The 54,737-nt window shown below is 37.1% G+C and carries 63 protein-coding genes, 2 tRNA genes and 3 rRNA genes (1 of these 68 running past the window's edge); 53 read left to right on the forward strand and 15 right to left on the reverse strand.

Features of this window, described 5'->3' with window-relative positions; genetic code table 11:
- The 8 genes from OZX59_RS08890 to OZX59_RS08925 form a co-directional block, all read left to right on the forward strand.
- Window positions 1-509 carry the 3' portion of a glycoside hydrolase family 73 protein gene (locus OZX59_RS08890; RefSeq protein WP_277126039.1) on the forward strand. Its footprint begins 139 nt before the window's first position, so the window shows 509 of its 648 coding nt (coding positions 140-648); its start codon lies beyond the left edge, outside the window; it ends in the stop codon at window positions 507-509.
- Between the two features lie 79 nt (window positions 510-588).
- Window positions 589-2,823, forward strand: coding sequence for a DNA helicase PcrA (pcrA, locus tag OZX59_RS08895; protein WP_277126040.1), 2,235 nt, complete (start codon window positions 589-591; stop codon window positions 2,821-2,823).
- A 37-nt stretch (window positions 2,824-2,860) separates the two neighbouring features.
- Entirely contained in the window at window positions 2,861-4,873 is a 2,013-nt protein-coding gene (gene ligA / locus OZX59_RS08900) for an NAD-dependent DNA ligase LigA (protein WP_277126041.1), read from the forward strand.
- Window positions 4,874-4,885: 12 nt separating this feature from the next.
- Entirely contained in the window at window positions 4,886-6,010 is a 1,125-nt protein-coding gene (locus OZX59_RS08905) for a CamS family sex pheromone protein (protein WP_277126042.1), read from the forward strand.
- Between the two features lie 12 nt (window positions 6,011-6,022).
- Complete coding sequence (gene gatC, locus OZX59_RS08910) at window positions 6,023-6,325, forward strand: Asp-tRNA(Asn)/Glu-tRNA(Gln) amidotransferase subunit GatC (RefSeq protein WP_277126043.1); 303 nt, start codon at window positions 6,023-6,025, stop codon at window positions 6,323-6,325.
- Entirely contained in the window at window positions 6,325-7,767 is a 1,443-nt protein-coding gene (gene gatA / locus OZX59_RS08915; RefSeq protein ID WP_277126044.1) for an Asp-tRNA(Asn)/Glu-tRNA(Gln) amidotransferase subunit GatA, read from the forward strand. The genes gatC and gatA overlap by 1 nt, the downstream gene beginning before the upstream one ends.
- Window positions 7,768-7,770: 3 nt before the next feature.
- The gene (gatB, locus tag OZX59_RS08920; RefSeq protein ID WP_277126045.1) at window positions 7,771-9,201 is read left to right on the forward strand and encodes an Asp-tRNA(Asn)/Glu-tRNA(Gln) amidotransferase subunit GatB; all 1,431 of its coding nucleotides are present in this window, start codon (window positions 7,771-7,773) and stop codon (window positions 9,199-9,201) included.
- Between the two features lie 30 nt (window positions 9,202-9,231).
- Window positions 9,232-10,152, forward strand: coding sequence for a diacylglycerol kinase family lipid kinase (locus OZX59_RS08925; protein ID WP_277126046.1), 921 nt, complete (start codon window positions 9,232-9,234; stop codon window positions 10,150-10,152).
- A 47-nt stretch (window positions 10,153-10,199) separates the two neighbouring features.
- Here the strand turns inward: OZX59_RS08925 and OZX59_RS08930 are convergent, their stop codons facing one another.
- Window positions 10,200-10,907 (reverse strand): Bax inhibitor-1/YccA family protein, encoded by a 708-nt coding sequence (locus OZX59_RS08930; RefSeq protein WP_277126047.1) that lies wholly within the window; start codon window positions 10,905-10,907, stop codon window positions 10,200-10,202.
- A gap of 88 nt (window positions 10,908-10,995) precedes the next feature.
- Entirely contained in the window at window positions 10,996-11,796 is an 801-nt protein-coding gene (locus OZX59_RS08935) for a MurR/RpiR family transcriptional regulator (protein WP_277126048.1), read from the reverse strand.
- Between the two features lie 172 nt (window positions 11,797-11,968).
- On the opposite strand from OZX59_RS08935, the gene OZX59_RS08940 reads away from it, so the two are divergent.
- From OZX59_RS08940 to OZX59_RS09000, 13 genes are all read left to right on the forward strand, one after another.
- Complete coding sequence (locus OZX59_RS08940) at window positions 11,969-13,051, forward strand: tyrosine-protein phosphatase (protein ID WP_277126049.1); 1,083 nt, start codon at window positions 11,969-11,971, stop codon at window positions 13,049-13,051.
- Window positions 13,044-13,493, forward strand: coding sequence for a PTS sugar transporter subunit IIA (locus tag OZX59_RS08945; RefSeq protein ID WP_277126050.1), 450 nt, complete (start codon window positions 13,044-13,046; stop codon window positions 13,491-13,493). Before OZX59_RS08940 ends, OZX59_RS08945 begins: the two co-directional genes overlap by 8 nt.
- A complete protein-coding gene (locus tag OZX59_RS08950; RefSeq protein ID WP_277126051.1) occupies window positions 13,474-13,950 on the forward strand; it encodes a PTS sugar transporter subunit IIB in 477 nt (158 codons plus the stop codon). Before OZX59_RS08945 ends, OZX59_RS08950 begins: the two co-directional genes overlap by 20 nt.
- Window positions 13,947-14,762: a PTS sugar transporter subunit IIC gene (locus tag OZX59_RS08955; RefSeq protein WP_277126052.1), complete on the forward strand. Its 816-nt coding sequence runs from the start codon at window positions 13,947-13,949 to the stop codon at window positions 14,760-14,762. The genes OZX59_RS08950 and OZX59_RS08955 overlap by 4 nt, the downstream gene beginning before the upstream one ends.
- Window positions 14,759-15,607, forward strand: coding sequence for a PTS system mannose/fructose/sorbose family transporter subunit IID (locus OZX59_RS08960; protein WP_277126053.1), 849 nt, complete (start codon window positions 14,759-14,761; stop codon window positions 15,605-15,607). Before OZX59_RS08955 ends, OZX59_RS08960 begins: the two co-directional genes overlap by 4 nt.
- Window positions 15,608-16,030: 423 nt before the next feature.
- A 16S ribosomal RNA gene (locus tag OZX59_RS08965) occupies window positions 16,031-17,595 on the forward strand.
- A gap of 208 nt (window positions 17,596-17,803) precedes the next feature.
- A 23S ribosomal RNA gene (locus OZX59_RS08970) occupies window positions 17,804-20,722 on the forward strand.
- A 96-nt stretch (window positions 20,723-20,818) separates the two neighbouring features.
- Window positions 20,819-20,935 (forward strand): 5S ribosomal RNA (rrf, locus tag OZX59_RS08975).
- Together the 16S, 23S and 5S rRNA genes with 1 tRNA gene alongside form the textbook arrangement of a ribosomal RNA operon.
- Window positions 20,936-20,946: 11 nt before the next feature.
- Window positions 20,947-21,019: transfer RNA gene (locus tag OZX59_RS08980), tRNA-Asn, on the forward strand.
- A gap of 699 nt (window positions 21,020-21,718) precedes the next feature.
- Complete coding sequence (locus OZX59_RS08985; RefSeq protein ID WP_277126054.1) at window positions 21,719-22,243, forward strand: TetR-like C-terminal domain-containing protein; 525 nt, start codon at window positions 21,719-21,721, stop codon at window positions 22,241-22,243.
- A gap of 62 nt (window positions 22,244-22,305) precedes the next feature.
- Window positions 22,306-23,073: a hypothetical protein gene (locus OZX59_RS08990; protein ID WP_277126055.1), complete on the forward strand. Its 768-nt coding sequence runs from the start codon at window positions 22,306-22,308 to the stop codon at window positions 23,071-23,073.
- A 50-nt stretch (window positions 23,074-23,123) separates the two neighbouring features.
- Window positions 23,124-23,702: a hypothetical protein gene (locus tag OZX59_RS08995; protein WP_277126056.1), complete on the forward strand. Its 579-nt coding sequence runs from the start codon at window positions 23,124-23,126 to the stop codon at window positions 23,700-23,702.
- Window positions 23,703-23,718: 16 nt separating this feature from the next.
- Complete coding sequence (locus tag OZX59_RS09000) at window positions 23,719-24,384, forward strand: hypothetical protein (RefSeq protein ID WP_277126057.1); 666 nt, start codon at window positions 23,719-23,721, stop codon at window positions 24,382-24,384.
- A gap of 260 nt (window positions 24,385-24,644) precedes the next feature.
- Here the strand turns inward: OZX59_RS09000 and OZX59_RS09005 are convergent, their stop codons facing one another.
- A complete protein-coding gene (locus OZX59_RS09005; protein ID WP_277126058.1) occupies window positions 24,645-25,397 on the reverse strand; it encodes a DeoR/GlpR family DNA-binding transcription regulator in 753 nt (250 codons plus the stop codon).
- A gap of 206 nt (window positions 25,398-25,603) precedes the next feature.
- On the opposite strand from OZX59_RS09005, the gene OZX59_RS09010 reads away from it, so the two are divergent.
- The 7 genes from OZX59_RS09010 to OZX59_RS09040 all read left to right on the forward strand — a co-directional run bounded on the left by OZX59_RS09010 (window position 25,604) and on the right by OZX59_RS09040 (window position 30,309).
- Complete coding sequence (locus OZX59_RS09010; protein WP_277126059.1) at window positions 25,604-26,122, forward strand: RpiB/LacA/LacB family sugar-phosphate isomerase; 519 nt, start codon at window positions 25,604-25,606, stop codon at window positions 26,120-26,122.
- 16 nt (window positions 26,123-26,138) lie between these two features.
- The gene (locus OZX59_RS09015; RefSeq protein ID WP_277126060.1) at window positions 26,139-27,485 is read left to right on the forward strand and encodes a PTS transporter subunit IIC; all 1,347 of its coding nucleotides are present in this window, start codon (window positions 26,139-26,141) and stop codon (window positions 27,483-27,485) included.
- A gap of 54 nt (window positions 27,486-27,539) precedes the next feature.
- Window positions 27,540-27,824, forward strand: a complete 285-nt coding sequence (locus tag OZX59_RS09020) for a PTS sugar transporter subunit IIB (protein WP_277126061.1) — start codon at window positions 27,540-27,542, stop codon at window positions 27,822-27,824.
- An 11-nt stretch (window positions 27,825-27,835) separates the two neighbouring features.
- Entirely contained in the window at window positions 27,836-28,300 is a 465-nt protein-coding gene (locus OZX59_RS09025; protein WP_277126062.1) for a PTS sugar transporter subunit IIA, read from the forward strand.
- 14 nt (window positions 28,301-28,314) lie between these two features.
- Window positions 28,315-28,848 (forward strand): 6-phospho-3-hexuloisomerase, encoded by a 534-nt coding sequence (hxlB, locus tag OZX59_RS09030; protein ID WP_348636463.1) that lies wholly within the window; start codon window positions 28,315-28,317, stop codon window positions 28,846-28,848.
- A gap of 195 nt (window positions 28,849-29,043) precedes the next feature.
- Window positions 29,044-29,757, forward strand: coding sequence for a hypothetical protein (locus tag OZX59_RS09035; RefSeq protein WP_277126064.1), 714 nt, complete (start codon window positions 29,044-29,046; stop codon window positions 29,755-29,757).
- An 18-nt stretch (window positions 29,758-29,775) separates the two neighbouring features.
- The gene (locus tag OZX59_RS09040; protein WP_277126065.1) at window positions 29,776-30,309 is read left to right on the forward strand and encodes a GNAT family N-acetyltransferase; all 534 of its coding nucleotides are present in this window, start codon (window positions 29,776-29,778) and stop codon (window positions 30,307-30,309) included.
- Window positions 30,310-30,346: 37 nt separating this feature from the next.
- Here the strand turns inward: OZX59_RS09040 and OZX59_RS09045 are convergent, their stop codons facing one another.
- Window positions 30,347-30,718, reverse strand: coding sequence for an SIS domain-containing protein (locus OZX59_RS09045; RefSeq protein ID WP_277126066.1), 372 nt, complete (start codon window positions 30,716-30,718; stop codon window positions 30,347-30,349).
- Window positions 30,719-30,838: 120 nt separating this feature from the next.
- On the reverse strand, window positions 30,839-32,017 hold the full coding sequence (locus tag OZX59_RS09050; RefSeq protein WP_277127017.1) for a hypothetical protein: 1,179 nt from the start codon (window positions 32,015-32,017) through the stop codon (window positions 30,839-30,841).
- A 185-nt stretch (window positions 32,018-32,202) separates the two neighbouring features.
- Here OZX59_RS09050 and OZX59_RS09055 point away from each other — a divergent pair, with 185 nt between their 5' ends.
- From OZX59_RS09055 to OZX59_RS09090, 8 genes are all read left to right on the forward strand, one after another.
- Window positions 32,203-33,402: an amidohydrolase family protein gene (locus tag OZX59_RS09055; RefSeq protein ID WP_277126067.1), complete on the forward strand. Its 1,200-nt coding sequence runs from the start codon at window positions 32,203-32,205 to the stop codon at window positions 33,400-33,402.
- A gap of 15 nt (window positions 33,403-33,417) precedes the next feature.
- Window positions 33,418-34,602, forward strand: coding sequence for an amidohydrolase family protein (locus OZX59_RS09060; protein WP_277126068.1), 1,185 nt, complete (start codon window positions 33,418-33,420; stop codon window positions 34,600-34,602).
- Window positions 34,603-34,939: 337 nt separating this feature from the next.
- Window positions 34,940-36,124 (forward strand): amidohydrolase family protein, encoded by a 1,185-nt coding sequence (locus OZX59_RS09065; protein ID WP_277126069.1) that lies wholly within the window; start codon window positions 34,940-34,942, stop codon window positions 36,122-36,124.
- 90 nt (window positions 36,125-36,214) lie between these two features.
- Complete coding sequence (locus OZX59_RS09070; protein ID WP_277126070.1) at window positions 36,215-37,213, forward strand: D-2-hydroxyacid dehydrogenase; 999 nt, start codon at window positions 36,215-36,217, stop codon at window positions 37,211-37,213.
- A gap of 135 nt (window positions 37,214-37,348) precedes the next feature.
- Window positions 37,349-38,059: a GH25 family lysozyme gene (locus OZX59_RS09075; protein ID WP_277126071.1), complete on the forward strand. Its 711-nt coding sequence runs from the start codon at window positions 37,349-37,351 to the stop codon at window positions 38,057-38,059.
- On the forward strand, window positions 38,056-39,279 hold the full coding sequence (locus OZX59_RS09080; RefSeq protein ID WP_277127018.1) for a DEAD/DEAH box helicase: 1,224 nt from the start codon (window positions 38,056-38,058) through the stop codon (window positions 39,277-39,279). The genes OZX59_RS09075 and OZX59_RS09080 overlap by 4 nt, the downstream gene beginning before the upstream one ends.
- Complete coding sequence (locus OZX59_RS09085; protein WP_277126072.1) at window positions 39,276-40,604, forward strand: PTS transporter subunit EIIC; 1,329 nt, start codon at window positions 39,276-39,278, stop codon at window positions 40,602-40,604. Before OZX59_RS09080 ends, OZX59_RS09085 begins: the two co-directional genes overlap by 4 nt.
- Window positions 40,605-40,663: 59 nt before the next feature.
- Window positions 40,664-40,736: transfer RNA gene (locus tag OZX59_RS09090), tRNA-Arg, on the forward strand.
- 70 nt (window positions 40,737-40,806) lie between these two features.
- Here OZX59_RS09090 and OZX59_RS09095 read toward each other — a convergent pair.
- Window positions 40,807-41,934 (reverse strand): site-specific integrase, encoded by a 1,128-nt coding sequence (locus OZX59_RS09095; protein ID WP_277126073.1) that lies wholly within the window; start codon window positions 41,932-41,934, stop codon window positions 40,807-40,809.
- A 174-nt stretch (window positions 41,935-42,108) separates the two neighbouring features.
- Here OZX59_RS09095 and OZX59_RS09100 point away from each other — a divergent pair, with 174 nt between their 5' ends.
- Window positions 42,109-42,297 (forward strand): hypothetical protein, encoded by a 189-nt coding sequence (locus OZX59_RS09100; protein ID WP_277126074.1) that lies wholly within the window; start codon window positions 42,109-42,111, stop codon window positions 42,295-42,297.
- Here the strand turns inward: OZX59_RS09100 and OZX59_RS09105 are convergent, their stop codons facing one another.
- Window positions 42,298-43,170, reverse strand: coding sequence for a hypothetical protein (locus OZX59_RS09105; protein WP_277126075.1), 873 nt, complete (start codon window positions 43,168-43,170; stop codon window positions 42,298-42,300).
- A gap of 146 nt (window positions 43,171-43,316) precedes the next feature.
- Window positions 43,317-43,619 carry an LITAF-like zinc ribbon domain-containing protein gene (locus OZX59_RS09110; protein ID WP_277126076.1) on the reverse strand — a complete coding sequence of 101 codons (303 nt, stop codon included), beginning with the start codon at window positions 43,617-43,619 and terminating at the stop codon, window positions 43,317-43,319.
- Between the two features lie 132 nt (window positions 43,620-43,751).
- Here OZX59_RS09110 and OZX59_RS09115 point away from each other — a divergent pair, with 132 nt between their 5' ends.
- Window positions 43,752-44,519, forward strand: coding sequence for an FxLYD domain-containing protein (locus OZX59_RS09115; RefSeq protein WP_277126077.1), 768 nt, complete (start codon window positions 43,752-43,754; stop codon window positions 44,517-44,519).
- Window positions 44,520-44,558: 39 nt separating this feature from the next.
- Here the strand turns inward: OZX59_RS09115 and OZX59_RS09120 are convergent, their stop codons facing one another.
- The 3 genes from OZX59_RS09120 to OZX59_RS09130 all read right to left on the reverse strand — a co-directional run bounded on the left by OZX59_RS09120 (window position 44,559) and on the right by OZX59_RS09130 (window position 46,314).
- Window positions 44,559-44,966 (reverse strand): M48 family metalloprotease, encoded by a 408-nt coding sequence (locus OZX59_RS09120; RefSeq protein ID WP_277126078.1) that lies wholly within the window; start codon window positions 44,964-44,966, stop codon window positions 44,559-44,561.
- 137 nt (window positions 44,967-45,103) lie between these two features.
- The gene (locus OZX59_RS09125; RefSeq protein WP_277126079.1) at window positions 45,104-45,967 is read right to left on the reverse strand and encodes a type II toxin-antitoxin system PemK/MazF family toxin; all 864 of its coding nucleotides are present in this window, start codon (window positions 45,965-45,967) and stop codon (window positions 45,104-45,106) included.
- Between the two features lie 5 nt (window positions 45,968-45,972).
- Window positions 45,973-46,314: a helix-turn-helix transcriptional regulator gene (locus OZX59_RS09130; RefSeq protein ID WP_277126080.1), complete on the reverse strand. Its 342-nt coding sequence runs from the start codon at window positions 46,312-46,314 to the stop codon at window positions 45,973-45,975.
- A 268-nt stretch (window positions 46,315-46,582) separates the two neighbouring features.
- On the opposite strand from OZX59_RS09130, the gene OZX59_RS09135 reads away from it, so the two are divergent.
- Window positions 46,583-46,720: a hypothetical protein gene (locus OZX59_RS09135; RefSeq protein ID WP_277126081.1), complete on the forward strand. Its 138-nt coding sequence runs from the start codon at window positions 46,583-46,585 to the stop codon at window positions 46,718-46,720.
- Here the strand turns inward: OZX59_RS09135 and OZX59_RS09140 are convergent.
- Window positions 46,717-46,875 carry a hypothetical protein gene (locus tag OZX59_RS09140; RefSeq protein WP_277126082.1) on the reverse strand — a complete coding sequence of 53 codons (159 nt, stop codon included), beginning with the start codon at window positions 46,873-46,875 and terminating at the stop codon, window positions 46,717-46,719. The two genes, OZX59_RS09135 and OZX59_RS09140, sit on opposite strands and share 4 nt — an antisense overlap.
- Window positions 46,876-46,934: 59 nt before the next feature.
- Here OZX59_RS09140 and OZX59_RS09145 point away from each other — a divergent pair, with 59 nt between their 5' ends.
- The gene (locus OZX59_RS09145; protein WP_277126083.1) at window positions 46,935-47,660 is read left to right on the forward strand and encodes a phage antirepressor KilAC domain-containing protein; all 726 of its coding nucleotides are present in this window, start codon (window positions 46,935-46,937) and stop codon (window positions 47,658-47,660) included.
- A gap of 57 nt (window positions 47,661-47,717) precedes the next feature.
- Complete coding sequence (locus OZX59_RS09150; protein WP_277126084.1) at window positions 47,718-47,957, forward strand: hypothetical protein; 240 nt, start codon at window positions 47,718-47,720, stop codon at window positions 47,955-47,957.
- On the opposite strand, the gene OZX59_RS09155 is transcribed toward OZX59_RS09150, so the two are convergent.
- Window positions 47,932-48,315, reverse strand: a complete 384-nt coding sequence (locus OZX59_RS09155) for a DUF2513 domain-containing protein (protein WP_277126085.1) — start codon at window positions 48,313-48,315, stop codon at window positions 47,932-47,934. The two genes, OZX59_RS09150 and OZX59_RS09155, sit on opposite strands and share 26 nt — an antisense overlap.
- Before the next feature lie 485 nt (window positions 48,316-48,800).
- Between OZX59_RS09155 and OZX59_RS09160 the strand changes: the two genes are divergently transcribed.
- Entirely contained in the window at window positions 48,801-49,022 is a 222-nt protein-coding gene (locus tag OZX59_RS09160; RefSeq protein ID WP_277126086.1) for a hypothetical protein, read from the forward strand.
- Between the two features lie 137 nt (window positions 49,023-49,159).
- Here OZX59_RS09160 and OZX59_RS09165 read toward each other — a convergent pair whose 3' ends face one another.
- Window positions 49,160-49,588 carry a hypothetical protein gene (locus tag OZX59_RS09165; protein WP_277126087.1) on the reverse strand — a complete coding sequence of 143 codons (429 nt, stop codon included), beginning with the start codon at window positions 49,586-49,588 and terminating at the stop codon, window positions 49,160-49,162.
- 81 nt (window positions 49,589-49,669) lie between these two features.
- Here OZX59_RS09165 and OZX59_RS09170 point away from each other — a divergent pair, with 81 nt between their 5' ends.
- Genes OZX59_RS09170 through OZX59_RS09180 form a run of 3 tightly spaced genes read left to right on the forward strand, consistent with a single transcriptional unit; the run spans window position 49,670 to window position 50,941 of the window.
- Window positions 49,670-49,885, forward strand: coding sequence for a helix-turn-helix transcriptional regulator (locus OZX59_RS09170; protein ID WP_277126088.1), 216 nt, complete (start codon window positions 49,670-49,672; stop codon window positions 49,883-49,885).
- A gap of 15 nt (window positions 49,886-49,900) precedes the next feature.
- Entirely contained in the window at window positions 49,901-50,644 is a 744-nt protein-coding gene (locus OZX59_RS09175; RefSeq protein WP_277126089.1) for a phage regulatory protein/antirepressor Ant, read from the forward strand.
- Window positions 50,645-50,659: 15 nt separating this feature from the next.
- Window positions 50,660-50,941 (forward strand): hypothetical protein, encoded by a 282-nt coding sequence (locus tag OZX59_RS09180; protein WP_277126090.1) that lies wholly within the window; start codon window positions 50,660-50,662, stop codon window positions 50,939-50,941.
- On the opposite strand, the gene OZX59_RS09185 is transcribed toward OZX59_RS09180, so the two are convergent.
- Window positions 50,938-51,162 (reverse strand): hypothetical protein, encoded by a 225-nt coding sequence (locus tag OZX59_RS09185; protein ID WP_277126091.1) that lies wholly within the window; start codon window positions 51,160-51,162, stop codon window positions 50,938-50,940. The two genes, OZX59_RS09180 and OZX59_RS09185, sit on opposite strands and share 4 nt — an antisense overlap.
- A gap of 81 nt (window positions 51,163-51,243) precedes the next feature.
- Between OZX59_RS09185 and OZX59_RS09190 the strand changes: the two genes are divergently transcribed.
- Genes OZX59_RS09190 through OZX59_RS09225 form a run of 8 tightly spaced genes read left to right on the forward strand, consistent with a single transcriptional unit; the run spans window position 51,244 to window position 54,730 of the window.
- Window positions 51,244-51,573 carry a DUF771 domain-containing protein gene (locus OZX59_RS09190; RefSeq protein ID WP_277126092.1) on the forward strand — a complete coding sequence of 110 codons (330 nt, stop codon included), beginning with the start codon at window positions 51,244-51,246 and terminating at the stop codon, window positions 51,571-51,573.
- A gap of 5 nt (window positions 51,574-51,578) precedes the next feature.
- Window positions 51,579-51,806: a hypothetical protein gene (locus OZX59_RS09195; RefSeq protein WP_277126093.1), complete on the forward strand. Its 228-nt coding sequence runs from the start codon at window positions 51,579-51,581 to the stop codon at window positions 51,804-51,806.
- Window positions 51,796-51,948 (forward strand): hypothetical protein, encoded by a 153-nt coding sequence (locus tag OZX59_RS09200; protein ID WP_277126094.1) that lies wholly within the window; start codon window positions 51,796-51,798, stop codon window positions 51,946-51,948. Before OZX59_RS09195 ends, OZX59_RS09200 begins: the two co-directional genes overlap by 11 nt.
- Window positions 51,945-52,397 carry a hypothetical protein gene (locus OZX59_RS09205; RefSeq protein WP_277126095.1) on the forward strand — a complete coding sequence of 151 codons (453 nt, stop codon included), beginning with the start codon at window positions 51,945-51,947 and terminating at the stop codon, window positions 52,395-52,397. The genes OZX59_RS09200 and OZX59_RS09205 overlap by 4 nt, the downstream gene beginning before the upstream one ends.
- On the forward strand, window positions 52,394-52,672 hold the full coding sequence (locus OZX59_RS09210; protein WP_277126096.1) for a hypothetical protein: 279 nt from the start codon (window positions 52,394-52,396) through the stop codon (window positions 52,670-52,672). Before OZX59_RS09205 ends, OZX59_RS09210 begins: the two co-directional genes overlap by 4 nt.
- On the forward strand, window positions 52,659-53,138 hold the full coding sequence (locus OZX59_RS09215; protein WP_277126097.1) for a siphovirus Gp157 family protein: 480 nt from the start codon (window positions 52,659-52,661) through the stop codon (window positions 53,136-53,138). Before OZX59_RS09210 ends, OZX59_RS09215 begins: the two co-directional genes overlap by 14 nt.
- Before the next feature lie 11 nt (window positions 53,139-53,149).
- Entirely contained in the window at window positions 53,150-53,890 is a 741-nt protein-coding gene (locus tag OZX59_RS09220) for an ERF family protein (protein ID WP_277126098.1), read from the forward strand.
- Window positions 53,891-54,730 carry a conserved phage C-terminal domain-containing protein gene (locus tag OZX59_RS09225; protein WP_277126099.1) on the forward strand — a complete coding sequence of 280 codons (840 nt, stop codon included), beginning with the start codon at window positions 53,891-53,893 and terminating at the stop codon, window positions 54,728-54,730.
- Window positions 54,731-54,737: the final 7 nt, after the last annotated feature.

A 54,737-nucleotide genomic window follows, 5' to 3' on the forward strand; every position in this document is an offset into this window, starting at 1 on the left:
GTCAAGAGCAATTGGCTCGCAAAGAAGCACGTGAAAAAGTTATCAAGCAGCACAAGCAATTTATTAAACAGATTGGTCCAATTGCCAAAAAAGTTGATCAAAGTTATGACTTACTACCCAGTATCACGATTGCGCAAGCATGTTTAGAAAGTGACTATGGTCAAAGTAGCCTATCACAAAAATACAACAACCTATTTGGAGTTAAGGGAACTAATCCTAATACTTCAGCTGTTTTGACGACTAAAGAATATGTTAAAGGCAAGTGGGTTGAGGTTAAAGCCCGTTTTCAAATTTATGATTCATATGAAGCTTCAATTAGAGCTCATGCAGAACTTTTTCAAAAAGGAACAACCTGGAATCATCGGCAATACCGACATGTTTTGGCAGCTAAAGATTATGAAAAACAGGCACATGCCCTAGTTCAAGATGGTTATGCGACTGATCCGAATTATGCGGACAAATTGATCAAATTGATTAAGCAATATAATTTGGAGCAATACGATAATTAGTAAGATAATTTGCCCAAAAGGTGCTGAGTTTTTTGGTACAATAAAATAGTTATGCAAGCTTTTAATGAAGGGAAAATTCATGAGTGAAGAAGCAATTTTAGCAGGATTAAATCCGCAGCAGCAAAAAGCGGTTAAAATAACTGAAGGACCATTGTTAGTTGTTGCAGGAGCTGGATCGGGGAAGACCTCCGTGTTAACTAGACGAATCGCTTATTTGGTTGAAGAAAAGCAAGTTTTGCCTTGGAATATTTTGGCAATTACTTTCACTAATAAGGCAGCTAGTGAAATGCGTGAACGTGAGCAAAAATTGCTAGGTCCTAGTGCTGGAGATATTTGGATGTCGACTTTCCATGCTCTTTGTGTCCGAATTTTACGACGTGATGCGGACAAAATTGGCTATACTCATAACTTTTCAATCGCTGATTCGGCTCAGCAATTGACTTTGGTCAAGCATATTGAAAAAGAATTAAATGTTAACCCTAAAATGTATGAACCGCGTGGAATTTTATCGGCTATTTCTAATGCGAAGAATAATTTATTAACTCCTGATGCTTATGCAGCTAGTAGCAGTTCACCATTTGAAAAAATGGCGGTGAAAGTTTATCAGGAGTATCAACACCGCTTAAAGCGCGATCAGATTATGGATTTTGATGATTTAATTATGCAAACGCTTGTTTTGTTTAAACAAGAGCCAACAGTTTTACATTATTATCAGAATAAATTTCGGTATTTATTAGTTGACGAATATCAGGATACCAATGAGGCGCAATATGAACTTTGTCATGAATTAGCTGCTCAACATAAAAATATTTGTGTGGTGGGTGACGCCGATCAATCAATTTATGGTTGGCGAGGAGCCAATATGGAAAATATTATGAACTTTGAGCGTGACTATCAAGCTGATGGCGTGCAAACAGTCAAGTTGGAACAAAATTACCGTTCTACTGGTCATATTTTAGCGGCTGCGAACGCAGTTATTAAAAATAATCGTAATCGTAAGTCGAAAAATCTGTGGACCGATCAAGGATCAGGAGCTAAGGTTACCTATTATAAAGCACAAAGCGGCGATGATGAGGCGCACTACCTCATAGCTAAAATTCAAGAGGAAGTTGACCAAAAAAAGCGGTCATATCAAGATTTTGCCGTATTATATCGCACAAACGCGCAATCAAGAACGGTTGAAGAAGCTTTTGTGAAGGCTAATATTCCTTACAAAATAGTTGGTGGTCATAAATTCTATGATCGTAAGGAAATCTTGGATATTATGGCTTATTTGAAGTTAGTAGCTAATCCTAGTGATACTCTCAGTTTTAATCGGATTATTAATACACCTAAGCGTGGAATTGGTGCCGTGACAGTTGATAAGTTTTTGGCTTTTGCACAGGAAAATAATTTTACACTGTTAGATGCGCTAACCAGTATTGGTATGTCTAAGATAGCCACGCGTGCTGCCAGCAAGTTGAGTGATTTTGGTGCTAAATTACGAGACGCAATTAAGTACAGTGGTGATCATACCGTAACTGGTTTAACTGAAAAGATCTTGCAAGACTTTGGTTATACTGCTGCACTTAAGGCTGAGCACACGATTGAAGCTGAAACTAGGTTAGAAAACTTAGATGAATTTTTATCAGTTACCAAGCGTTTTGATGATCAATATGAAGCAGATAGTGATGATGCTAGTAGGTTAAGTGATTTTTTGGCGGAAGTTTCGCTATTAAGTGATCAGGATGACCTGGTTGATAGTGAGCAGCAAGTGACCTTAATGACCTTGCATGCTGCTAAGGGTCTGGAATTTCCGGTAGTTTTCTTAGTAGGAATGGAAGATGGGATTTTTCCATTATCACGTGCCCTGCTAGAAGACGATCAGTTAGAAGAAGAACGTCGCTTAGCATATGTGGGAATTACTAGAGCTAAACAAGAGCTATTTTTGACTAATGCTTATTCACGGATGATGTATGGTCGCACGCAAAATAATCCACCTTCAAGATTTTTGGAAGAGATTGATAGCGCTGATTTGGAAGTGGTTAATCCGCAAATTCCAACAAGTAACTTTGAGGCACAAGCTGCACCATTTGCGCATGCTGATGAACGGGCACGGGCGCAAGTTTATACACCTAAAGTCAAGCCTAAAGGGGCAATTGGTGCTGAGCATGAAGGCTGGCAGGTTGGCGATCAAGTAGAGCATAAATCATGGGGCCGCGGTGTGGTGACTAAGGTTAATGGTACGGGTGAAGACATGGAACTCGACATTGCTTTTACCGGTCAAGGAATTAAGCGGCTTTTAGCAGCATTTGCACCAATTAAAAAGGTATAATGAATTTGAAGCTAAGTTTTTAGTCAGGAGGAATAAAATGGCAGATTTAACTTTTGATGAAGCTAAACAGGAAGTTGCTACTCTGAGAAAAAAACTGAATGGTTGGGCTGATGCTTATTATACTAAGGATAATCCTGCAGTTGAAGATAGTGTTTATGATCAAAACTATCAGCGATTAGTTAAACTAGAGCAGGAGTTTCCGCAATTAGTTACACCTGATTCAATTACTCAGCGTATTGGCGGTCAGGTTGATAGCGAATTTAGCAAAGTCGAACATGAAATTCCAATGCTATCAATGGGCGATGTGTTTTCTAAACAAGAACTGACTGATTTTGATGAGCGAGTTCAAAAACTGGTGGGACATGCTGTAGCTTACAATGTTGAATTAAAAATTGATGGTTTGTCAATTGCCTTAGAATATACTGATGGTAAGTTAACTAGGGCGTCTACTAGGGGAAATGGTAATGTTGGTGAGGATGTAACGGCGAATGCACGCTATATAGCTGATATTCCGCAAACACTACCTAAAAAGTTGACGACTGAAGTACGTGGCGAATGCTACATGGACAAGGAAGCCTTTGCTAAGCTAAATGAACAGCGTGATCAGCAAGGCGCAGCAGTTTTTGCTAATCCCCGTAACGCTGCTGCGGGTTCGTTAAGGCAATTAAATCCACAGGTTACTAAGCGGCGTAATTTGAGTACGTTTATTTATACTTGGGTCAATCCCCCACAGGATATTACTAGTCAGCATCAAGCGATGACTGAAATGGCTAAGTTGGGCTTTCATACCAATGAAACTGGACAAAAGTTAGCTAAGTTAACAGAAATTTTTGATTTTATTGATGAATACACTGCTAAAAGAGATACTTTAACTTATGGTATTGATGGCATTGTACTAAAAGTTGACGACCTAGCTCTGCAAAAAGAGTTAGGTAATACAGTTAAGGTGCCACGTTGGGAAATTGCTTATAAGTTTCCGCCTGAAGAGCAGGCAACAGTCGTTCATGAAATTAAGTGGACTGTTGGTCGGACAGGTGTGGTGACGCCAACGGCGATAATGGATCCGGTGCAGTTAGCTGGCACAACGGTATCACACGCCGTTTTGCATAATGCCGAATTGCTTAAACAAAAAGACGTCCGCATTGGCGATACAGTCATGTTGCATAAAGCTGGAGATATCATTCCGGAAATTTCACAAGTTGTATTAGCTAAACGTCCCAAGGATAGCGTTCCTTATGAGGTTCCTACTACTTGTCCATCATGTGGTCAGAAGCTAATTCATCTGCAAGACGAAGTGGCATTGCGTTGCGTTAATCCATCATGTCCCGCACAGATTGAAGAGGGGATAACGCATTTTGCCTCTCGTCCTGCAATGGATATTGCTGGTCTGGGACCGAAGATTGTGCGGCAGTTAATCGACCATGATTTAGTTCATAATGTGGCTGATTTATACCAATTAACTGCGACTGATTTGGCACAACTAGATCATTTTAAGGATAAAGCAATTAACAATTTGTTAACTGCGATTGCTGATTCTAAGCGTAATTCAGTTGAATTATTACTGACAGGTTTAGGAATTGACCATGTTGGGGCTAAAGCTGCTCGATTAATCGCTCAAAAATTTAAAGATATGACTAAAATTATGCAGGCTGATGTGCAAGATATTGTTGCAATTAATACAATTGGGATGACAATTGCGGAATCATTAACTACCTATTTTGCTCAACCTAAAGTTAAGCAAGTAATTGCTCAATTAGAAAAAAATGGGGTCAATCTAACTTATTTAGGTGAAACCGAAAGCGAGATTGCAGAAATCCCTGATAACTTTTTCAAAAATAAGACAGTTGTGCTTACTGGGACGCTAGCACATTATACTAGACCTGAATTTACTAAAAAACTGCAAGCTCTGGGTGCTAAGGTTACAGGATCAGTATCTGGTAAAACTGATTATGTTATTTATGGTCAAGATGCGGGCTCCAAGTATACTAAAGCGCAAAAGCTTGGTGTAGCGCTTTTGACTGAAGAAGCTGCGATTGACCAAATTAAATAAAGGAATATTACATTGAAAAAATATTTGCAGATGTTTGCGCTCTTGGGATTAGGATTGAGTTTGACTGCTTGTGGTAATTTAAAAAACTCTGATTTAGCTAATAATGCCAAGACAACGCAAAATACAAAAACAAAATCATACCAAACAACTGACACGGGTAATAATGGTTACACGGTTTTATTAAAGAATGGTCATTATGTTACTAGTCCGATTGCTGGATTAACTGCCACTGATAATGATAATTCCGTTGATACACGCGAGCTTGAGCGTGGTTTGGTGCAAATTTCTAAAGCAGAATATTCGACCAAGTCGTTTTATTTTCAAGAAGGACAGTATCTCAGTGCTGCAACTGTTAATAAATGGCTGGCTCGCAAGTCTAAGACTAATCCAGTAGGGCTTAACCCTAAGCAATATAATCCTTATTACTTAGAAGAAATTTTAGAGCAGGACTATTTAACTGGCTCTGGCTCTAATTATCATATTGGTGGTATTAGTATTGGTTTGGCTTTAAACTCGATTGATTATTATCAAAAGACTAGTGGTGGTCCAGAATATCAGCAGCAGATTACGCGTGCGCAACAAAAGCAGGCTGGTAAGCAAATAGCTGAGCAGGTGGTTGCACGTTTGCGCAAAAAGAAGTCATTAAAAAATATCCCCATTACTGTTGGGCTATTTTCAAAAGAAAGTAAAGACTCTTTAGTTGGTGGAACTTACTTTTTGAGCGGGACAGCAGCAGCTAATAGTAGTAAAATAGCTAAATGGAAAACTATTTCTGCACAAACAGAAGTCTTGCCAACTGTGGGAAATAAAAAGGCAATTAATAGTAATGATGCTTCAAGCTTTAGCAGCTTTAAGGAATCAATTCAAAACTATTTTCCTAATATCAGTGGCGTAACGGCGACTTTGCGGTATGAAAATGGTAAATTAGCGCAAGAAAATATTTCGATTACGACGCAATTTTATGGTTATGAACAAGTACAAAGTTTTACTCGGTTAGTCTTATCGACGGCAAAAAAGTATTTGGCTAACAATGTTCCAATTGAAATCAAGATTGGCTCAGTCAACGATATTCAAGCACTAGTTGCCAAAGAAACTGCTGATAGTAGTTATCAAGTCCATGTTTATGGCGGTGAATAAGGAGGTATTTATATGAAAATTACAGAAGAAACAATTAAGCATGTTGCGACTTTATCGCGACTTGAGTTTGGTCAAGCTGAGATGGGTAAAATAACGGAGCAGATGGACTCAATTATTAATATGGCTGATCAATTATCTGAGGTTGATACAGCTGGTGTTTCAGAAACAGTTCAGGTAGTTGACCGTGATACTGTGTTTAGAGAAGATAAACCAGAACATTGGCAGGATCGGACAGAATTAATGAAAAATGTTCCTGAACAAGCTAATGGCTTTATCAAGGTTCCGGTAATTATTAATAAGGATGAGGACGAGTAATGAATTACTTAAATGAAGATATTGACTCATTAAATCAAAAATTGGCACAGGGGACTTTGTCGGCTGATAAGCTAGCCCAAGACACTGTGGCCAATATTAAGCAAACTGATAAAAAGCTGAATGCGTGGATAACGGTTCAAGAGGATGCTAAAGTTAGTGAAGAGCTGGACTTTTCACATAATAAGCTAGCCGGGATTCCAATTGCAATTAAAGATAATATTATGACAGATGGTGTGAAGACTACAGCTGCGAGTCATATTTTAGACAACTATCTGCCTGTTTATGATGCAACCGTAATTGAGCGACTAAAAAAGGCCCAAGCAACTTTTGTTGGCAAGACTAACCTTGACGAATTTGCGATGGGTTCTTCAACTGAACATTCGTACTTTGGTGTGACTCATAATCCATGGAATTTGGACAAGGTTCCTGGTGGTTCGTCAGGCGGCTCGGCAGTAGCAGTTGCCTCTGGTCAAGTAGTTGCTGCTTTAGGCTCTGATACTGGTGGCTCAATTCGTCAGCCAGCAGCTTTTAACGGAATTTTTGGGATTAAACCAACTTATGGTCGAGTATCCCGTTGGGGCTTAATTGCTTTTGCTTCTTCACTTGACCAAATTGGTGTGATGAGCAAGCGGGCCAAAACTTCTGCACAAGTGTTAAACGTGATTGCTGGCAGCGATGATCATGATTCAACTTTATCAACTAGGGCTGTGCCAGATTTTACTCAGTTTATCGGTCAAGATATTAAGGGATTGCGTGTTGGTGTTCCTAAAGAATATCTGAGTGATGCTGTTGATGCGGGAATTCGCACAGTTGTTAAAGAACAAATTGCTGCTTTAGAAGCTGCTGGTGCAATTATTAATGAAGTTTCGCTACCGCTAACTAAATATGTTGTGCCAGATTACTATATTATTGCGTCCAGTGAAGCTTCTTCTAACTTGCAACGTTATGACGGAATTCGCTATGGCTACCGCGCAGATGATACGAAGAATTTGTTAGATGTTTATGTCAAGTCTCGTTCAGAGGGTTTCGGTGAGGAAGTTAAGCGGCGGATTATGCTAGGCTCATTTGCTTTATCAGCTGGTTCTTATGACCGGTTCTTTAGACAAGCTGCTAAGGTTAGAACTCTAATTTGCCAAGAATTTGATGATATTTTTGCCCAAAATGATGTAGTAGTAGGGCCAACGACGACGACTCCTGCATTTGATATTGGCAGCGAAATTTCAGATCCAATTAAAATGTATAACAATGATATTCTAACTATTTCTGCTAACTTAGCTGGAATTCCTGCAGCTAGTGTGCCAGCCGGATTAGTTGATGGTATGCCTGTTGGGTTACAAATTATGGCTAACCGCTTTGATGAGGGTAGTATCTTTAAGACTGCTGATTTTATCGAACGAACAAATAAATTTTATGAAAAAAAGCCAGCTGGAATGGAGGATTAACTGATGAATTTTAAATCGACAATTGGATTCGAAGTTCACTTCGAATTAAAAACTAAAAGTAAAATTTTCTCACCTTCGCCAGTAAGTTATGGTGCTAAGCAAAATACTGAAACCAACGTCATTGACTGGGCAATGCCAGGTGTCTTGCCCTACGTTAATAAAGATGTTTATCGATTGGGAATTATGGTTGCACTAGCAACTCATGCTCATATTACGCCGGTAACACATTTTGATCGTAAGAATTATTACTATCCTGATAGCCCTAAAGCGTATCAGATTACACAATTTTTTGAACCATTGGCACGTGATGGCTATGTAGAAATTGAAGTTCATGGTAAGAAAAAACGGATCGGTATCCATGAAATGCATATTGAAGAAGATGCAGGTAAGAATACTCACGGAACAAACGGTTTTTCTTATGTGGATTTGAATCGTCAGGGTGTGCCATTATTAGAGGTGGTTTCAGAACCAGAGATTTCTGATCCTGACGAAGGCTATGCCTATCTAGAAAAATTACGTAAAATTGTGCAGTTTACTGGTGCTTCTGACGTTAAAATGGAAGAAGGATCGATGCGGGTTGATACTAATATTTCGATTAGACCAGCTGGTCAAAAAGAATTGGGAACTAAGGTTGAAATGAAGAATCTTAATTCCTTTGAGCATGTTCGTAAATCACTTGCTTATGAAGAAAAGCGGCAAGCGCAAGTTTTACTTTCTGGTGGTCGCGTACAGCTTTCAACTCGTCGGTTCGATGAGGCAACTGGCAAAACTGTATTGGAACGGGTTAAAGAAGGCGATGCGGATTATCGTTATTTCCCAGAACCAGATTTAGCTCCAGATCGTATCAGCCAAGAATGGATTGATGAGATTGCGCAAACTTTGCCAAAATCTGCCCAAGATCGCTATGATGATTATGTTAACAAGTACGGTTTAAAGCCATATGATGCAAATGTTTTATTGCAGACTAAAGAAAGTTCTGATTTCTTTGATGAGACTGTAGCTGCTGGCGCTGATCCGCAATTAGCCGCTAACTGGATGAATACCCAAGTTAATGGTTATTTAAATGATAATCGGGTATCACTAGCTGACATTAAGTTAACACCGGCTAACTTAGCTGCAATGATTAAGTTAATCAAAGATGGTACGATTTCTTCTAAGATTGCCAAAAAAGTTTTTGCAGAAACTATTGAACATGGAACTGATCCTAAAAAGTTTGTTGAAGATCAAGGCATGGTACAGTTGTCAGATACTAGTGTTCTAGCCCCAATGGTTAAAGAAGTAGTTGACAATAATCCGCAGTCGGTTGAAGACTTTAAGAATGGTAAAGATCGGGCAATTGGCTATCTTGTTGGTCAAATTATGAAACAAACTCGTGGTAAAGCCAATCCGAAGGTAATTAACCAACTCCTGAATCAAGAATTACAAAAACGGTAGTATTGAGTTTAAGATAATAAGGTAAGAACTATGACTAAAAAAGCAAGATTAATTTATAATCCTGTCTCCGGTCACGAGCAAATGCCCAAAAATGTCGGTGATATTTTAGATGTTTTGGAGCAAGCCGGGTATGAGGCAAGTAGTTTTCGGACTACTCCGCAGGCTAAGAGTGCGCAAACGGAAGCAACCCGTGCTGCTAATGCTGGATTTGATTTAATTGTTGCTGCCGGTGGAGATGGTACGATTAACGAAGTGGTTAATGGAATTGCATTTTTGGAGCATCGTCCTAAAATGGCCATCATTCCTGCCGGTACAACTAATGATTATGCTAGGGCATTAAATATTCCGCGGGATAACCCGCTAGCAGCCGCTCAAGTAATTTTGGCTGACCAAACTCGCAAAATGGATATTGGACGAGCAACGTTTGCTGAAGATGGGCAATATTTCGTTAATATTGCCGCTTGTGGATCGCTGACTGAGTTAACTTATGGCGTGCCTTCAGAAGTTAAATCAGCTTTAGGGTATGCAGCTTACTTGATTAAGGGCGCTGAAATGTTGCCACATTTGACTGAAAATGAATTGCGTCTAACGTATGATGAAGGCGTCTATGAAGGCGAGTTGTCAATGTTGCTGTTAGGGATGACTAATTCAATTGGCGGTTTCGAGCAGATTATGCCAGATGCACAATTAAGCGACGGATTATTTCAATTAATCATCGTTAAGCCAGCAGATCCTGTTAAGTTATTACGTTTGATGGCGTTAGCCTTAAATGGGCGTCATGTTGACGATCCGGATATTATTTATACCAAAACCCGTAATTTAAAGATTGAATTAGTTGGTAAAAGTGCTGAGCAAAAATTGCCAGTTAACCTTGATGGTGAAATTGGTGCCTATTGTCCAGTTACCTTTGAAAATCTGCAACAACGAATTGAATTTTATGTTGGTAAATAAAAAAGCAGTTGCCTTTGAAAAGCAACTGCTTTTTGTGTGTCATAATTTTAATTATTGTTATCGTTTCCGATACCCATAATTTCTAACAAGAACATAAAAATATTAACAAAGTCCAGGTACAATTGCAAAGCTCCTAAAATAGCTAAGCCGTTAGTTGAAACTTGATTACCATAATTTGTATAGATTCGCTTCATTTGTTGGGCATCGCTTGCGACCAAACCGGTGAAAATAATAACGCCAATGAATGAGAAAATATAGGTAATTGTTGGACTGTTAAGAAACATGTTGACAATCCAAGCAACTAAAAAGCCGATTAAGGCAGCTCCTAAATACGCATTCCAATTTGTCAAGTCCTTCTTTGTAAAAGTACCGAAAAGAGCCATTGAAATGAAAACGGCAGCTGCTGCAACAAAGGCTGAGGCAATTTGACTACCAGTATAAAAGCCAGCTAAGAGGGCAAATTCGAACCCGTAGATGACTGAAAGCAACATTAGCATCACTAGTCCAGCAACTGGATTACGATTAGCCTTAAAGCTTATTCCCATCGATAATCCAAGTGGAACTAATAAAATGATCCACATCATTGCTGGTGGCATTTGCATGACGACGTTTCTAAAAGTTGTCATCGTCAGATAAGCGCTCAAAGCTGAGACTAAAACAGCCATACCCATTAAGCCGTACATTTTTGTCAAAAAACTGTTGGTTTCTGAAATCGAATGTACTTGACGTCTTTCAGGATTAGTTAAATTATTCATCTAGTAAAACATCCTTTCCTAAATATTAGATGTTAAAACATACAGTAACATAAAAATTAGGAGAACTGAAGGAAAAGGTGGAGTGATATTATTTGTCGCCAATTGAATTTCTGGTAGTTTTCATGGTCTGATTAAAGCAATTATCTTCTTGCAAGTATGAAGTTAACACGTCAATCAGATACATATTGGAAAACTGTGAATTAATAAATTTTTCATTATTAGCAAACCGAGGGTTATAAACGTGAAAGGTTAAGTCACTCATTTTAGCAACTGGATTAGCTAAATAACTTGTAATTGAGACAATCTTGGCCTGGTTTTCTTGGGCAAAGTTTAAGGTTTTGACAATTGAATCGGTGACGCCACTGTTAGAAATAGCTAAGAATAAATCTTGCGAACATGCAATACTAGCACGCATCTGCATCCAATAGGGATCAGCAAAACTTTGTGCATTTAATCCCATGCGCATTAGCCGTAATGCAAAAGTTTGTGCTGAAGTACCAGAACTGCTGGCACCAATAATAATGATGTTCTTTTGTTGTTTAAGTAAGTTAATGAATTTCTTAATCGAACTTTCATCAATCATTTGTTGCGTGTTTTTAATCACAGTTTGGTAAAAATTGAAAACTTCATTTAAGATATTATTCTCATTTTTGGGGGTGGCATGGATTAAATGCTTGCCAATATTAATTTTCATATCAGAATAGCTCGCACAACCGATCTTATGGACAAAGCGCGTAATTGTTGCATTAGAAGTGTTGGTCTTGCTTGCTAATTCGGAAATTTTCATGTTGTTAATATCTGGACTGTTTTGCAAAATAAAATCAGCGATAAATTTTTCATTCTTGGAAAAAGTTAAATATTTTTTTTGGATAGAAATTAGTGGATTCAAAATGATTTTCTCCTCTATAAATTACTTAGAACGTTAAGTTAAGAGTTAAAGCATAAACAATGTGCTACTAATTATACTATATTTTTGTTTAAAAATGAAAATTATTTTCTAAAAAAATATATTGATAAAATATTTTTCATAAAGTATAATACTTCTGAAAGGGGTTGCAATAATGGAACAACAGCCATATATCATTCCAGGAATCGCAATTAAGCGATCTGGGGACAAGCTAAATATAAACTTACAAACTAATAAAACCGCAGAGTATCAATTGTTGATTGGCAATCAGCCACAGAATGAAAAAATTGATACGGTAGTTAGCGAAAGTCAAACTGGAACTTTTCGAATTAAACTGCCACGTAGTCAATTGCCAAAATATTTTATTATCAAGTCGGATAATTTTACCACAAACATTTTTGCTGAACGTGTTCTGCCGTTAGATAATGCGATTAATTTGCGGGATATGGGCGGATATCGGACTAATGATGGACGTTTTGTCAAATGGGGGAAACTATTCCGCGGTGATCAACTAACCAATCTCAATAGTGAAGACCAACAAATTTTGACTAATTATGGGATACAGACAATTGTGGATTATCGTTCGCCACATGAAAGGCAGATTCACCCGAATAAATTTATTCCGACAGTCACGCAAATTTTAAATTGTGATCCACAATCAAGTTTTTCTGAAGCAGCTGCTAGTGTAGTTGATTTGAAAGGCGAAAATGAAAAATTAGTCCAATCATTGAAAAATGGTGAGATTGCTCAAAAATATCTCAACGATCGCGGGGAAAACGTCATTGAAAGTTACCAAGACTTAGTTATTTCGCCAATTGCCCAAAAAGCTTATGGAAGACTATTAAAAGCGGTGGTTAGACAAGAGTCTTTGCCCATACTCCATCATTGCCGCGGCGGCAAAGATCGGACGGGTTTTGGTTCAATGCTAGTTTTATTACTATTAAATGTGCAAGAAGATGAGATAGTTAAGGATTACATGTTGACTAAAGTGATTCGCAAAGAGCGTAATCAACTTAAATATCAGTTGTACCATGAGCTGGTTCAAGAAAAGTCGTATCTAGATTATTTAATGGCGATGATTGATACTCGAGAATCTTATATCAAGGCAGCACTTACTAAAATAAGAGAATTATTTGGAACACCTGAAAATTATCTGCAAGGACATTTTGGAATTAGTAATACAGAAATTCAGCAAGCAAGGGATTTTTATTTAGAGAAAGGAAATAGCAATGAGTGAGGAAAGTGGAGCAGTAGCAGTGATCTTAGCAAGTCATGGTTATTTTGCGCAGGAAGCATTGAAGAGTGCGGAAATGATCGTTGGCAAACAAACTAATTGTGCAGTATTGGCAGTTACTGAAGAACTGAATTTGGCGCAGGCAAAGGAGCAGATGGCACGCAAGTATGATTTGCTTGATACAAGTAATGGCACGATTATTTTAGTTGATATTCTCGGTGGCACACCATCGAATGTTAGTGGAACTTTTTATTTGGAAAAGGATCACGTTTTAGTGTTAAGTGGGCTAAATTTACCAATGTTACTAGATTTATTTACTAACCGTCAGCGGAGCTTAACGGAATTGGCGCAGTCACTGGCAAATTCATATGAACTTGGCTTTCAGAATATTTCAGCAAGATTTGAGGAGCAGGAGGAAGACGAAAATGGCAGTGGAGTTTTGTAGAATTGATGATCGGTTAATTCACGGTCAAGTAGTGACTACTTGGCTTAATGTTAAGCAAATTGAGCAGGTAATTATTGTTGATGAGCAAGTAGCAAATGATAAAATTCAGTCGAATGTATTGCAAATGAGTGTACCGCGAAATGTCAAGCTGCATATTTTTTCACCTCAAAAATTTTTGAAGATAGTACCTAATCATCCGGTTAGCAGACGAACCATGTTACTTTTTGCTTCGCCTTTTGCGGTAGCAGAAGTAGTAGCAGGTGGATATCAAATTTCTGATTTAAATATTGGTGGAATTCGGGGTAACGAGCAACGTAAACAATATACTAAGGCGGTCTTTTTAACGGATGAAGAAAAAGAGGTGCTTGAAAAGTTGATTGCTCAGGGTACCAAGATCAATATCCAGATGGTTCCAAGTGATGGAGCAGTTAGTTTAAGCGAGGTATTGAGCAAATGAAAGTCTTTATCATAACGGTTTTGGCATTTTTCCTGGGAATTGATGATGTTAGCACCAAACTATTTCGCAGACCATTATTAATTGCCCCAATTGTTGGATTAATTCTTGGAAATTTGCAGGCAGGCCTAATAATTGGTGCAACACTAGAAATTATGTGGATGGGTATTGGCAATGTTGGTGCCTATATGGCTCCAGACCTGATTACTGGTACCATGATCAGTACTGCGTTGGCAATTATGGGCAATCCTGGTAGAAGTATTTCAACAATGGTCGCAACAGCAATTACCTTAGCAGTTCCCACTTCAATTCTAGCTCAACAATTATTGATTTTAGTCGAAACTATCAATTGCTCGCTTAATGGCTGGGCAAAAAGATTGGCTGATAAAGCAGATGTCAAGGGCACCTTTTGGTTAACTTGGCCACCGGCAATTTTGTACGGCTTCACTCGAGCTTTTCCAACTTTTTTAGCATTACAGTTTGGTGCTGGTGCCATTCAAAAAGTCGTGAGTGACTTACCTAAATTTATCATTGATGGTTTAAGTACAGCAGGTTCAATTATTCCAGCAGTCGGTATTGCATTATTGATGATGTCGATGCTGAAAAAGGCTGAATTATGGATGTTTTTAATTTTAGGGTTTGTGCTTTCCTCATATCTAAAGCTGGAAATTTTACCGATTACTTTAATTGCTTTAGTTTTTGCCTTTCTATATGAGAGAGCAACACGGGAAACTACAACTAATTCAGCAACTAAACCAGCAATGGCCCAGGAAACAAGTTCAGACGATATTGATGAGGAGGATTATGACCTATGACAGAAGAAAAATTGCAGGCTCCAGAACATAAACTCAATCAACGAGATTTGTGGCAGATGTTTTTACGCTTGAATACAATGAGAATTACACTGAATTATGAAACTTTACAAGGCGTGGGTTTTATGCGAGCAATCGCACCGGCTTTAGCCAAGATTTATCCAGATAAAGCAGAATTATCTGCGGCGATGAAACGCCATTTAGTCTTTTATAATTCACATGTCAATTTTGATGCGGCAATTCTAGGATTGTCTGCAGCGATGGAGGAAACAACGGGACCGGATGAAAAAGAGGGCATTAATCCGTTAAAAACTGGCTTAATGGGACCACTTGCTGGACTAGGTGATAGCTTAATTAAATTTACTTGGATTCCAATAGTTGGTAGTATTGGTGCTTCATTGGCATTTAGTGGTAATGTATTTGGTCCAATTTTGATGTTTATTTTATACAACATCATTAACGTCTTTGGTAGATATTATGCAGTTGTTTACGGTTATAAAAAAGGCATCGACTTTTTGAATAAAAATCAGCAAAGTGATTTGATCCAGCGCATCACAACGATGGCAAATGTAGTCGGATTAATAGTAGTCGGCGCGCTAATTTCAACTGTGATTAAGGTTTCAACGCCAATTAAAATTGCTGTTCATTCTAACGTATCAAGTAAAGTCGGAAACAATGTCATTAAACTGCAATCGATGTTTGATAAGATCATGCCTGGTGTCCTAAGCCTATTGGTAACAGTTGCCGTTTACTTTATTTTAAAGAAGACTAACGGTAAGCATGCGGCACTAATTACCATTTTGATGATGATCATTGTCATTGGCTTATCCTATTGCAAAACTTTATAACTTTTTAGATAGTCGCAATTGCCCTTTTAGGTAAGTACGACTATTTTTTATTAAAAAAGTTTAATGCCCTAAAAGCTGGTGTAACAAGGAAAAATTGGAGAGACGAGAAAAAAGTAGTAAAAAAGACTTGCAAAAGAGGAAAAGAGTTGCTAGTATTAATAACTGTCGTCGGGCAACAAACAAAGGGTTTGAAGCCAGAGGGCAAAAATAAAGAGCAGAAAGTTATTGACAAGATCAAAACGGTCTGCTAGAATAGAAAAGCGCTGCTATAAGCAGCAGGTAGTACTTTGAAAACTGAACAATGTTTTCGCAAAAGTGTGCGGGTGTAAAAGCCCAAAACAAGAGCGAAGTCAATTTCGCAAGCAAATAAATCCGAGATGCAAATCTTGGAGAACGAATGAGCAAACATTCAAACAAACAGATAAAAATGAGAGTTTGATCCTGGCTCAGGACGAACGCTGGCGGCGTGCCTAATACATGCAAGTCGAGCGAGCAATTTTAACAGAATACCTTCGGGTAGGAAGCTAAGAGCGCGAGCGGCGGATGGGTGAGTAACACGTGGGTAACCTACCCTATAGATTGGGATACCACTTGGAAACAGGTGCTAATACCAAATAAGAAGTAAGATCGCATGATCAAGCTATAAAAGGCGGCTTTCGAGCTGTCGCTAAAGGATGGACCCGCGGTGCATTAGCTAGTTGGTAGGGTAAAGGCCTACCAAGGCAATGATGCATAGCCGAGTTGAGAGACTGAACGGCCACATTGGGACTGAGACACGGCCCAAACTCCTACGGGAGGCAGCAGTAGGGAATCTTCCACAATGGACGCAAGTCTGATGGAGCAACGCCGCGTGAGTGAAGAAGGTTTTCGGATCGTAAAGCTCTGTTGTTGGTGAAGAAGGATGTATAGAGTAACTGCTATATATTTGACGGTAATCAACCAGAAAGTCACGGCTAACTACGTGCCAGCAGCCGCGGTAATACGTAGGTGGCAAGCGTTGTCCGGATTTATTGGGCGTAAAGCGAACGCAGGCGGGAAGACAAGTCAGATGTGCAAGCCCTCAGCTTAACTGAGGAATTGCATCTGAAACTGTATTTCTTGAGTGCAGAAGAGGAGAGTGGAACTCCATGTGTAGCGGTGGAATGCGTAGATATATGGAAGAACACCAGTGGCGAAGGCGGCTCTCTGGTCTGTAACTGACGCTGAGGTTCGAAAGCATGGGTAGCGAACAGGATTAGATACCCTGGTAGTCCATGCCGTAAACGATGAGTGCTAAGTGTTGGGAGGTTTCCGCCTCTCAGTGCTGCAGCTAACGCATTAAGCACTCCGCCTGGGGAGTACGACCGCAAGGTTAAAACTCAAAGGAATTGACGGTATTTCCGCACAAGCGGTGGAGCATGTGGTTTAATTCGAAGCAACGCGAAGAACCTTACCAGGTCTTGACATCTAGTGCAAATCATAGAGATATGACGTTCTCTTCGGAGACACTAAGACAGGTGGTGCATGGCTGTCGTCAGCTCGTGTCGTGAGATGTTGGGTTAAGTCCCGCAACGAGCGCAACCCTTATTATTAGTTGCCAGCATTAAGTTGGGCACTCTAATGAGACTGCCGGTGACAAACCGGAGGAAGGTGGGGACGACGTCAAGTCATCATGCCCCTTATGACCTGGGCTACACACGTGCTACAATGGTTAGTACAACGAGGAGCGAACCTGTGAAGGCAAGCGAATCTCTTAAAGCTAATCTCAGTTCGGATTGCACTCTGCAACTCGAGTGCATGAAGCTGGAATCGCTAGTAATCGCGGATCAGCATGCCGCGGTGAATACGTTCCCGGCTTTGTACACACCGCCCGTCACACCATGAGAGTCTGTAATACCCAAAGCCGGTAGGATAACCGTAAGGAGTCAGCCGTCTAAGGTAGGACAGATGATTAGGTGAAGTCGTAACAAGGTAGCCGTAGGAGAACCTGCGGCTGGATCACCTCCTTTCTAAGGAAGAGCGAATAGGTGGAGAGTAGGAATACTAAAAGAAGCCTAGGAGCAAGGAAGCACACAGAAACGAAGACATTGTTTAGTTTTGAGGGTAGTACCTCAAGTTAGGACATTGAAAACTGAATATAATCTAGAAAAAACCGAGAAACAATCAAAGAGAAAAACAGATTGCACGAGCGACCGAGAGAGAAGATCTTAGAGGTAAGGTCAAGAAAAGAAGGGCGCACGGTGAATGCCTAGGCACAAGAAGGCGAAGAAGGACGCGACAAACAGCGAAATGCTTCGGGGAGCGGTAAGTACGCAGAGATCCGGAGATATCCGAATGGGGGAACCCAATACAAGAAATTGTATTACTTATTAGTGAATACATAGCTAATAAGGGCAAGACGCAGTGAACTGAAACATCTAAGTAGCTGCAGGAAGAGAAAGAAAAATCGATTTCCATAGTAGCGGCGAGCGAAACGGAAAGAGCCCAAACCAGATGATTTATCATTTGGGGTAGTAGGACTGCAATAAAGGTAGTGTAAGAGATAGCAGAATTATCTGGGAAGATAAGCCAGAGAAGGTGAGAGCCCCGTAAGCGAAATTTCAAGCACGCTGAGCAGTATCCTGAGTAGGTCGGAACACGAGGAATTCCGATTGAAGCAGCGAGGACCATCTCGTAAGGCTAAATACTCACTTGTGACCGATAGTGAACCAGTACCGTGAGGGAAAGGTGAAAAGAACCCCGGGAGGGGAGTGAAAGAGAACCTGAAACCGTGTGCTTACAAGTAGTCAGAGCCCGTTAAAGGGTGATGGCGTGCCTTTTGTAGAATGAACCGGCGAGTTACGTTAAATAGCAAGGTTAAGTCATAAAAGGACGGAGCCGTAGCGAAAGCGAGTCTGAAAAGGGCGCAGGAGTTATTTGATGTAGACCCGAAACCAAGTGACCTACCCATGACCAGGTTGAAGGTGCGGTAAAACGCACTGGAGGACCGAACCCACGTAAGTTAAAAATTGCGGGGATGAGTTGTGGGTAGCGGTGAAATTCCAAACGAACTTGGAGATAGCTGGTTCTCTCCGAAATAGCTTTAGGGCTAGCCTGGTGCGAGAAAAGATAATGGAGGTAGAGCTCTGTTTGGACGAAGGGCCCGTCAAGGGTTACTGAATTCAGATAAACTGCGAATACCAGATATCTGCGCACTGGAGTCAGACTGCGAGTGATAAGATCCGTAGTCGAAAGGGAAACAGCCCAGATCACCAGTTAAGGTCCCAAAATCTATGCTAAGTGGAAAAGGATGTGGAGTTGCGTAGACAACTAGGATGTTGGCTTAGAAGCAGCCATCATTAAAAGAGTGCGTAATAGCTCACTAGTCGAGTGACGCTGCGCCGAAAATTTACCGGGGCTAAGCATAGTACCGAAACTGTGGATGCATTATGAAAGTAATGCGTGGTAGGAGAGCGTTCTAAGAGCGGAGAAGCTTAATCGAAAGGATAAGTGGAGCGCTTAGAAGTGAGAATGCCGGTATGAGTAGCGCAAGATAGGTGAGAATCCTATCCGCCGAAAGACTAAGGTTTCCTGGGGCAGGCTCGTCCGCCCAGGGTAAGTCGGGACCTAAGGTAATAGTAGAAAGGCGTAGCCGATGGACAACAGGTAGAGATTCCTGTACTGCATTAGATCGTTAATAACGATGGAGGGACGCAGAAGGTGAAGCACGCATGGCGCTGGAAGCCATGTTCAAGCGTTAAGTGAGAGAGTGAGTCAAATGCTTACTTTCGATAATCACAAGACGTGATGAGGAGCGAAATAAAAGTAGCGAAGGTGAAGTAGTCACACTGCCAAGAAAAGCTTCTAGTGAGAGCTAATGTACCCGTACCGCAAACCGACACAGGTAGTCGAGTGGAGAACACTAAGGTGAGCGAGAGAACTCTCGTTAAGGAACTCGGCAAAATAGCCCCGTAACTTCGGAAGAAGGGGTGCTGGTGTAAGAACCAGCCGCAGTGAATAGGCCCAAACAACTGTTTATCAAAAACACAGGTATCTGCAAAGTCGTAAGACGACGTATAGGTGCTGACACCTGCCCGGTGCTGGAAGGTTAAGGAGAGAGCTTAGCGCAAGCGAAGGTTCGAACTGAAGCCCCAGTAAACGGCGGGCCGTAACTATAACGGTCCTAAGGTAGCGAAATTCCTTGTCGGGTAAGTTCCGACCTGCACGAAAGGTGAAATGATTTGGGCACTGTCTCAACGAGAGACTCGGTGAAATTATAATACCCGTGAAGATGCGGGTTACCCGCGACAGGACGGAAAGACCCCATGGAGCTTTACTGCAATTTGATATTGGGTAGCTGTTAAACATGTACAGGATAGGTAGGAGCCAGAGAAGATAGTACGCTAGTATTATCAGAGGCAATGTTGGGATACTACCCTTGTTTGATGGCTACTCTAACTAGGATCTCTAAGCGAGATTTAGGACAGTGTCAGACGGGCAGTTTGACTGGGGCGGTCGCCTCCTAAAGAGTAACGGAGGCGCCCAAAGGTTCCCTCAGAATGGTTGGAAATCATTCATAGAGTGTAAAGGTAAAAGGGAGCTTGACTGCGAGAGAGACAACTCGAGCAGGGACGAAAGTCGGGCTTAGTGATCTGGTGGTACCGCATGGAAGGGCCATCACTCAACGGATAAAAGCTACCCTGGGGATAACAGGCTTATCTCCCCCAAGAGTTCACATCGACGGGGAGGTTTGGCACCTCGATGTCGGCTCGTCGCATCCTGGGGCTGTAGTAGGTCCCAAGGGTTGGGCTGTTCGCCCATTAAAGCGGCACGCGAGCTGGGTTCAGAACGTCGTGAGACAGTTCGGTCCCTATCCGTCGTGGGCGTAGGAAATTTGAGAGGAGCTGTCCTTAGTACGAGAGGACCGGGATGGACATACCGCTGGTGTACCAGTTGTCTTGCCAAAGGCATAGCTGGGTAGCTAAGTATGGCAGGGATAAGCGCTGAAAGCATCTAAGTGCGAAGCCCCCCTCAAGATGAGATTTCCCATACGTAAAGTAGTAAGACACCTCAAAGACGATGAGGTAGATAGGCTAGGAGTGGAAGAGTAGTGATACTTGGAGCGGACTAGTACTAATCAGTCGAGGACTTGACCAAAAAGCGAGTGCAAGTGCAATTTGGAAAGAGAGTGGAACGGTAAAAAGAGTAGATTATATTTAGTTTTGAGTGTAAAAACTCAAAGAGAATAAAAAGTACGGTGGCAAGAGCAAGAAGGAAACACCTGTAACCATGTCGAACACAGAAGTTAAGCTTCTTAACGCCGAGAGTAGTTGGTGGGAAACTGCCTGCGAGGGTAGGACGTTGCCGTGCTTTTTTAATATTCCGGCTTAGCTCAGTTGGTAGAGCGCTTGACTGTTAATCAAGATGTCGTCAGTTCGAGTCTGTCAGCCGGAGCAAAAGAGGACCGAGGATGAATATCATCCTCGGTCTTTTACTTGATTTTTGGTAAGAATTTTATATCTCTGTTGAAATAATATATGCTGTCATTATGATATGAAGGAGTCAAGAATTTATGTTTGTACTAGCCATAATTGATATCAAGAAAAATTGGATTAACTAATACGAGCTATAATACTTTAGGCAATTCTACTTAAAGCATTTTGTTTTAGTATGGCATTTTCTCTTTCTGATATGATTCTAGAAGTTCTGTTATAAAAGCTGGATAGCCTGTGGTGTGCTCTGAATTTACTCTATTTTGTGGTTAATTCCCTTTTACACAGTCATTAAAAGATGGATTAAGCACAGCCCTGCAATTATGTATAAAGGCCTTAAACATGAATTTTATTTTCTTACTGTGATCAACGTCTTTATTGCATTGCTGATACATTTTTAGGGTATTATTTTTTGAAATAATAGCTAAACATATTAGCACTCTTATCGTTAGCTAAATAAAACCAAGAAAAAATCCTGTTGATACGATGCTACAAGTCATTCAGTTAAAAGTGTTAGTAATCTGATTTTAAGACTACCAATGACACTTAGATCCACATTTTGAAGTATCAAGCTGTCAGTGACAAAAAAATATTTTAAAAAGTACTTGTATGATTGCGCTTTTATTGATATATTTAATTATATTATAAGACAGTAATAAATATGGAGAAATATATGACATTACCATGTGCAGAAAAAGTTTTAAAAAGTGCATTAACCGAAAATATTCGTACTAAATATACCGTTAGCCTATTTTGTAGAGAGGCAAAAATAGATCGTGGAACGTTTTATAATCATTATCGCAACCTTTCTGATTTATTTTTGTCAGTTTTGACTCTGCAAATGAAAAGAGCCCTGAAGTGTCAGAACTCGGAACACCTTAATAGCATTTTTTATCGTTTGCTTAAAGTGATAGCTGAAAATAAGTTTTTCTATTTCAATATAATTTCTCTTGCCAATGACCCTTATACCTTTTATGCTGTATTGCGTAAAGAATTAGCATTTGCTATTGAAGAGTATTTACGACCGCGAACTGCTTTTTCAGTAAGAAAAGTTGAGTTGATTTCAAATGCTATATATACTGTTATCAATCATTGGGTAAAAGGATTTTGTCAGCAGGATATTCGCGATGTTTATCAAACGATTGGGTTATTATTGGTAAATTTGGAAGAACCAGAAAAATTGTAAAATAGTTAGTTATAAATATGATTTGTAAAGAAAAAATTGAGCAAGTAAAAGCAGTTTTGTTAATGCCAATTGAAGCGATAACAGGTAAGAATCAGTTGTTTAAACATCAAAATAAGATCTATTCTAGTCAATCGTATTATTCAGGACCTGACCAGGATATGACTGATTTAGTAGTGGGGTATTACGAAATAATCTACCAAAATATTATTCCTAATCAGCATATATTGCGTAAGTCGTCTGACTATTTAAATGCAAAATTTGAAAATAATAGTTTTGCTGGTGATACTATGAATAGTTTTAACTGGATTGCCAATCTGACACCTGAAGCTGGCAAAAATTCAACACAAAGAACAGCTTACAATAACTGGCCCAAGTATTTACAGAATTATTTTCAAGAGTATCATTGTCTGGCCAACTTTTGGCTACTACCTTCTAAAATTGGTAGGGGAGGTATGGTTAAAAGTAAGATAGAATTAATGTGTCCCAAGTCAAAAAATAGCTGTCACGATTATATGGATTTATACCTAGAATATATATTTGAAAATTGGGCTGAACTAAGTATGAAATCCACTGAAAATGAGTATTTTAGTCAATTTACTGATTGGGTTGATTTTGTTAAGCAACATTTTTTATATAAAATATATACTGATGGAAATTATCACGTTGTTATGTATAGTCAAAGTAAAGATCCAAAATTTATGGTAAAACACATAATGAAAATGATAGCACTAAGAGCAGATGCAATTGCTAATTCTAAATTTAATGGGGAATTGTATAATTATTTTGTCGAGTGTGGATTAATCGGAAAGAATAGTAAAGGTACGATATAATATATTAAGTATAGCGTTCGGGGTAATTAACGAAATGGAGAAATTCTATCATGATTATATATGCGACTAAGCAAACTTTTGAGCGCTACAAAATAGTAGAGCCACAAAATTTATCAGATCCAATTAAACGAGAGCTCGCTGAACAAATAATTCAACAGGAAGCAACTGATCCATTGCTTGACTGGGGTGCCAAAATTTTTTATTTTGATAGGCGCAAATGTTTGCAATTATCTAATTTTGCCAGCAAGTTTACGTTATTTCTATTTGATATTAAACTAGCTGATATGGACGATTTGGGGAGTTTCATTGTTACCTATTTATTGAGACTCTATGATAGTGATACCCAAATGATTGCTGCACTTCATAAAATGTTTGAAGCAAGTCCAGTAGTTGTTTTTGATAGACTTAAAAATCGGAGTGCTATTGCGACTTTGAATCTTGCTCAACGTGAAGTAGTCGATGAAAAGTATGATCTTTATGATTTTTTTGAAGGGAATGTTTTGAACACCTTAAAAATAAATCATTTTGTTAACTTTAGACGATTAGTTACGATTAAGCTTAATGATAAGCGAAAATATATCTATCCTGGTGAAAGGTTCAGAAAGTTATTGGTGGAAAGATATAGGTAAGTAAAGGTGATTGTGTATGAGTGATCATTTGGAAAAAATAAAAAATGATTTTTGTAAATTATATCCACTTTTTAATATAAAGCTGATTTTGGATCTAATGACATGGTTGGGTATTATTTTATGGATATTTTTTGTTTGTTACACTTTTTTGAAGTTATATCCTTTTTCGTGGGGAAAAATTTTTGTTTTCTTATTATTGTTAGTTTCAACAGCTATATATTGTGCATACTTTGAAATAAAAGTTCGACCTAAGTATGCAATTGCTAAACCTAAAATTTCTGATTTTTTGGAAGTTTTAAGTAAGTATAATATAAAAAATGAAAGACAAGTTGATTTGCTTATAGATGAAATTGATCATAATATAAAAATTACTAAAGAAAAACAAAACGATTTTGTCAAGATTTTGATGTTTGTGCTTAAACTCATTGGAGGAATAGTTTCTGTAATAGGTGTGGGTTCTTTTACAGCATTATTGAGCTCTAAACAAATAATTTTATCTTTTGATGACATAAAAAATTTCGCTTTATCACTTATGCAATCTATCGCAGTAGTCTTTGGCTTTTTAGGTTTTTGTATTATGACTTGGGAACCTGTAGCAGTAAATAGATATGCTGGAGGGTTGAGGCTAGCTAAAACTAGAGAGATTTTATTAGATGTTAAGCTTTATCTAAATAAGTATTAGAAGCTGGTGTTGATTTATGGTTGTTCTATCCTCATTCTACAATCTATGGTGTCAGAAAAATAAATATAATAACGAAAATTAGGTTCTTGTATAACAAATGATACAATATATCACATGATAATGAGAATTATGTTTCGATTTCTTATCTTGAATGGTCTACTAAAATAGCTAAATATTTTGTGAATAAAAAAATTTAAAAGGGCTGTTTGATTCATATTATCTATTAGTGTCTATATTTCATAACCAAACTAAGGTTATTACTAACAAGTAATAACCTTAGTTTTTTTCTTTAATTCTGTTAATTGTTCAGATTCTTCCTTATCAGTAATTAGAGCCGTGATTTTTTGCCAATCACAAATATTATAAAGACTTTTCTTATTGAATTTTGATTTATCGCCAAGAATATAACTTTTTTCAGCTACCTTTAAAATATTTTGGTCGATAAATGCATCTGATGATGAGGGACTTGTTGGACCAGCAAAATTTGCAAAGCCATCTGTGCCTAAAAAACACAGATCAACTCGCACTTGGTTGATTTGATTAACTGTCCAGCCGCCATAAACTGAAGAACTATTTTTTCTTAATTTACCACCGAAAAAGGAAACTTGATTGTCAGTTGCTAATAAAATTTCAGCAATAGGTAATGAGTCAGTAAATATTTTATAGCCCTTTTGACCAATAAAAAGTTTAGCCAATTCGACAATTGTACTGCCTGTACCTAAAATTAATGAACTTTTAGGTGGAATTAGAGTGAATGCTTTTTTAGCTAATAATTGCTTTGAATCGTTATTTTCCAGTTCTCTAGTTTGAAATGGGTGTTCAACAGAGTGTTGTTTAAGAGTTGCTCCACCATGCTGTTTGATTAGTAGACCTTGTTTTTCCAAAAAGCTTAAGTCTTTTCGAATAGTTTCGTATGATACGTTATACTTTTTGGACAATTCTCCCACATAGACAACGCCGGTTTTCTTTATTTCTGACAAAATTAGATTTCGTCTTTCTTCCATTAATTGCATAAAATTACCTTCTATTTCAAACATTATTTACCAGAATAACATAATAAAAATAAAATAAAAAATTAGTTGGCTTTTATTGGCTATTAGCGATAATTAGAGCAGATAAATTCCAATAAGCCAATTATTACCTATTGACACCAATTAAAACAAACTGTATGATTTAGTTGTTGTAATGAAAGCGTATTAACATAATAGGAGGAATAATTATGAAGACAAAAATCGCTTTAGCTTCAGATAATATTGGCTTTGCCACTAAAGAAAAGCTAAAAAAATATTTGCTTGAGGAGAAAGATGCGGAAATTGTATTTGATCCAGTAAAATCACCTAAAGATGGTGAGAATACTTTTGCTAGATTAGCAGATGATATGGCTGAGGCTATTCAAAAAGATGCTTGTCGATTAGGTATTTATATTTGTGGGACTGGAATTGGTTTTACTTGTCAAGCTAATAAACACTGGGGGATTCGTGCTGTTGCAGTTACTGATCCATATTCAGCACAAAGAGCTAGATTGAGTAATAATGCTCAAATTATTGGGTTAGGTTGCCGAGTAAATGGTTTTGAATATATGAAACAAGTTGTTGATGCGTGGTACGACAATCCATTTAAATTTGAAACAGCAAGAGAAAATTCAAAAAAGAATTTACTTGAGGCAAAGGCAGATGATGATCGTTGGTTAGAAAAACCTAATTATATAGCTTGGAATATGGGATTTAGTCCAGAGTAAATGGAGAGTAAAAATCATGGCAATAGTAACGCAATTTATTAATGATATTGGAAACTTTATTTTTATACCTTTTATCTTTTTTATATTTATGATTCTGCTAAAAAGACCAATCACAGAGGCAATTCAATGTGCAATGAAAGTTGGAATTGGTTTTATCGCTCTGACTATGGTAATTGACTTTATGCTAGATAAAATGAGTCCAGCAGTTAGGGGACTGGCCAAAGCAACTGGCTCATCACTTTCGGCCATTGATGTTGGTGGTGCTGCTACTGCAGTTATGGGGTTTGGATCGAGTTTAGGTGCGATTATAATTCCGTTGTGTGTTGTAACCAATATTATAATGCTGGTTCTCAAATTAACGGATTGTGTAAATGTAGATGTTTTTAATTTGCATCAAAATGCTTCAATGGGAGCAATTGTTTATGCTTATTCTGGTAATTTTCTCTATGGTGTATTAACAGCAGCATTATTTCATGTATGGGCTTTAATAGCTGCCGATTTAGGTGCTAAGCAAAATCAAGAATACTTTGGGTTGCCTGAAGGAGTTTCGATTTCACATCCAGTTGCCAATACATATTTAATTTTTGCTTATCCATTTAATTGGTTATTCGATCATATACCTGGTTTAAAGAAATGGAATATTACTGCAGAAAGTATTCAAAAGAAATTTGGTATCTTTGGTGATCCAATTATTGTTGGATTCTTTATTGGACTATTATTAGGATTAATTGGGTACGGGTGGTCTGATCCATACCATACAATCATTTCCAGTATTCAATTAGGGATGTACTTGGCGGCGGTTATGCTGTTACTGCCAAAAATGACCTCGATTATGATGGAAGGTCTGGTTCCTTTATCTAATGCAGCTCGTAAAATGCTAGTTAAAAAATTCCCTAACCGAAATATCACGGTCGGTATGGATACCGCCTTAATTGTTGGTAATCCTTCAGTTATTGCTACATCATTACTACTAATCCCAGTAATTGTTATTTTGGCTGTAATTTTACCTGGTAATAAGGTTATGCCACTAGGCGATTTATCGCAGTTCGTATTCTTTATTGCCTGCATGCTACCTGTATTTAAGGGTAATATCTTAAGAACATGGTTAACTTCGATTGTAACTTTTGGTGGTGGATTATATATTGCATCTTGGATGACCCCAGCGACAAATGAAGTTTTCCATAAGTTTGGTGCTGGAGCTAAGGCTGGTGTGATGTATTCTTCGTTAAATCCATCTGCGAATCCATTTACTGGACTGTTTGCAGCAGCTACCCACATTGGAATTTTCGGTTTTATCTTAATTGGTCTGATACTTGTATCCGTAGGTTATTTATTGAAAAAGCGTGAGAATAAAATAGCTTAAGTTAGTGAATAAGTAGGTAGACATTATAAATAGTTAATTATAGGAGAAATAATTATGAAAAAAATTTTGGTAGTTTGCGGAAATGGGATTGCATCATCATCAATTATGGTATCTGTGTTGCAAGACTATTTAAAAGAAAATAATTTAGAAGCACAAGTCGATAAAGCTTCGATATCTGATTGTTCAGCAGATCGTTTTAATAGCTACGATTTGGTGGTGTCTTCAACTAAATTGGCGACACCTGGTATTACGACAAAGGTCATTGTTGGCGCTGGTTTGCTAACTGGAATTGGTGAAGAAGAAATCTATTCTGCAGTCAAGCAGGAACTGCAAAAGTAACGAGGATAAACATGGAAGTTGAAATTTTTGTAAAAGATGCAGATAAGTCAGTTAATAGTTATCAAGATGCTATTCAGTTTGCGGGAAATTTAATGCTACAGTCGGCTAATATTGATGCTAAGTATATTGATGCTTGTATTGATCGAGAAGTAGATTTTCCTACAGGTCTATTACTTCAAAATGGATCTGGTGTAGCTATGCCACATGGAGATGCCAAATTAGTTCGTCATGATAGTGTAAGTTTAGTAAGAATTCCACAAGGTGTAGAGTTTGGCAAAATGGAAGATAAGGATCAAAAAGTTAAATGCAGTTTAGTATTTAATTTAGCTTTAACTTCAGGCGAAAAGCATATCACGGTACTACGCAAGTTAGTTTCTTCTTTTCAAAATCCAAGCTTTATTGATTATTGTAGTTATGAAAAAGCAGCAGAAGTTAAAAAATATGTATCTGAGACTTTATTAGCAGAGAAAGAATAAAAAATTTGGAATATTTGGATTTAATTATTAATGAAGTAAACAGTTTGTCAGAAAAAATAGTTCCTGCTCAAACCCAAAAGTTAGTAGATAATATTTTACATGCTAAACATATTTTGGTTTCTGGTGCTGGTCGATCTGAATTAATGGGTAGAGCATTTGCTAATAGACTGGTTCATTTAGGTTTGTCAGTTAATGTGGTAGGCGATATTACGTGTCCACACACTCAAGAAAATGATCTTTTGCTATTAATATCGGGTTCAGGTGAAACTAAAAAGTTGCTTGTTGAGGCTCAGCAGGCAGTGGATAATCATGTTAAAGTAGCAGCTATAACTGCAAATAGCAGTTCTAGTTTAGGAAAAATTGCAGATGATATATTGGTTATTCCCGCTCAAAGTAAAAAGTCTAAAATAATGACTTCATCGCAGCCTATGGGAGCTTTATTTGAACAAGCGAGCTTATTAGTTTGTGATAGTCTGGTATTAAATTTAATGCAAAAATTGGGTGAAACTAACGAGTCAATGTCTGCGCGACATGCAGATATTGAATAAGAAATTAATATAAGAATGGTTCATTGATTTTATATATAGAGAAAGTTTCTGGATTTAGAACTTTTTAGGATAATTTATTTAAGTTATTCTAAAAGGTTCTTTTTAATAAAGACTTAAAGCCATTGCTCAGTATGATTCTGCATGTTATTCTAAAACTGATACTAACGATTTTAGTGGACATGAGGGAAAACAAGAATGAAGCAAAAGCATAATCTATATGAATTTAAAGCGACTTTAAAAGGCAGTAAAACTAAAATTTGGCGCCGTTATAAAATTGATGGTCAACACGACATGGTTTATTTAGCAGATGCTACAATGGCATTATTTAAGATGTTTCCTGGAGTGTATCTTTATGCCTTAACTTATGTGCGTAGCAGTATTATTCAAACAGAATTGCGTAGATTAAAACGAGGAGCTAATCAAGAACATAAAGCTCTAGCAGAAATGATAATGTTGGCATTACCAACTTTTGATACTAAGTATTTAATGCCATGTGATACTGAGGAAAATTTGCTTGAAGCTGATTTGGCGCCAGATGACTTTACGCCAGGGTTTGTTAAACTGCAAGATAGTGGTCTTAAAAAAGATGCTGAATTATTACTGGAGTATGATTTTGGTGATGGCTGGGAAGTATCGATTAAGGTTGAAAAAGTTGAAGCAATTGCTAATACAGATATGTTACCAACTGAGATTATCAAGGGCAAAGGCTATGGTATTATTGAAGATATTGGTGGTACTTGGGGATTGAATGATTATCAAGAATCATACGAACAAGGACAAGTTGATCCAGATATAATTGATTTTTTTGGTGGTGAAGAAGTTGATTTAACTGAATTTAATCTCGAAGACGCAATAGCAGATGTCAAAGATATTGCTGATAATCAAATTTATCGTCTAGATTTTGAATAGTTAAAGGAGAAATTTATTTTGCAACTTAGGGAAGTTAAATGGGGCAGGCCAGAATATCGTGATTTTAAGCAGCTCTATTTAACGGCTTTTCCAGGATGGGAGCGATTTCCAGTTATGGCTTTGACGATGATGGCTTGGCATAAGAATGTTCATTATACGGTGCTGTATGATCAAAATAAATTTTGCGGATTGGCTTATTATGTTGAAGGAGAAACGGCTGTTTATTTGGCTTATTTGGCAATTAATGATCAGTTGCGCGGTCAGGGATATGGCACTAAAATATTAACTTTTCTGAAAAACGAATTTGCTAGTAAAGAAATTATTCTAGATATTGAGCCAGTAGTTGCAGAAGCTGAGAATTACCAGCAGCGTCTTAGTCGCTTGCGTTTTTATGAGCGCAATGGCTTTAAGCAGACTAAGTATGATTTAGTAGAAAAACGTGGGCATACCCAGGTAATGTCGACTAGTAGTGAGTTTGATCCTGTGATTATGACCAGAATTTTGCGACAGATGAGTTTTGGCTTATATCGTTTTACAGTTGAGCATAGATAATTAAAGCACATGCGTAGGCATGTGCTTTTTGTGTGGTCTAAATTTCTTTTTTCATGATTTCTCGTAGAACATTCTCTTTTAATTTCTTACTATCAATCTTGGTATATTTTTCGTAGCCACGTGCCAAAACATCACAGAGATAAAGTTGAGAAATTTGTCCAGCCACCGAACCAATACTAGTGAATTCGCTAACTGCAGTTTGCAATTTGGTGTTGGCAAGTTCAGAAACTGGTGAACTTAAATCATTGGAAATGGTAATGATTTTGGCACCATTTTTTTTGGCTAACTTTAGAGAATCATATAAGTCCTTGGTATGACCCGAAAGGGATATGCCAACCACAACGTCATCGTTACTTAAAAGTGAACTGATTTGTATTTTGATGTGTGGGTCAGTCTCGGCTATAATCAATTTTTCTATTAATCAGTCTTTGAAATCAAATAAAACAGTAAATATCTTTTATTCATACCCCGAAAATAAAAAACAACTTTTCATTTCTGCGTGAAAAGTTGTTTTTATTTATTTGAATTTTTATAGTAACTTCAAGAAAACGGAAGCAATAATGACTGAGGCAACTGATACTGTGGCAAAGCCACCAACTAGCATCTTCGGCAGCATTTGATCAAGCAGGACTGCTTCTTCATCTTTATCCTTAGCTACGTTATGGCAAATTTCAGTAGTTAAAATATAATCTGCTGGAAATCCGAATAAGGCAGTCAGTGAACATGCAAAGGCCATTTCAGGGCTCATCTTGAATGGTTTTGCCAAAATTGCGGAAGCCAAAAACATCCCTAAAATTCCTAAGAACATTAAAACTACGATTTGTAAGAAAACTTTACCGATGATTTGCGGTGTCGTGACGCTTAATTGCGAGAAGATATAAGCCAATAAGCCGTACATCAACCATTGATAAACGTTAGCCTTGTTTAATGCACTGTCTTCTAAAAAGCCGAGTTGGTGAGCAATAACTCCGAAGATTAGACAAACTACGTTGGCATTTAAGTCAAAGTGAAGAACTTTCAATAAAAAGGCAGAAAACGCATTGGCTAGCAATGCTACTAGACCGACTTTTACGAGAATAAAAGATGCAGTATGGTATTCTTCTGGTAATTTTGACTTTTTAGTAAGTTCTGTTTCTTCTTCTTGGCTAGTTGATACACTCAGGTTGCCTTTTTGGTATTCACCAGCAACACGTCGTCCTTCACGCTTAAGCATCCAAGCGGTTAACGGATAGCCAACTACTGAGTGCATAACGAACATGGCAATTGGCAAGGCAACTAAACCGGTAATCCCAGCTGCTTTAAGACCATTAGTCATTAGCAGTGCAGAAACTAAACCACCAGTTAGCGGTGGAACGGCAGCGATGACCGTGTGCCAATCAAAAATTTTACTACCGATTGTTAGAGTTAGCAGAATGGTTCCAGCAACTCCTAATAGTGAAATACAGACTGCTTTCCATTGCTGAATTAATTGCTTTAAATTCATTAAAGTTCCTAAGTGAACCAATAATAACGAAATACAAATGTTAGCAAAGTCTGGCCCAAAGGAAGCTTTAGCAACGATATCTTTGGGTAAAAACGTCCAATAGCCAACGGCAAAGAGGACGGCGGTAATAAAAACTGACGGTACGTATGCATTAGTAATGGAAGATACCCATTCACCTATCATTAGAAAAAGCATAACTGCTGTAAAAGCTAGTACGGCATACAACGCTGGACTCATAATGTCACCCCTAAATTAAAATAAAATTATAATATGTAAAAATTGTATGCTTACGATTATAAGAGAACTTTTCGGATTAATCAATAACTTTTTTAATTTAATCTTGTAAAAAAGTAAAGCTAACCTTAAAATAAAATTACTAAATTAATTTTTGATCTAAAAAAGGAGGAAATATGGCTACCTTATTTTCTAATTGTAATTTATTTGATGCTGAGACGGCTAAGATGCAGGATAATGCGTGGTTATTGGTAGATGATCAGGGGCTTATTCAGGCTAGCGGCACGGGTCCAGCGCCTGCGGCCGAGCAAACAGTTGATTTGCATGGACAATATATAGTTCCAGGGTTAATTAATGCGCATACTCACATCACAATGGATCCAATGAATAATCGAACGGCATTTGTTAGTGAAACCGAGGCTACGGTAAATGCTTTAAAGAATTTGCAAACTTTACTTAAAAATGGAGTAACTACGATTCGTGATTGTGGTGCATTTTCTGGTGCTGATGTGAAGCTGATGAAGTTAATGCAACAAGGTAAAGTCCTGGGTCCAGAAATTGTTCCGTCAGGCCGACCAATGAGCATTACTGGTGGTCACGGTGATTTTCCAGAAGGTGAAGATGGTGACACAATTTGGGGACATTTGACCAATTCAGCCAGTGATATGCGCCAGGCAGTGCGTGAAGAGTTTAAGCATGGGGCGAAAAATATTAAGGTCATGGCAACTGGTGGCGTGATGTCGCCAACTGACCGCGTTGATGATACTGAACTGAGCGCTGAGGAATTAAATACGGCGGTTGAAGAAGCTCATTCCAAACATATGACTGTGGCTTCTCATGCACAAGGAAATCGCGGAATTCAACTGTCAATTGAGGCAGGGGTTGATTCAATCGAACACGGAATCTTTATCGATGAACAGCAAGCTGCCTATATGAAAGACCATAATATTTGCTTGGTTCCAACCCTTAATGCACCACAATGTATTGCTGATGCACCAGAAGGAGTTTTACCAGACTATATGCGTAATAAAAACGCGGAAATCAAGGAACTATTCTTTAATAATGTTGGTATGGCTATCAAGCACGGTGTGCGAGTGGTCGTTGGTACAGATGCCGGTACGCCATTTAATCGCTTTGATAACGGTACGACTACCGAGATGAAGTTGCTGGTAGAAGTTGGCGCAACTCCGCTCCAGGCATTACTGGGTGCAACCAAGTATGCGGCAGAATTGCTGCAGGTTGATGAACATTGCGGCACTTTGACTAAAGGCAAGCAAGCTAACTTTTTGGTTTTATCGGCTAATCCATTAGTTGATGTTGCGGCACTTGAGCAAGTTGATAAACAGGTTTACCAGGCAGGAAAATTAATTAAATAATTTAGGAGAATTTACATGACTAAAACAGTTTATACTAACGTTAATCTTTATGACGGTGAACGTGAAGCAGTCCAGGAAAATAGCTATCTGCTAGTTGATGACACAACTGGTAAAATTACTGCAATTGGTACTGGGAGTGCGCCAGCAGCTGATCAAACAGTTGACCTAGCTAATAAGTACGTAATGCCAGGTCTAATCAACTGCCACGATCATATGATTATGGATTCTAATGATCCAACTGGTGGTACGGCAACAGACGTTGTGAAAACTACTGTCAATTCAGTTAAGAACCTGCATACTTTGTTGAAGTCAGGTGTAACTTATGTTCGCGAATGTGGTAGCACTTATGATATTGATATTTCAATTAGTGAAATGATTGCTGATGGCAAGATTGATAAGGTGCCAGAAGTAATGCCGTCTGGTCGCCCATATTCAATGACTGGTGGTCACGGAGATATGCCTAATTTTGGTCATTTAGTTGATTCTCCAGATGAAATGCGTAAAGCAGTGCGGCAAGGAATGAAAAAGGGTGCCAAAGCAATCAAAGTTATGGCAACTGGTGGTGTGATGACCAAGAACGATTTTATGACTGATCCACAACTCAGTGTTGCCGAAATTCACGCTGCTGTTGAAGAAGCACATCATAAAAATCTGATTGTGGCTGCACATGCCGAAGGTAATCCTGGGATTATGAATGCAATCAAGGCTGGTGTTGATAGTATCGAACACGGTTTTTATGTTAATGATGAAGAAATTGACTTAATGCTGAAGCAGGGCACTTACTTAACACCAACGGTGGTCGCTGATTGGGCCTTTCCAACTTATGCCAAGGGTAAAGTGCCAGAATGGGAAATCAAAAAAGCAGCTGATGCATTGGATGATCTACGTAAAAATATTACGCATGCTAAAGAACGTGGCGTTAAGATTACTTTGGGAACAGATGCTGGTACACCATTCAATGATTTCTCAATGACGCCGGTTGAACTACAATTGCTGGTTGAACAAGGGTTTACTAATTATGAGGCACTTAGAACTAGTGTTAATTCAGCTAAGTTGATGAAGATTGACGATGAATATGGCACTCTAGCAGCAGGTAAATATGCCGATTTCTTAGTTTTAAATGAAAATCCGCTGGCTGATGTACATGCGGTTGCACAAGAAGATAAGGCAGTTTATAAAAAGGGTAAACGTGCATATTAAGTTGACAAGCTTAAATTATGATGATAGATTGTCTGTATAATTAAATATTATATATTTCAAAAAAGCAGAATAGTTGTTTAGATTTATCTTTAAAGAGAGCTGGCAAGTTGGTGAAAGCTGGTAGGTAATGAACAATGAAGATGGGCTTTTGGTTGATGACTGCTAGTGATATTGAGCTAGTAGCGGAGTTGTATCCGTTATCATTACAAGCTATTGTTTGATAGCTAGTGAGGCTTATTATGTGAGTAATAAGTGAATTTAAAGGTGGTAACACGAGCACTCGTCCTTAGATTGGGATGAGTGTTTTTTTATTGGAAATTTTTGGAGGTATTACAAAATGAGTCAAACCGTTTTTATTAACGCTAATCTGTTTGTTGGTGATCAAGATAATTTACAATCAGATAGTTATATATTGATTAATGATGAAACTGGTAAAATTGAAGAAGTGGGCACAGCTAGACCACCTAAAGCTGACAAGACGATAGATTTGAGTAATAAATATGTGATGCCTGGACTAATTAATTGTCATACCCATATTATTAACGATCCGCTAACTGCCGATGGTGATTCAAAAGCAGGTGCAGTTGTCGCAACCGTGCGAGCTGTCGATCATTTGCATGATTTATTACGTTCAGGTGTAACTTATATTCGCGAATGTGGCAGTACTTTTGAGATTGACATTGAACTTAATGAATTAATTAAAGCCGGTAAATTGACTAGAGTTCCGGAAATTTTGCCATCAGGACACCCATTTTCGATGACTGGAGGCCATGGAGATGGTCCTAACTTTGGTATTTTAGTTGATTCTCCAGATGAAATGCGTAAAGCAGTGCGTCAAGAAATTAAGAAGGGTGCCAGAGCTATCAAAGTTATGGCCACAGGCGGCGTAATGACTGAAAATGATGCCTTAGACCAGCCTCAACTTAGTGAAGCAGAAATTCGAGTAGCTGTGGAAGAAGCGCACCATAAGGGCTACGTGGTCGCAGCGCATGCTGAAGGTAATCCCGGCATTATGAACGCCATTAAAGCTGGAGTTGACAGTATTGAACACGGTTTTTACGTCAATGATGAAGAAATTGATTTAATGCTTGAAAAAGGGACTTATTTAACACCAACAATTGTCGGTGCTTGGGCATTTATGGAATATGCACCCGGAAAAATTCCAGATTGGGAAATGGCTAAAATTTCGGCAGCTTGGAAAGATTTAAGGGGTAATATTACTAAAGCCAAAAATGCTGGTGTACCAATTACCTTAGGAACAGACGCTGGTACGCCATTTAATGACTTCACGATGACTCCACAAGAATTGCCGTTACTAGTTGAGCAAGGATTTACTAATTTTGAGGCTTTGCAGACCAGTTTGAATTGTGCCAAGTTGATGAAGATTGACGATGAATACGGCACTCTGGCAGCAGGTAAGTATGCAGATTTCTTAGTTTTAGATGAAAATCCATTAGCTGATATTCATGCTGTCGTACAAGTAGATAAAGCAGTTTATAAAAAGGGCAAACGGGCATATTAAATTGGCGATAGCACAAATAAATCTTTCATATTATATTAATTTAAGTTAAAATGCTAATTAAGTAATTTAACTTAAAGGAGGATTTATTTAATGAAAGCTTTACTATATAATATTACGCCAGAACAGATGCCTCACGTGCAAAGCTGGCGTAAACATCATCCAGATGACGAAATCGAAACTACTGAAGATATTCTTGATGCGCAAACAGTCACTCAGGCACAAGGCTTTGATGTGGCTAGTGTCATGCAAGTAGTGGATATTGCTGATGAAGCTGTATATCAAAAACTTGCTGACTATGGCATTAAGCATTTGGCGTTGCGTTCAGTTGGTTATAATATTGTCAATTGGAAATATGTGCATAAATACCATATGCTTATTACTACGACGCCAGCTTATTCACCACGGGCAATTGCCGAAAATGCGCTGACTTCAGCAATGTTTTTATTACGAAACTGGGGTCAAATTTTCCAGAATGAGCAAAAGCTTAATTTTGTTCGTGAACCAAATTTGATGAGTGATGAGATTTATAATCAAACAGTTGGTATTATTGGTGTAGGCAGAATCGGTAGTGCTGTAGCGGAGATGTTCCATGCGCTAGGAGCCAAAGTCATCGCCTATGACGTGGTTGAAAATGCTGCTAATGAAGCTTTTGTCGAATATACCGATTTTGATACTGTAATTAAAGAGGCCGATATTTTGACCTTGCACACACCGCTTGATCCAGGGATGGAAAACATGATTAGCTCTGAACAATTCAAGCAGATGAAGAACTCTGCCTTGGTTATTAACCAAGCTCGTGGTCCCTTAATTAACACGGTAGATTTGATTGACGCGCTAAAGCAAGGAGAGATTGCTGGTGCAGCGCTAGATGTGTTGACTGAAGAAAATGAATTTTTTGAGAAGCAATTTACTGATATGTCTGAACTGCCTGAAACTTATCAGGAACTAGCTAAGATGCCCAATGTAGTAATTACACCGCATTCAGCCTACTATACTAAGACCTCAGTTAAAAACATGATTGAACATAGTTTGATTGATATGAAACGAGTTTATGAGGGTAAAAAGCCAGTTTATCCAGTTAATCTGTAATTATAATTTTAAAAATGATCAACTTTTGGTTGGTCATTTTTTAGTTGAATTATCTAAAATCTCCCTTTTCGCTTATAATTAAATTACTGGTATAATTAATCAGTCTAGCTTAAAAATTAATATTGGGGGTTAGCAATGAAGAGATTTCATCATAAATTTACGCTGCCGGCGATTTTGATTTTGTTGGTAATTACGATAGGGCTGCTTCTGATTAGTTTGACTAATTATAAAAAACAAACTACGTTGCCAGCCAATTCTACTGCCAGCGCAATTGGCGTTGAATTAAATCAAGACTTTGGCTATCTTGATCTGCACCAACTGCAATCCAACGGCATTTCCTTTGTCTATTTGCGTAGTACCCAGGGCAGATCATATTTTGATGATGATTACTTAATTTATCGCGATCAGATTTTAGCAACTAAATTGGCTTTTGGTACGGTCGTTGCATATAGTAATGAATCAACTCCATTGCAGCATTATCGTTATTTTATGAAAAAGGTCGGTGCGAATACTGGTAGTTTGCCGATTTTGATTGAACCAGCTGTTAGCGAGCGCAATCCGCGTTATTTACAGCAGATGGGCCAGTTTTGTCAAATGCTTATGCAGCAAGGAAAATCGGTAATGGTCGATTTAGAAGTTAAATATCAAAAGTACTTTCCTGATAATATTAAATTTATGGCAGATAGTCCCAAAGCACCCAGTAGATTACAGTATGCGTTTTGGCTTTATACTAATAATGGCCATGTCAAAAATGTTGCGGGACTAGAAGAAGGTGGTGTAACTATGATTACTTATAATGGTACAGTTACCCAATATAAACAGAAATATGGACAATTAACACAATAATGAAACAAGAAATTCAAACAATTTTAACTAAGTTAGGTTATCAAAAACCAACTTTAATTCAAAAACGGACATATCAAGCGATTCTAAATGGCAATAGTTGCATTGGCTTAGCTAAAACTGGGACTGGAAAAACCTTAGCGTATGCGCTGCCAGCGCTAGAAAAGACGTTAAAGGGCCAACCAAATAGTTTAATTATCATTGTACCGACAACAGAATTGGCAGTGCAGATTAGTCATGCAATTAATCCAATTGTAAATGCTTTAGATTTAAAGGCTATCAGTCTAGTGGGAGCTGGTAATCGTCAGCGACAAGAGCAGAAGCTAAAAAAGCAACATCCGGAAGTAGTGGTTGCTACACCAGGTCGCTTTTTTGATTTCTTTTCTAGTAATCGCATTAAAGTTAGTCAGATTAAGACCCTAATTATTGACGAGGCTGATGATATTTTAGAGTTTAGTAAAAAAGAATTGCTGAGTTCATTAGGACAAAATCTTGCTACTGATAGTCAAATTTTATTATTCGGTGCAACAGAGTCCGAAATCACGCAGGAAGCTGAAACAATTTTTGCACGTAAATTTAGAGTAATTGATGTACGGGATGAGCAACCGACAACTCTTGAACATTATTTTTTACAAATTGATAATGCACATAAGATTGATTTTGTGCAACGGCTTAGCCGACTTGATCATTTCAAAGGAATTTTGTTTTTTGATTCTAATCAAACGATGATGCGGTTCGCTGGTATTTTTGCTCATACTAAAACTAAATTTACTTTGCTGGCTAATGAATTTAGTAAACAAAAAAGAGCTCAGGCTTTGCAAGATTTTCAGTCTGGTAAGATTAATTTGTTGTTAGCAACTGATTTAGCTGCACGCGGCCTTGATATTGCGGACGTAACTTATGTAGTTAATTATGATTTGCCAAGTGAGCAAAATACTTATTTGCATCGTGCTGGTCGCACGGGACGGATGGGAGCGCATGGCTATGTGGTTACCTTAGGTGATGATCATGACTTGCGCGATCTAAAAAAATTATTACCTGATCTAGAAATTGAACGGGTGTATTTTGCTGGGAATAAGTTAACTACCAAGTTGCCTAAGTCTAAATCCGTGGTACCTGAACTGAAGGCACCAACTACTAGTAAAAAGCCTAAACATAAGAAACGGCATAATAAAAATAAGGGCTATCATCCACATTACTTAAAGCAGAAGGAGCAAAAATGAGTCGCTTAGTAGATTGGCTTGAGGATTACGTATTACCGTTAGCAAGTAAACTAGGACAGACACGCTGGCTGGTTTCGTTGCGGGATGCTTTTGTTTCGGTAATGCCGATTACCATTGCTGGATCAGTTGCCTTGCTGGTTAAGAGTTTGATTGCAGCAGCAAAAACTAATCTAGGCTGGAAAACTTTTGCGTGGGCCATGCAGCCACTGGTTTTAATTAGTGACGTAGTTTGGCGGGGCACTTTTGCTTTATTTGCGTTATTTTTAGCCTTGTCTTTAGGTTATCATTTAGCTAAAAATTTTGAGGTAGATTCAATAACTGGTGCAATTGTATCGGTTTCTTCTTTGGCAATGAGCATTGCTAATTTTACGCAAATTACCATTGCTGGACAAAATATTTCCGTTCGGCATGCCTTTGATACTAAGCAGCTTTCAACCACTGGAATTTTTACAGCAATTTTATTTGGTTCGATTGGCGTAGGATTGTTTGTTATATGTTATAAGGCGCGACTTAAAATTCGGTTATCAGCTAATTTGCCTGAAGCACAACAAAGAGCCTTTGATTCACTATTACCAGCGTTAATTGCTATCTTTGGCGTGGGAGCAATTAATTTTATTTTTCAATTTACCACAGGAACGTATTTTGGTAATTGGTTACTTAATTCGATTCAGTTGCCATTGGTAAAAATGGGTCAGGGGTTTGGTATGGTAATGCTAGTTACCTTTTTGATTCAAGTTTTTTGGTTTTTTGGAATCAATGGTCTAAGTGTTTTAGCACCAATTTTGGATTCAATTTGGTTAACTGCCCAGAATGTGAATATTACAGCTGTTCGTGGTGGTAATCCTGCTCCATTATTGTGGGTAAGGGGATCATTTGATGTTTTCGCCTGGTTTGGTGGTGCCGGTGGAACGTTAATGCTTATCGTAGCAATTTTACTTTTTTCTAAGCGAAGTGATTATCGTACAATTGCTAAGGTGGCTTTGGCTCCTGGTGTGTTTAATATTAATGAACCAATTGTTTTAGGATTACCAGTTGTCTTAAATCCTGTTTATTTTATTCCATTTATTGTTGCACCAATGGTTAATGTGGCCTTTTCCTACTGGGTAACCATGATGGGATTGGTAAATCCTGTCCAAGCGGCAATTCCAACCATTATTCCGCCAATTATTGGACCATTTTTAGCTTGTAATTATGACTGGAGAGCAATTGTTTTAAGCGTGATTAATATGCTAATTGCTTTGGCAATTTGGACACCATTTGTTTTAGCCGCGGATAAAATTGCGGATACTAATAGTCCAAGACCATATTTCACCAGACAATATTAATTACTAAAAAGATTGGCTTTTATGCTATAAATTTGGTAAAGTAAGTTTCTAGGTGTTCAGGCCCTGTAGTTCATCTGGATAGAACAATGGTCTCCTAAACCGTAGAGGTGAGTTCGAATCTCACCGGGGTCATTGAAATATGGCTGTAAAGCCTTATAAATTAGTACTTTCAGCTTAGTATGTTAGCCAAATGTTAGCCAAGCTATGCTAAATGCAATTTTTGTGGTTCGTCCATAGAATCTAATGCTTGAGCTAATATTTTTTGTTGGGCAGCTTTCATTTCGTCAATCATGTATGAATAAGTATCCATTGTAATTCCAATATTTGAATGTCCAAGCCTTTTACTGATTTCATACCAGTCAACGTGGTGAGCTACTAAATATGCTACATGGCAATGTCTTAAGCTATGAAAATGGAATCCTTTTTTGTTGATGTTTGCTTTTTTCATACGAACTCTAAGTGCATGGTTAACTGAATTGTTACTTGGTAGCTTGTTATTACTTTCAGCAAACACAAATTTGTGATCATTTTGCTTTAGATCATTAAGAATCTTAATCAATGATTTTGAAATATAAATTGTTCTTTTAGAGCTGCTATTTTTAGGAGCTTTAATTTTTTGAGAAATATAATCGTAAGACTTGTTGATATTGATTGTTTGCTTTTTTTCATCAATATCAGACCACGTAAGAGCCATAATTTCGCCAAGCCGCATTCCTGTATAGGTGGCAGTTAAAATCATATATGGGGTAGTGAATTTATGATTCAGCGAGTCCTTAGTAACCTTAATTAGAGCTTGAATTTCGGCAATTGATAAGTATTCAATATGATGTGTCTTTTTGTCGTTCCAAACCACATTGATTCGATTAGTAAAGTTTTGTGGGACAATTCCTTCATCGTGTGCATCTGAAATACATGCTTTGATAACACCATGCAATTTTTTAACTGTAATCTTGGAATGACTTTCGCCATAATCATTAATGAATTTTTGATAATCATTGCGGCTAATATTATTTATTTTAGTCAGACCAAAGTATTTTCTTAAAATATTAGTTTGACTTGTGTACCGTCTTTTAGTTGCGTCTGTGGTTCCTGGAAGCCGATAGGTAGTTGCCCAGTCCCAGAAGAAATCAACAAATACTGGATTCTCATTAGTAATTTGGTTAGAATTCTTAGCAGAAATTTGTTCGATTTCCCATTTTTTGGCTTCTGCTTTGGTAAAAAAGCCACCTTTGGTTTTATATTTTTTCTTTTTTCCAGACTTCGAATCCGGATCAAGGACATACCAAGATATCTGAACTGTCCATTTTTTACCACGTTTATATATAGACATTTAAAACGCACCTCCAATTGTGCTAAAATAAATTTGAGCGCACTAATAGCGCAGATGATGATTAATCCTACAAGAGTAACGTTTGGCGATGGAACTTTTGTAAGATTTTTTTATTTTAAGTGACTAAATTTATATATCTTGTTATAATACTCTTAAAGGAGGTAATGCTTAATCATGTTTAAAAATCCAAATCTAAAAGTATTTAGAAAAGAATACTTAAGTTCTAAAAAAGAATATTTAAATTCTAAGAGAAGAGTGGATGCGAATATGAAGAAAGCATCTGCTGAATTTGATAAACTCCATAAAGAAAACGAGATTCAATCAGATCAAATAAAAAAGGATATCGAAAAGTACTTATGTTAATTATTCAAAATACATTGCCAAAGGCTTGATGATTCTATCTTCTTTATTAAGCTGAAAAAGCATTTGTAAAAAATACATGGAAAACACTGGCATGATTTCTCCAATTTCAGAAATAGAATTATCAGTTGTAGTATCACTAAATGGTGATGCTATTTTCTTCATGACATTTTCAGTAAAACATGCTTCGATTCTTCCAATTACCGTTAATTTTCTATTGGTGAAATTTGCTGATTGTAATTGAGCTTTATTATACCGAAAGTTCCTTTCGTTTCCGATTACCAAAGAACTGTTAAGCTTAATGAAAATTGTTTCAGGGAACAATCCTTGTAAGGCAATGGCAGAGTCTTTAAACATTTGAAAGCCTTCTTTATTATCTTCGTCAGTAATTAACTTTTCAAGTGAATCATTATCTGTGAAGTCTCTCATTAATCCGAAATCTGTTATACTAAATTCTTGTTTTAACTTAACAAAAGTACCATCAATTTGTTTTGCATGTGTATGCATAAGTTGATCATGCTCTAATTCTTTTTCAATAATATCAATTGCGTGATCACTATACACAGTATCAATTGCGTTTTGACTCATATCAGAATTTCCAATTGTTTCTTGATGTGAATTCTGATTTACGGAATCAAGTTTTCCTTCAGCAAGCTTAGGAATACCACCTTGTATCCCACTGCTTTTACTGGTACCTTCAGAATCCGTTGAACTTGCTTCTGATGTAGTTTGATTTACTTTTCTTATAACTTTTGGAATACCATCTTTTAATTGTGCCAATACAGAATTCATTTCTGTTTCGTCTATATAAACGTATTCTTTAATTGATTTTGTGGCAGTTTGATTTTCTTTTCTTCTATGGCTTTGTCTTCCCATTTTTGCCTCCTAAATATGTTAAAATAATTAAAGAGAGTAAATATCCAATATTACTTTTAATCGATTAATAGTTAAGTTTTCCAGACGAGCTGTTAATCGATTTTTATTTTCCTCCGTGTTTATGCACGGGGGATTTTTTTGTGGGATTATTTTTTGTACTGGAATTGCTTTCCGCAATCCATACAAATCATATCTACCTTTTTAGTCTTTTTACCAGCAAAGCCTGCAAGTGCGCCGACTCCTCCAGTTAGCATTGTTCCAGCAGCTGCTTTCCCAACTGAAAATTTCTTTCTATGCTGGCCTAAAGCAGAAATATTTGTTGATCGACACTTTGGACAACGAACTTTTTTCTGAAATACAGAATCAACCTCTGATATGGCGTCACTAACTGTTTCCAGTTGATCTAGAAAACTCGGCTTACCATCTTTACCCGGCTTAAATAGTCCCATTTTAAACTCCTTTTAAAAATTATTTATGCTAAATTTGTTAGTTGAAGTTATGAACAAATTTTCCTTTTATTCTTAGTAATAATTTAATACAATTGTTATTGAAAGTGCAATTATTATTTTTAGGAGAATAGAATGAAAAAAGTAAAATACTTTATTGTAATGCTGCTTGTACCAATGATTTTATTTGTTACAGGGTGTAGTAAAAAGAAATCTGTCAAATATTATGATACAAATTTTATTTTTGGATTGGAACAAGGATTACAGAATAGATGGGATGCAACTGATAAAATAAAAGATGTTTCTAATATTAAAAAATCTGAGTATGCGAAGATTGTAAATATTGAATTGGATTCAATTAGTAGGTATAAAAATAAAAAATTTAAAAGCGATAAATTGCATCAAGAAGCATTAGAATATATAAATGCATTGAATCAGCAAAAAGAAGCTGTCAAGAGTTATAATGACTCAGATTTTCCTGAGAAGTGGGAAGAAAGTTATAATAAGCGTACTGAAATTCTCATAAAAATTAACAAAACTCACAAGTTAACTTTTGATTCCAAATATGATGACGATTGGACCGAACTTACACGTAACGGCTCAAGTGTAGTCGGTAAGAATAAAAAAGAAAAGCAAGTTTCTAAACTTATTAAGCATATAAAATTTAAGTTAACTCAAAATATGGATGGATTAAAGACATACGATGCTGAAGTAAAGAATACTACTAACTATAGTTTTAAGAGCTTTTCAATTAACGTGAAGCTCTTAAATAATAACGGAGTAGTTGTAGATACACAGCCTATTGTTGTAGAGAATTGGAGCAAAAACCAAACTAATCAATTAGAGTTTGAGACTGAAAAAGATTTTAGTAAGTATAAAATTGTAAAAAGTTTTGTAGAATAAAGCTTTTAAATACAGACCAATAAAGGTCTGTATTTTTTCTCAAAATAATAAATCGTCATTATTTCTAAATAAATCAACAGTGTCATCAAACATTCTGTTGGGTATTCCATATTGCTGCATAAAATCATGTGGTTCTTCAAAAGAATCATACTGTATAGTTGCGTAATCAAAAATTAGATTTAGTGAATATAAATCTGCGTGACGCTCTTTAGATGTTAAAGCATTTCCGCAATAGTTAGAAATACCAGTGTCACCATCCATTAAGTGTCCTATTTCATGACCAATAATGAAAGGTAATTCATTCCTATTTTTCCAATTAGTGTTAATAATAATTAAATTTCTTGTTTTATCAGCAAGAGAACGGTATTCTTCATCTTTACAAATTTGAGCGATACCAAAACCTTGGTCAAAAGCAAAATCAAATAAAAATTGTATCAAATCATTCATATTATTCCTTTAAATAAAAAAAGAGAGAAGAAATTAATTTCTTCTCTCGAGCATAAGCTCATCTAAATATAAGATCACTATGTGATCGACACTCACTCGTGCCTATAACTAGAGATTATCACATGTGATGGAAGAAATCAAATTAGATTATTTAGACTAATTTTTATTTTATGAAGAGCATTATCTGAAATAAGAATTCTACTAACTATACTCTTGTCATAAAAATCTATTAATCTTAATTTACTTATTGTTTTAATATTGTTTACAGCCGCAAAAGTATTTTTATTATGCTTTTTTACTTCGTTACTAAATTTTTTTATTTTGTTTGTGGATAAATTTAACTTGATTAATTTTTCATTAAGTTTATCAGTAGCTTCAAAGAGATCAGATACTTTACTTAATGTAGGATAATGATCACTATTTGCATATTTTGCTAGCAGTCCTTTTAAAAAAATCCAGTCTTTTTCATCAACAGCATTAGTCTGCTTGTATTTTTTACTCATTTTTTGCAAAGCAGTAGATTGAGTAATAATATTTATTTCTTCCTTTGTTGCTTTTGGGCCGCCTTTTAAAATATTTGGCAACTCACTTAATTCTTTTGAAACTGATTTTAATTCGTTAGAGGTAGATTTTCTAGAAGCAAATACAGCTTCTTGCATTCTATTTGTAAGTTCCTTACCAAGACTTACATAAGAACTGTGCAGTTTAGAAGACAAAGGTACAACTGTTAAAACAGTTTTATATTTATCATCTTTTTTATTTAAAACTACAGCAAAATGTGGACCACAAAGTTCTTGACCAATAGAGGTACCAAAGTTAACTAAAACTATTTCTCCAGGAATGTACTTTCTATAATACCTGGGTGTAGTTTTATTTACTTCATTTTGAAGTTGATAAGCATAGAAAGAAACCCATGATGGTAGATGTTTAATTTTAAAATTATCAATATCACTGTAATACAGTTTTAAAAAATGCTGAATCTTTTTTTCTTTATCTATCATTTTATCTACCTCTTCCTACCATGTTGGATATCGGAATCCATCAGGTTTTTAATAATATCAAGATAATCATCAGGAATTGGGCGACCACGGTAAGATAATAATTCATCGTTTTCAATATCTATAGCACGATGATCTTTTGACACAGGTGACGGGTCATCTGTATTACCAAGCAGGTAGTCAGTGGAAGTATGAAGAACTTTGGCAACCTTCTGCAGGTTTTCTGTAGAGGGTGTTTTTGTTTTCCAATGATAAATAGAATTCTTTCCTAAACCAGCCTTATCATTTACATATGAGAGCGTCATTTTTCGCTCAGATGCTAATTCTTTTAATCTTTCAAATGTAGTCATACCAACCATTCCTATAATTCAAATGATCAAATTTAGCACAAGTGCAAAAATATCGGTTGACTTTTTAGCACAAATGACTTATATTTAATTCATCAAGTAATTGAGCAAGAAAAAACTAGCCTATCAATTCAGTTACTTTGGCGAGTGAAGATTGATATAGCAGTGATTTCACGCTTATTTGTCATGACTACATATTAGCACCTGTGCTAATTACAGTCAAGAACTTGATTAAAAAAATACTGTTTGTTGCATTAAGGAGGTGAGACAAATGGAAATAAGAATTACAGGGACATCTGAAGAGATAGAAAAAGCTCTCCATAATTTAAAAATTACAAGAGAGCGAAAAAAATATTTGTATTCTGGTGTTGATGGAAAAAAGATTTCCGAAAGAACAGAAGAATATTAACTGCTTTCTAAGTTGACCAATTCATCGTAATACATTTTGACTAAATTAATCATGTCTTTTTTATAAACTACATCATTTGTAGTACGTGAATTTGCTTCTATTTGAGAGCAAGTTAACTTAATAGCTTGCTTTAACAAATCTCTATCCTTAGCCATGATTGTCACCTCCTTTTTAACTGAGATGACTTAAGTATAACAAGAAAGAAGGAATTTAAATGCAGGAATTAATAAAAGTACAGGTCAAAGGTGACCAACAATTGGTTAGTGCCAGGGACTTGCACAAAGGATTAGGTTTAACTACAAGATTTAGTAAATGGGTTGAACAGAATTTTAAAGACTTCGAAGAAGACGTAGATTTTACGACTGTAACTACAGTTACGGACATGCCAAACGGTGGTACTAAGCCACTTTTAGACTACGCTTTAACAATCGACATGGCAAAACAACTTTGCCTATTAAGTCGAACTGAGAAAGGTAAGCAATATCGCAAATATCTAATTGAGGTTGAAAAGAAATGGAACGATCCAGCCGAAATTGTCAAACGAGGCTACGCCATTCTGCAAGACGAAAACAATCATCTCAAAATTGAAAACGAAAAGATGAAGCCAAAGGCAATATTTGCAGACGCAGTATCTACCAGTAAAGCAACTATTTTAATTGGACAGTTAGCAAAAATTTTACGTGGTAATGGCGTAAATATTGGTCAGAACAGATTGTTTGCTTGGTTGAGAGAACATGGCTATCTAATCAAAAAGCGTGGCAGATTGTGGAATACGCCAACTCAATGGGCGATTGATCATGGTTGGTTTAAAGTCAGAGAAAAGGCTTCAAGCAATCCTGACGGCAGCACTTATGTAACTTACACAACGATGGTAACTGGTGAAGGTCAGAAGTATTTCATTAACAAACTATTGGGTAGTGAGCAAATGGAACTGGTCTAAATAAGTCAAGAACTTGATTAAAAAAATACCGTTTATTGCATGAAGGAGGTGAAATAGATGGAAAATGTACGATTGGAAAAACTCAATAACTATATTTATTTCTATCTTGATAAAGATGGAAACAGAATTCCGCTAATCGCAAGTGCAGGCCAAGGACTCTATTTTGATGATGACATCCATCCAAAAGGAGAAATGAAAAAACTGATTTTAGAATTATTGCCTAAAAATCAGCTTTCTACAGAAATATTTATCTGGGTTGATGGAACAGAATTTAAGATAGGCCGAGTTGATGATTAGCTATCGCACTGGCTACCGAAACTACGGTATCAAATGCAACTTTAATGCCATCTTGTTTCAGTTTGTCTTTTGTTTTTGTCCATATATCTTGATTTCGAATTGAGTTCAAGTATTCATTACCTTGCCAAGTTAGATTTCCCACAGAAGGAGCTATTTTATACGAATCACCTACAGGAGTAGGGAGTTTGGTAACAAGGCTGCCTTCGAATAGCCTTGCAAGGGTATATGCAAGTTCATCATAAGTGAAGCCTTTGGTTTCAGCGAAGTCAATTAGTTCTTTTGCTGTTGGGCCACCTGCATGGTTGCTTTTAGCTATTTCAATCAAGATTTCACGGACAAAATCATAATTTAGTTCCATAATTGTCACCTCCTTTAATTGAGATGACTTAAGTATAACAAGAAAGAAGGAAATATGATGCATTAAAAAAATCATAGCTCTCAGGAAAGCTATGACTGCGAAATTGTTTTATTCTCAAGTGCGTCCTGAAACACCAACTAGGACTTGATGGTATCGTCGCCCAAGCCTGTACCTAGTTCAGCTGCTTAACTTTAATGTGTAGTCTTGCTTTAAAGGATTTACCTTTACGTCGAATAATAAATCCTATCGAGTTAAATTTACACGACAGAAAAATTTATCTCCCACAAGGTTGTGCGTCTTAACGTAGACACTAACGCTAAAGTCCTCACCAGCTTAACGGTTAAACAGTTATCCGCGAGAAAACAGGTCTCTCAAAAAGTCTTTCAAAGTGAACAACTCCTTTCAAAACCTGTTTTTATATTATCAATTTTAGTGTGTTTCATCAAGAACTTGATTAAAAAAATACTGAAAGGAAGTGAGAAGTAATGAATATTCGTGATGCTGCTTTAAGAGCACAAAAAATAGGCAAGGGTATCGCACGAAAAAGTGACGGTCCTCGGCCTACGATGTTTATTTGTACCAATTCAACAGCTGGAATTATAGTTCAGCCAAAATTTGATGAAACAACAATTTCTGCATGCTGGATGCCAACATTAGATTACATAACCGCTAATGACTGGTACGTGATGGGTGATGTACATGAATGAAATAGCTTGGGGAATTGAATTTGTGCTATCAGCATTTTGTTTAGTCTTAGCGACTGAATCCGTTTGCGATAAACACAATGATCGGATATCAAAATATTTATTATGCATAATCATATGCTTTGAGACGGTAATTTTAACTATTTTAGTATTGCTACTGTTGCATTTTTTATAGTGGTATGTATTTTTTGAATTTCTTTTTCAGTTAGCCAACTGGTTGTGTTAATGCTTTGAATTACAGAAATTAGGTCGTTAACAACTTTGGCTTTATCTGGACTAAGTATAGGCAATACTTTTCCGCAATCAGATAAAGCTTGCTCCTGATTCTTAGCAATCATAACCCCATCAAAAGTATTAATTGAACTCAAAAAATTTGAAATTAATTCATTCTTTTTATCTTGAAGATGTTGCTCGCGTTTAAGTTTTTCATTTTCACGAGCAAACCCTTCTTTGGTTAGTTCAATATCTTTAATAGTTTGATTATTCCGTTCGTTGTTGCGCCGGTTAACGAATAAAGAAACTCCTGTTAAAAGCATGCTGGCAATACTAATAAATGTGCTCCAGGTCATAAATGTCACCTCCTTTGCAACATAATTATCTCATAAAAAGTAGGAGGCGTTTTCACAAGCTTTAGAAAGGAAGTGAAAATCATGGTTGAAGAAGAATTATCAAATATCGTTGAAGATATGGAGATTAAATTTACTGTTGCTTTAAAAAAGCATCATATGAAGCAATATGAGTTAGCAAAAGCAATTGGAACTGGACCGCAGCAGCTTAATCGTGCGCTTCATGGTGATATGAGTCCGCGTTCTAAAGAGATTCGCAAACAGGCTGCTGAAAAATTAGGCTTGTATTACAGATATTAGAAAGAAGGAAATAAGATGCAAGAATTAGTGATCATGCAAAATCAACAAGTTGTAACTAGCAGCTTGCAAGTTGCAGAAGTATTTGGAAAGCAACACAAGAAAGTGTTAAGAGATGTCAGAGACATAATTAAAAAAGATGGGGCCAAAATTGGACCCATGTTCGAAAGGTCAACATATAGCGACAGCTACGGTCGTCTAAAAGAAATGTATTTTATGAATCGTGATGGTTTCACTTTGTTGGCAATGGGCTATACAGGTTCTAAAGCAATGGAATTCAAGTTGAAGTACATTAACGCTTTTAATCAAATGGAGCAAGAAATTAAAGCGATTCAAGCTGGTCACCTCGACAGTTACATGATTGAAGATCCCGTAAAGCGAGCTGAGAAATGGCTTGAAGAGCAGAAGACGTATTTAAAGGCTAAACCTAAAGCAGATTATTACGACAGCCAAATGCGAAATCCGGGACTAATGACCACGACTGAAATTGCTAAGGATTTTGGCATGACGGCTAAGAAGCTGAATGTTGAGTTGCATAAGCGGCATGTCATTTATCGTCAAGGCAAAGTGTGGGTGCTGTATCGCAAGTATGATGCCGAAGGCTACACGCAATACGAGCCATACTCTTACTCAAAGGACGGTAAAAAAGCTCAAGGCGTTCACAACAATCTCAAGTGGACACAAAAAGGCAAGAAGTTCATTTATGACTTGCTTACTGAAGATGGTATTCATCCAGTGCTAGAGCAAATGGAATTGGTGTAGGGAGGAGAAAATATAATGCAAGGAACAATCAAAATCAATGCTAAACAAGCAATAAAGCAACTGGACATAATTATCAGCAAAGCTAGAGAAGCAAATGCTGAAATTGAAAAGCTAAGAAAAAATGTTGATGCAATTAAAAAAGAGCAGTCAATTGATGACCACTCTCAGAAAGAAATAACTAATAAGAAAATTGAATGTCTTGCTAAAAGTTACTTCAAAGAAATAACAACAATGCCTGTGTATTCTGCTGAGGATACTAAAGCTGTTGCTGAGTTATACAAGGCAATTATGAACTAATAATCATACATCATAATACTTTCAGTATTTGATAGATTGACTACAAGTGTTTGGTCACCAATGAACGAAACATATCCACTGATTGAATTTGGATCAAGCTTTCTAAATTCATCAGCGGTAACTTTAGAATTTTTTGCGGCCAAATTGTAACGTACCTTTACTTTAACTAAATTAGTAATTTTAGTTTTGGAGCCACTCTTGCCTGTAATTATTGCTGTCATATAAATCACCTCCTAACTATTAATGATTATCGCATTAATAGTTAGGAGCTGTACATAAATTTTAGAAAGGAAGTGGGGAAATTGGTTGAAAGCATAACCGTTGAGTTGTCGCCTAAGTCTATTGATAAAATTGTTCAACTGGTCGAAGCGAAAGTAATGACTAGACTACGAAATCACATAGAAGAGAATGCTAGTGGTCAAATTATTAATCTTAATGAATTTAATAAAAAATACATCAAAAAAACGCCTGATTGGATTAAACAAAATATTTTTTATGAGTTTAATCCCGATTGGGTGGAAGACATTCATCCTGGTAAAGGTAAGGCATTTCGAATTCATGAAGATGAAGCAAAACAATGGTTAAAAGAACATAGGCAACAGATAGATTGGAATGCAAAGTTAAGGAGGTGATGTAAATGGTTAAGCAAGACAAAGATTATGCAGCAACGACACTCATTGGGCTGCTAGTTATGGCAGTTGTGGAGTTTGCAGCTTATGATGCGAACTGCATCTGGAATAACGGTTGGACACAATTGTTCGAAGATGTTGGAGCGCTAATTTTAGTAATTGCAGCAGTATTGTTTATCAGCGCATTGTATTTTCTGAAGCGGGATAAGAAAGGAGCAACGAAAGATGAGCTTTAAAGAACGGCTACATAAAAAGCAGCTAGAAGAAAATTTAGTTATTGCAAGTAACTGTTATGGTGAAAACAAAAAGTCCGCAATCTCTGGTACAGATTGTGGACTAAGAAATATAAACATATTTAAGGAGAGTATAGCACAATGAGCGAAGAGAGACGAGTTTTTAATAAGAATGGTATTTGTTTGCATAATTATCATTATGATTATCGTGGCGGATGGCAGTTTGGTCGAGTACAGCCAGCTAATTCCTTTACTTTTGCAGAGCTAAAAGACATTATTGCTAGCGAAATGAATTTTAGTGACATGGCTTTAGTTGAGGCTGAAGGTGGCGCAGCTTGGCTATGGGAACAATGTGAGTTGGCTGAAGAAAAACGCATTTTTAAAATTGGAGAAAGCTTTTTATTCAAACTTGATGGAGAGTGGTTCTTTGGTAACTATTCCAGATCAGGTTATAGTCCTGAACCATTGACTGCTGCGGAATTTAAAGAAGCCTATTTTGACTTAGTTGACTCAAAGCACACAAATATTTCGGATGATGATTGGCATAAAGTCTGGCTTAAGTTTAGCGAACCAATTGAGGAGGACAGGTCATGAATATTACTAAAGATGATTTAACAGAAATGATTGAACAGCAGGCTACTGAAGATGTAGAAAACAGGCTCACAGAGCTTTTACCACAAGGACAAGGGGAATCATACCAAAAGGTAAGAATGGCTTATCAAGCGCTCCAAAACACAATAGAATTCAAACAATTTAAGCAGAGCTTTATTGAATTTCACAACAGAGCACTAACTAATAATCTACTAAGCCAACTTGGTAAGATACCAGACATGATTAAGGAAGCAGGAGATAACTATGAAGCTTTTTGAAATTAACGATGCCATTAAACAAATTATGGACAAGGATGATCTTGATCCAATTGCGATGAAAGACACGCTTGATGCACTGGAATTAACACGTGACGAAAAGCTAGATAGTCTAGCAGCCGTTATTGAGAAAACAAACTCTGAAGTTACTTTTCTAAAAGATAAAATCAGAAAGTTAACTGATCAAAAACACTTTGCTGAAAACAGAATAAATAATCTGCAAGAGTACATGACTGGTATTTTGGACGAAGCAAACATTAAGAAATTGCAGACTAAGAATCATATCCTCAAGCCACGCAATTATAGGGACAAAACAATTGTTTCAGATGGCGAAAAATTACCACAAGAATACAAGATTAAAGAAGAAGTCGTCAAGATTGATCGCCAAAAGATTTATCAGGACTTGAAAGACGGCAAAGAAGTAGCAGGTGCACACTTGAAACCTAACCGAAAGACAACGATTAGCTAGGAGGTTCAATTATGACAGAAGCGATTAAAGAACATCCCAAAGATTATGTGCCACTAGCTGAAAAAATTGCTAAGGCTAATCATGATATCGGAGCAATTGCCAAAGACGGTAACAATAACTTTCAACGATATTCTTTTCAATCAGAAGCAGCGATTAAAGCAGCTGTGCAACGAGTAATTTCTGAGAATCAATTTTCAATTATTCCTAAGTTTGAAATTATTGAGCGGGAACAACAACCAACTAAGAACAGAGGGGTAAACAATTTCGTTTATGTTTTGGGTACATTTACTATTACTGACGGGGTTGAAACTTTAACAGGGTCAATGCCAGGGGCTGGTGCAGATACGGGCGAGAAAGCCGTACAGAAGGCTTGTACGAGTGCACAAAAATATTTTTACAAGCAGCTGTTCAATATTACGGATAAAGACGAAGATCCAGATGCACAAGATAGTAATCCAGGTGGTGGCTATCAAAAACAACAGCGAACTACTAAACGCCAGCAACCAGCACCAAAGAAGCAAACCGCACCGACTAAAATCTTTACTGACAAAGAATTGCTAGATTACACAATTACTGATGAGCACGGAGAAGTAAAGCTAGTACAAGTTGTCTCAGAAGCGGTAGCCGGCAATCAAGAAAGTAAGGCTACCTTACATGGCTTAGGTGGCGAAAGTAAACAAGCTTATGCCCAAATTTATAAGCAGCAACTTTATAAGAAGTGGCTAAGCGGTTCAGAGTCGGGAGGCAAGTAAATGACTGATACTTTAAATCAATCTAGAGCATTCTTGATGATACCGGCTAGCGTGGCACATGATCAAACTTTGTTAAAGCAGCCCAAAGCAATTATTTTGTTAGGAGAAATTGTGTCAATGCTCAATGTTACTGGTGTATTTTACATTAATAATAATACGTTGAGTAAGCGATTGGATTGTACAAAAAGATCGATAATCAACTACTTAGATTTGCTGGAAAAACGTGATTTGGTAAGACGCAAGTTCTTTAAAAATGATGATGGAAAAGTGGTGAAACGTGAAATTACCGCAGGCAAAGGCTTAACAAGAGCTTTTGCAAACGGGTGGGCTGTTCATGATGAAATAGAATTCACCACCCCCGGTGAAACAGCGTTCACTACCCCTAGTGAAACGGAATTCACTACCCCCGTGAAATATGTTTCCACTAAAGAGAGCATTAATAAAGAGAACAATAATAATAGAAATATATATAGTCCTGCTGAAGCAGAACCACCTGTCTCACAGAAAAATAATTCAGTCTTTAAGCAGATAATTGATTACTTGAATGACAAGGCAAAAAGAAATTTTAAATATACGAATAAGTCTACCCAACGATTGATTAATGCTCGAGTAAATGACGGCTATGATGTAGCTGATTTTAAGAAAGTGATTGATAACAAGTGTGCACAATGGCTTAACGACAAAAAAATGTATAGATATTTACGTCCAGATACTTTGTTTGGTCCCAAGTTTGAAGGTTATCTCAATGAAAATGTACCTGGCATGCCAATGGAACAGGAAATGGATCCACGGATGTTGGCCAAGGTACCTGATGAAATAGATGATGACTTACCCTTTTAGAAAGGAG

The sequence above is a fragment of the Lactobacillus sp. ESL0681 genome (assembly GCF_029392835.1).
Classification (GTDB): Bacteria; Bacillota; Bacilli; order Lactobacillales; family Lactobacillaceae; genus Lactobacillus.

Bases quoted from the DNA above. Each gene is read 5' to 3' on its own strand.
- OZX59_RS09175 (WP_277126089.1), top strand. From the start codon at position 49,901: ATGCAAGAATTAGTGATCATGCAAAATCAACAAGTTGTAACTAGCAGC.
- OZX59_RS08985 (WP_277126054.1), top strand. From the start codon at position 21,719: ATGGAGAAATATATGACATTACCATGTGCAGAAAAAGTTTTAAAAAGT.
- OZX59_RS09225 (WP_277126099.1), top strand. From the start codon at position 53,891: ATGACTGATACTTTAAATCAATCTAGAGCATTCTTGATGATACCGGCT.
- OZX59_RS08940 (WP_277126049.1), top strand. From the start codon at position 11,969: ATGGAACAACAGCCATATATCATTCCAGGAATCGCAATTAAGCGATCT.
- pcrA (WP_277126040.1), top strand. From the start codon at position 589: ATGAGTGAAGAAGCAATTTTAGCAGGATTAAATCCGCAGCAGCAAAAA.
- OZX59_RS09200 (WP_277126094.1), top strand. From the start codon at position 51,796: ATGAGCTTTAAAGAACGGCTACATAAAAAGCAGCTAGAAGAAAATTTA.
- OZX59_RS09180 (WP_277126090.1), top strand. From the start codon at position 50,660: ATGCAAGGAACAATCAAAATCAATGCTAAACAAGCAATAAAGCAACTG.
- OZX59_RS09150 (WP_277126084.1), top strand. From the start codon at position 47,718: ATGGAAAATGTACGATTGGAAAAACTCAATAACTATATTTATTTCTAT.
- OZX59_RS08995 (WP_277126056.1), top strand. From the start codon at position 23,124: ATGATTATATATGCGACTAAGCAAACTTTTGAGCGCTACAAAATAGTA.
- OZX59_RS08955 (WP_277126052.1), top strand. From the start codon at position 13,947: ATGAAAGTCTTTATCATAACGGTTTTGGCATTTTTCCTGGGAATTGAT.
- OZX59_RS09115 (WP_277126077.1), top strand. From the start codon at position 43,752: ATGAAAAAAGTAAAATACTTTATTGTAATGCTGCTTGTACCAATGATT.
- OZX59_RS09105 (WP_277126075.1), bottom strand. From the start codon at position 43,170: ATGGGAAGACAAAGCCATAGAAGAAAAGAAAATCAAACTGCCACAAAA.
- OZX59_RS09025 (WP_277126062.1), top strand. From the start codon at position 27,836: ATGGAAGTTGAAATTTTTGTAAAAGATGCAGATAAGTCAGTTAATAGT.
- OZX59_RS09205 (WP_277126095.1), top strand. From the start codon at position 51,945: ATGAGCGAAGAGAGACGAGTTTTTAATAAGAATGGTATTTGTTTGCAT.
- OZX59_RS09125 (WP_277126079.1), bottom strand. From the start codon at position 45,967: ATGATAGATAAAGAAAAAAAGATTCAGCATTTTTTAAAACTGTATTAC.
- OZX59_RS09075 (WP_277126071.1), top strand. From the start codon at position 37,349: ATGAAGAGATTTCATCATAAATTTACGCTGCCGGCGATTTTGATTTTG.
- gatC (WP_277126043.1), top strand. From the start codon at position 6,023: ATGAAAATTACAGAAGAAACAATTAAGCATGTTGCGACTTTATCGCGA.
- ligA (WP_277126041.1), top strand. From the start codon at position 2,861: ATGGCAGATTTAACTTTTGATGAAGCTAAACAGGAAGTTGCTACTCTG.
- OZX59_RS09060 (WP_277126068.1), top strand. From the start codon at position 33,418: ATGACTAAAACAGTTTATACTAACGTTAATCTTTATGACGGTGAACGT.
- OZX59_RS09145 (WP_277126083.1), top strand. From the start codon at position 46,935: ATGCAGGAATTAATAAAAGTACAGGTCAAAGGTGACCAACAATTGGTT.
- OZX59_RS09010 (WP_277126059.1), top strand. From the start codon at position 25,604: ATGAAGACAAAAATCGCTTTAGCTTCAGATAATATTGGCTTTGCCACT.
- OZX59_RS09215 (WP_277126097.1), top strand. From the start codon at position 52,659: ATGAAGCTTTTTGAAATTAACGATGCCATTAAACAAATTATGGACAAG.
- OZX59_RS09185 (WP_277126091.1), bottom strand. From the start codon at position 51,162: ATGACAGCAATAATTACAGGCAAGAGTGGCTCCAAAACTAAAATTACT.
- OZX59_RS09095 (WP_277126073.1), bottom strand. From the start codon at position 41,934: ATGTCTATATATAAACGTGGTAAAAAATGGACAGTTCAGATATCTTGG.
- OZX59_RS09110 (WP_277126076.1), bottom strand. From the start codon at position 43,619: ATGGGACTATTTAAGCCGGGTAAAGATGGTAAGCCGAGTTTTCTAGAT.
- OZX59_RS08945 (WP_277126050.1), top strand. From the start codon at position 13,044: ATGAGTGAGGAAAGTGGAGCAGTAGCAGTGATCTTAGCAAGTCATGGT.
- OZX59_RS09120 (WP_277126078.1), bottom strand. From the start codon at position 44,966: ATGAATGATTTGATACAATTTTTATTTGATTTTGCTTTTGACCAAGGT.
- OZX59_RS09055 (WP_277126067.1), top strand. From the start codon at position 32,203: ATGGCTACCTTATTTTCTAATTGTAATTTATTTGATGCTGAGACGGCT.
- OZX59_RS09005 (WP_277126058.1), bottom strand. From the start codon at position 25,397: ATGCAATTAATGGAAGAAAGACGAAATCTAATTTTGTCAGAAATAAAG.
- OZX59_RS09000 (WP_277126057.1), top strand. From the start codon at position 23,719: ATGAGTGATCATTTGGAAAAAATAAAAAATGATTTTTGTAAATTATAT.
- OZX59_RS09210 (WP_277126096.1), top strand. From the start codon at position 52,394: ATGAATATTACTAAAGATGATTTAACAGAAATGATTGAACAGCAGGCT.
- OZX59_RS09135 (WP_277126081.1), top strand. From the start codon at position 46,583: ATGGAAATAAGAATTACAGGGACATCTGAAGAGATAGAAAAAGCTCTC.
- OZX59_RS09100 (WP_277126074.1), top strand. From the start codon at position 42,109: ATGTTTAAAAATCCAAATCTAAAAGTATTTAGAAAAGAATACTTAAGT.
- OZX59_RS08930 (WP_277126047.1), bottom strand. From the start codon at position 10,907: ATGAATAATTTAACTAATCCTGAAAGACGTCAAGTACATTCGATTTCA.
- OZX59_RS08925 (WP_277126046.1), top strand. From the start codon at position 9,232: ATGACTAAAAAAGCAAGATTAATTTATAATCCTGTCTCCGGTCACGAG.
- OZX59_RS09130 (WP_277126080.1), bottom strand. From the start codon at position 46,314: ATGACTACATTTGAAAGATTAAAAGAATTAGCATCTGAGCGAAAAATG.
- OZX59_RS09085 (WP_277126072.1), top strand. From the start codon at position 39,276: ATGAGTCGCTTAGTAGATTGGCTTGAGGATTACGTATTACCGTTAGCA.
- OZX59_RS08960 (WP_277126053.1), top strand. From the start codon at position 14,759: ATGACAGAAGAAAAATTGCAGGCTCCAGAACATAAACTCAATCAACGA.
- OZX59_RS09160 (WP_277126086.1), top strand. From the start codon at position 48,801: ATGAATATTCGTGATGCTGCTTTAAGAGCACAAAAAATAGGCAAGGGT.
- OZX59_RS09165 (WP_277126087.1), bottom strand. From the start codon at position 49,588: ATGACCTGGAGCACATTTATTAGTATTGCCAGCATGCTTTTAACAGGA.
- OZX59_RS08990 (WP_277126055.1), top strand. From the start codon at position 22,306: ATGCCAATTGAAGCGATAACAGGTAAGAATCAGTTGTTTAAACATCAA.
- OZX59_RS08950 (WP_277126051.1), top strand. From the start codon at position 13,474: ATGGCAGTGGAGTTTTGTAGAATTGATGATCGGTTAATTCACGGTCAA.
- OZX59_RS09065 (WP_277126069.1), top strand. From the start codon at position 34,940: ATGAGTCAAACCGTTTTTATTAACGCTAATCTGTTTGTTGGTGATCAA.
- OZX59_RS09020 (WP_277126061.1), top strand. From the start codon at position 27,540: ATGAAAAAAATTTTGGTAGTTTGCGGAAATGGGATTGCATCATCATCA.
- OZX59_RS09070 (WP_277126070.1), top strand. From the start codon at position 36,215: ATGAAAGCTTTACTATATAATATTACGCCAGAACAGATGCCTCACGTG.
- OZX59_RS09170 (WP_277126088.1), top strand. From the start codon at position 49,670: ATGGTTGAAGAAGAATTATCAAATATCGTTGAAGATATGGAGATTAAA.
- gatB (WP_277126045.1), top strand. From the start codon at position 7,771: ATGAATTTTAAATCGACAATTGGATTCGAAGTTCACTTCGAATTAAAA.
- OZX59_RS09035 (WP_277126064.1), top strand. From the start codon at position 29,044: ATGAAGCAAAAGCATAATCTATATGAATTTAAAGCGACTTTAAAAGGC.
- OZX59_RS09140 (WP_277126082.1), bottom strand. From the start codon at position 46,875: ATGGCTAAGGATAGAGATTTGTTAAAGCAAGCTATTAAGTTAACTTGC.
- OZX59_RS09155 (WP_277126085.1), bottom strand. From the start codon at position 48,315: ATGGAACTAAATTATGATTTTGTCCGTGAAATCTTGATTGAAATAGCT.
- OZX59_RS09220 (WP_277126098.1), top strand. From the start codon at position 53,150: ATGACAGAAGCGATTAAAGAACATCCCAAAGATTATGTGCCACTAGCT.
- OZX59_RS09015 (WP_277126060.1), top strand. From the start codon at position 26,139: ATGGCAATAGTAACGCAATTTATTAATGATATTGGAAACTTTATTTTT.
- OZX59_RS09195 (WP_277126093.1), top strand. From the start codon at position 51,579: ATGGTTAAGCAAGACAAAGATTATGCAGCAACGACACTCATTGGGCTG.
- gatA (WP_277126044.1), top strand. From the start codon at position 6,325: ATGAATTACTTAAATGAAGATATTGACTCATTAAATCAAAAATTGGCA.